Origin of the sequence: Paenibacillus sp. LBL (genome assembly GCF_029893715.1) — a bacterium.
Taxonomy (GTDB): Bacteria; Bacillota; Bacilli; order Paenibacillales; family Paenibacillaceae; genus Paenibacillus_AQ; species Paenibacillus_AQ glucanolyticus.
Genome location: NZ_JARXYU010000017.1, coordinates 57,672 through 114,481, shown reverse-complemented (window position 1 = coordinate 114,481; position 56,810 = coordinate 57,672). Strand labels below are relative to the sequence as shown.

At 50.8% G+C, this 56,810-nt stretch carries 62 protein-coding genes and 1 pseudogene (2 of these 63 cut by a window edge); 53 read left to right on the top strand and 10 right to left on the bottom strand.

Annotation, left to right across the window (positions count from 1 at the left end; genetic code table 11):
* From M2277_RS26085 to M2277_RS25975, 23 genes are all read left to right on the top strand, one after another.
* On the top strand, nt 1-297 hold the 3' portion of the coding sequence (locus M2277_RS26085; protein WP_280755989.1) for a hypothetical protein. Its footprint begins 255 nt before the window's first position; only the last 297 of its 552 coding nucleotides appear in the window; the start codon falls outside the window, past its left edge; the stop codon is at nt 295-297.
* Between the two features lie 11 nt (nt 298-308).
* A complete protein-coding gene (locus tag M2277_RS26080; protein ID WP_280755988.1) occupies nt 309-797 on the top strand; it encodes a phage virion morphogenesis protein in 489 nt (162 codons plus the stop codon).
* Complete coding sequence (locus M2277_RS26075; RefSeq protein ID WP_481857788.1) at nt 794-1,144, top strand: hypothetical protein; 351 nt, start codon at nt 794-796, stop codon at nt 1,142-1,144. Before M2277_RS26080 ends, M2277_RS26075 begins: the two co-directional genes overlap by 4 nt.
* Complete coding sequence (locus M2277_RS26070; RefSeq protein WP_280755987.1) at nt 1,128-1,625, top strand: phage neck terminator protein; 498 nt, start codon at nt 1,128-1,130, stop codon at nt 1,623-1,625. Before M2277_RS26075 ends, M2277_RS26070 begins: the two co-directional genes overlap by 17 nt.
* Nucleotides 1,612-2,616 (top strand): DUF3383 family protein, encoded by a 1,005-nt coding sequence (locus M2277_RS26065; RefSeq protein ID WP_280755986.1) that lies wholly within the window; start codon nt 1,612-1,614, stop codon nt 2,614-2,616. The genes M2277_RS26070 and M2277_RS26065 overlap by 14 nt, the downstream gene beginning before the upstream one ends.
* Before the next feature lie 13 nt (nt 2,617-2,629).
* A complete protein-coding gene (locus M2277_RS26060) occupies nt 2,630-3,022 on the top strand; it encodes a phage structural protein (protein ID WP_280755985.1) in 393 nt (130 codons plus the stop codon).
* A gap of 32 nt (nt 3,023-3,054) precedes the next feature.
* Nucleotides 3,055-3,360, top strand: a complete 306-nt coding sequence (locus M2277_RS26055) for a hypothetical protein (protein WP_280755984.1) — start codon at nt 3,055-3,057, stop codon at nt 3,358-3,360.
* On the top strand, nt 3,323-3,511 hold the full coding sequence (locus M2277_RS26050) for a hypothetical protein (protein WP_280755983.1): 189 nt from the start codon (nt 3,323-3,325) through the stop codon (nt 3,509-3,511). The genes M2277_RS26055 and M2277_RS26050 overlap by 38 nt, the downstream gene beginning before the upstream one ends.
* A gap of 47 nt (nt 3,512-3,558) precedes the next feature.
* Complete coding sequence (locus M2277_RS26045; RefSeq protein ID WP_280755982.1) at nt 3,559-5,745, top strand: phage tail tape measure protein; 2,187 nt, start codon at nt 3,559-3,561, stop codon at nt 5,743-5,745.
* Nucleotides 5,745-6,290, top strand: a complete 546-nt coding sequence (locus M2277_RS26040) for a phage baseplate protein (protein ID WP_280755981.1) — start codon at nt 5,745-5,747, stop codon at nt 6,288-6,290. Before M2277_RS26045 ends, M2277_RS26040 begins: the two co-directional genes overlap by 1 nt.
* Before the next feature lie 8 nt (nt 6,291-6,298).
* On the top strand, nt 6,299-6,619 hold the full coding sequence (locus tag M2277_RS26035) for a phage baseplate plug family protein (RefSeq protein ID WP_280755980.1): 321 nt from the start codon (nt 6,299-6,301) through the stop codon (nt 6,617-6,619).
* Entirely contained in the window at nt 6,612-7,400 is a 789-nt protein-coding gene (locus tag M2277_RS26030; RefSeq protein WP_280755979.1) for a phage protein, read from the top strand. Before M2277_RS26035 ends, M2277_RS26030 begins: the two co-directional genes overlap by 8 nt.
* Nucleotides 7,397-7,777 (top strand): Gp138 family membrane-puncturing spike protein, encoded by a 381-nt coding sequence (locus tag M2277_RS26025; RefSeq protein ID WP_280755978.1) that lies wholly within the window; start codon nt 7,397-7,399, stop codon nt 7,775-7,777. Before M2277_RS26030 ends, M2277_RS26025 begins: the two co-directional genes overlap by 4 nt.
* Nucleotides 7,774-8,139, top strand: a complete 366-nt coding sequence (locus M2277_RS26020) for a DUF2634 domain-containing protein (protein WP_280755977.1) — start codon at nt 7,774-7,776, stop codon at nt 8,137-8,139. Before M2277_RS26025 ends, M2277_RS26020 begins: the two co-directional genes overlap by 4 nt.
* The gene (locus M2277_RS26015; protein WP_280755976.1) at nt 8,129-9,301 is read left to right on the top strand and encodes a baseplate J/gp47 family protein; all 1,173 of its coding nucleotides are present in this window, start codon (nt 8,129-8,131) and stop codon (nt 9,299-9,301) included. Before M2277_RS26020 ends, M2277_RS26015 begins: the two co-directional genes overlap by 11 nt.
* On the top strand, nt 9,294-9,935 hold the full coding sequence (locus M2277_RS26010; RefSeq protein WP_280755975.1) for a hypothetical protein: 642 nt from the start codon (nt 9,294-9,296) through the stop codon (nt 9,933-9,935). The genes M2277_RS26015 and M2277_RS26010 overlap by 8 nt, the downstream gene beginning before the upstream one ends.
* Before the next feature lie 11 nt (nt 9,936-9,946).
* Entirely contained in the window at nt 9,947-11,071 is a 1,125-nt protein-coding gene (locus tag M2277_RS26005) for a phage tail protein (RefSeq protein WP_280755974.1), read from the top strand.
* Between the two features lie 12 nt (nt 11,072-11,083).
* Nucleotides 11,084-11,500, top strand: coding sequence for a hypothetical protein (locus tag M2277_RS26000; protein WP_280755973.1), 417 nt, complete (start codon nt 11,084-11,086; stop codon nt 11,498-11,500).
* Nucleotides 11,501-11,571: 71 nt separating this feature from the next.
* Nucleotides 11,572-11,706: a hypothetical protein gene (locus M2277_RS25995; protein ID WP_280755972.1), complete on the top strand. Its 135-nt coding sequence runs from the start codon at nt 11,572-11,574 to the stop codon at nt 11,704-11,706.
* An 86-nt stretch (nt 11,707-11,792) separates the two neighbouring features.
* Nucleotides 11,793-12,068 carry a hypothetical protein gene (locus M2277_RS25990; protein ID WP_216642861.1) on the top strand — a complete coding sequence of 92 codons (276 nt, stop codon included), beginning with the start codon at nt 11,793-11,795 and terminating at the stop codon, nt 12,066-12,068.
* A 15-nt stretch (nt 12,069-12,083) separates the two neighbouring features.
* Nucleotides 12,084-12,275, top strand: a complete 192-nt coding sequence (locus tag M2277_RS25985; RefSeq protein ID WP_280755971.1) for a holin — start codon at nt 12,084-12,086, stop codon at nt 12,273-12,275.
* A 72-nt stretch (nt 12,276-12,347) separates the two neighbouring features.
* Nucleotides 12,348-12,989, top strand: coding sequence for an N-acetylmuramoyl-L-alanine amidase (locus M2277_RS25980; protein WP_280755970.1), 642 nt, complete (start codon nt 12,348-12,350; stop codon nt 12,987-12,989).
* A gap of 104 nt (nt 12,990-13,093) precedes the next feature.
* A complete protein-coding gene (locus M2277_RS25975; RefSeq protein WP_280755969.1) occupies nt 13,094-13,363 on the top strand; it encodes a hypothetical protein in 270 nt (89 codons plus the stop codon).
* Nucleotides 13,364-13,403: 40 nt separating this feature from the next.
* On the opposite strand, the pseudogene M2277_RS25970 reads toward M2277_RS25975, so the two are convergent.
* Nucleotides 13,404-13,739: pseudogene (locus M2277_RS25970) on the bottom strand (Ltp family lipoprotein); the annotation flags it as partial.
* 677 nt (nt 13,740-14,416) lie between these two features.
* The gene (locus M2277_RS25965; RefSeq protein WP_280755968.1) at nt 14,417-14,827 is read right to left on the bottom strand and encodes a YhjD family protein; all 411 of its coding nucleotides are present in this window, start codon (nt 14,825-14,827) and stop codon (nt 14,417-14,419) included.
* Between the two features lie 128 nt (nt 14,828-14,955).
* On the opposite strand from M2277_RS25965, the gene M2277_RS25960 reads away from it, so the two are divergent.
* On the top strand, nt 14,956-15,198 hold the full coding sequence (locus M2277_RS25960; protein WP_280755967.1) for a hypothetical protein: 243 nt from the start codon (nt 14,956-14,958) through the stop codon (nt 15,196-15,198).
* 79 nt (nt 15,199-15,277) lie between these two features.
* On the opposite strand, the gene M2277_RS25955 is transcribed toward M2277_RS25960, so the two are convergent.
* Nucleotides 15,278-15,493: a helix-turn-helix domain-containing protein gene (locus M2277_RS25955; protein WP_280755966.1), complete on the bottom strand. Its 216-nt coding sequence runs from the start codon at nt 15,491-15,493 to the stop codon at nt 15,278-15,280.
* A 99-nt stretch (nt 15,494-15,592) separates the two neighbouring features.
* Between M2277_RS25955 and M2277_RS31795 the strand changes: the two genes are divergently transcribed.
* From M2277_RS31795 to ppnP, 13 genes are all read left to right on the top strand, one after another.
* Nucleotides 15,593-15,811, top strand: coding sequence for a helix-turn-helix domain-containing protein (locus M2277_RS31795; RefSeq protein WP_481857787.1), 219 nt, complete (start codon nt 15,593-15,595; stop codon nt 15,809-15,811).
* Between the two features lie 249 nt (nt 15,812-16,060).
* Nucleotides 16,061-17,182, top strand: a complete 1,122-nt coding sequence (locus tag M2277_RS25950; protein WP_006212342.1) for a deoxyribonuclease IV — start codon at nt 16,061-16,063, stop codon at nt 17,180-17,182.
* A gap of 135 nt (nt 17,183-17,317) precedes the next feature.
* Nucleotides 17,318-18,217, top strand: coding sequence for a formyltetrahydrofolate deformylase (purU, locus tag M2277_RS25945; protein ID WP_006212341.1), 900 nt, complete (start codon nt 17,318-17,320; stop codon nt 18,215-18,217).
* 359 nt (nt 18,218-18,576) lie between these two features.
* Entirely contained in the window at nt 18,577-20,976 is a 2,400-nt protein-coding gene (locus M2277_RS25940) for a DUF7408 domain-containing protein (RefSeq protein WP_280755965.1), read from the top strand.
* Entirely contained in the window at nt 20,973-21,902 is a 930-nt protein-coding gene (locus M2277_RS25935; protein ID WP_280755964.1) for an ABC transporter ATP-binding protein, read from the top strand. The genes M2277_RS25940 and M2277_RS25935 overlap by 4 nt, the downstream gene beginning before the upstream one ends.
* Entirely contained in the window at nt 21,899-22,846 is a 948-nt protein-coding gene (locus M2277_RS25930) for an ABC transporter permease (RefSeq protein ID WP_280755963.1), read from the top strand. The genes M2277_RS25935 and M2277_RS25930 overlap by 4 nt, the downstream gene beginning before the upstream one ends.
* 35 nt (nt 22,847-22,881) lie before the next feature.
* Complete coding sequence (locus M2277_RS25925; RefSeq protein WP_280755962.1) at nt 22,882-24,561, top strand: phage tail tape measure protein; 1,680 nt, start codon at nt 22,882-22,884, stop codon at nt 24,559-24,561.
* A 72-nt stretch (nt 24,562-24,633) separates the two neighbouring features.
* Nucleotides 24,634-25,623: an AAA family ATPase gene (locus tag M2277_RS25920; protein ID WP_006212335.1), complete on the top strand. Its 990-nt coding sequence runs from the start codon at nt 24,634-24,636 to the stop codon at nt 25,621-25,623.
* On the top strand, nt 25,620-26,570 hold the full coding sequence (locus tag M2277_RS25915) for a DUF58 domain-containing protein (protein ID WP_006212334.1): 951 nt from the start codon (nt 25,620-25,622) through the stop codon (nt 26,568-26,570). The genes M2277_RS25920 and M2277_RS25915 overlap by 4 nt, the downstream gene beginning before the upstream one ends.
* Nucleotides 26,571-26,825: 255 nt before the next feature.
* Nucleotides 26,826-28,823 carry a vWA domain-containing protein gene (locus tag M2277_RS25910; protein ID WP_280755961.1) on the top strand — a complete coding sequence of 666 codons (1,998 nt, stop codon included), beginning with the start codon at nt 26,826-26,828 and terminating at the stop codon, nt 28,821-28,823.
* Nucleotides 28,807-31,758 carry a VWA domain-containing protein gene (locus tag M2277_RS25905; RefSeq protein ID WP_280755960.1) on the top strand — a complete coding sequence of 984 codons (2,952 nt, stop codon included), beginning with the start codon at nt 28,807-28,809 and terminating at the stop codon, nt 31,756-31,758. The genes M2277_RS25910 and M2277_RS25905 overlap by 17 nt, the downstream gene beginning before the upstream one ends.
* A 367-nt stretch (nt 31,759-32,125) precedes the next feature.
* Nucleotides 32,126-34,147, top strand: coding sequence for a transketolase (gene tkt / locus M2277_RS25900; RefSeq protein ID WP_280755959.1), 2,022 nt, complete (start codon nt 32,126-32,128; stop codon nt 34,145-34,147).
* 111 nt (nt 34,148-34,258) lie between these two features.
* Nucleotides 34,259-34,576: a pyrimidine/purine nucleoside phosphorylase gene (gene ppnP, locus M2277_RS25895; protein WP_006212330.1), complete on the top strand. Its 318-nt coding sequence runs from the start codon at nt 34,259-34,261 to the stop codon at nt 34,574-34,576.
* 128 nt (nt 34,577-34,704) lie between these two features.
* Here ppnP and M2277_RS25890 read toward each other — a convergent pair whose 3' ends face one another.
* Both M2277_RS25890 and M2277_RS25885 read right to left on the bottom strand, forming a co-directional pair.
* Complete coding sequence (locus tag M2277_RS25890) at nt 34,705-35,448, bottom strand: stalk domain-containing protein (RefSeq protein ID WP_231888254.1); 744 nt, start codon at nt 35,446-35,448, stop codon at nt 34,705-34,707.
* Between the two features lie 163 nt (nt 35,449-35,611).
* A complete protein-coding gene (locus M2277_RS25885) occupies nt 35,612-36,508 on the bottom strand; it encodes an NAD(P)-dependent oxidoreductase (RefSeq protein WP_006212327.1) in 897 nt (298 codons plus the stop codon).
* A 195-nt stretch (nt 36,509-36,703) separates the two neighbouring features.
* On the opposite strand from M2277_RS25885, the gene M2277_RS25880 reads away from it, so the two are divergent.
* From M2277_RS25880 to M2277_RS25870, 3 genes are all read left to right on the top strand, one after another.
* A complete protein-coding gene (locus M2277_RS25880; protein ID WP_076151576.1) occupies nt 36,704-38,059 on the top strand; it encodes a glucose-6-phosphate isomerase in 1,356 nt (451 codons plus the stop codon).
* A 107-nt stretch (nt 38,060-38,166) separates the two neighbouring features.
* Nucleotides 38,167-38,799, top strand: coding sequence for a YigZ family protein (locus M2277_RS25875; protein WP_280755958.1), 633 nt, complete (start codon nt 38,167-38,169; stop codon nt 38,797-38,799).
* Nucleotides 38,800-38,805: 6 nt separating this feature from the next.
* Nucleotides 38,806-39,399: a TetR/AcrR family transcriptional regulator gene (locus M2277_RS25870; protein ID WP_006212324.1), complete on the top strand. Its 594-nt coding sequence runs from the start codon at nt 38,806-38,808 to the stop codon at nt 39,397-39,399.
* 175 nt (nt 39,400-39,574) lie between these two features.
* Here M2277_RS25870 and M2277_RS25865 read toward each other — a convergent pair whose 3' ends face one another.
* A complete protein-coding gene (locus tag M2277_RS25865; RefSeq protein ID WP_280755957.1) occupies nt 39,575-39,976 on the bottom strand; it encodes a secondary thiamine-phosphate synthase enzyme YjbQ in 402 nt (133 codons plus the stop codon).
* Between the two features lie 189 nt (nt 39,977-40,165).
* On the opposite strand from M2277_RS25865, the gene cysT reads away from it, so the two are divergent.
* From cysT to M2277_RS25845, 4 genes are read left to right on the top strand one after another with little or no spacing between them, the layout of a single operon-like run.
* Entirely contained in the window at nt 40,166-40,981 is an 816-nt protein-coding gene (gene cysT, locus M2277_RS25860; protein WP_006212322.1) for a sulfate ABC transporter permease subunit CysT, read from the top strand.
* A complete protein-coding gene (locus tag M2277_RS25855; RefSeq protein ID WP_006212321.1) occupies nt 40,978-41,775 on the top strand; it encodes a sulfate ABC transporter permease subunit in 798 nt (265 codons plus the stop codon). The genes cysT and M2277_RS25855 overlap by 4 nt, the downstream gene beginning before the upstream one ends.
* A gap of 1 nt (nt 41,776) precedes the next feature.
* Nucleotides 41,777-42,841 (top strand): sulfate/molybdate ABC transporter ATP-binding protein, encoded by a 1,065-nt coding sequence (locus M2277_RS25850; protein ID WP_280755956.1) that lies wholly within the window; start codon nt 41,777-41,779, stop codon nt 42,839-42,841.
* A gap of 30 nt (nt 42,842-42,871) precedes the next feature.
* Nucleotides 42,872-43,930, top strand: a complete 1,059-nt coding sequence (locus tag M2277_RS25845) for a sulfate ABC transporter substrate-binding protein (protein WP_036639792.1) — start codon at nt 42,872-42,874, stop codon at nt 43,928-43,930.
* Nucleotides 43,931-44,111: 181 nt separating this feature from the next.
* Here the strand turns inward: M2277_RS25845 and M2277_RS25840 are convergent, their stop codons facing one another.
* The gene (locus M2277_RS25840) at nt 44,112-44,729 is read right to left on the bottom strand and encodes a GNAT family N-acetyltransferase (RefSeq protein WP_006212319.1); all 618 of its coding nucleotides are present in this window, start codon (nt 44,727-44,729) and stop codon (nt 44,112-44,114) included.
* Between the two features lie 186 nt (nt 44,730-44,915).
* On the opposite strand from M2277_RS25840, the gene M2277_RS25835 reads away from it, so the two are divergent.
* The 5 genes from M2277_RS25835 to M2277_RS25815 all read left to right on the top strand — a co-directional run bounded on the left by M2277_RS25835 (nt 44,916) and on the right by M2277_RS25815 (nt 49,867).
* Entirely contained in the window at nt 44,916-46,196 is a 1,281-nt protein-coding gene (locus tag M2277_RS25835) for a serpin family protein (protein WP_280755955.1), read from the top strand.
* A 112-nt stretch (nt 46,197-46,308) separates the two neighbouring features.
* Complete coding sequence (locus M2277_RS25830) at nt 46,309-47,337, top strand: TIR domain-containing protein (RefSeq protein WP_006212317.1); 1,029 nt, start codon at nt 46,309-46,311, stop codon at nt 47,335-47,337.
* A complete protein-coding gene (locus tag M2277_RS25825; RefSeq protein ID WP_006212316.1) occupies nt 47,334-47,567 on the top strand; it encodes a hypothetical protein in 234 nt (77 codons plus the stop codon). Before M2277_RS25830 ends, M2277_RS25825 begins: the two co-directional genes overlap by 4 nt.
* A gap of 399 nt (nt 47,568-47,966) precedes the next feature.
* The gene (locus M2277_RS25820) at nt 47,967-48,752 is read left to right on the top strand and encodes an MBL fold metallo-hydrolase (RefSeq protein ID WP_173937160.1); all 786 of its coding nucleotides are present in this window, start codon (nt 47,967-47,969) and stop codon (nt 48,750-48,752) included.
* 305 nt (nt 48,753-49,057) lie between these two features.
* Complete coding sequence (locus tag M2277_RS25815) at nt 49,058-49,867, top strand: TioE family transcriptional regulator (RefSeq protein ID WP_280755954.1); 810 nt, start codon at nt 49,058-49,060, stop codon at nt 49,865-49,867.
* A gap of 88 nt (nt 49,868-49,955) precedes the next feature.
* Here the strand turns inward: M2277_RS25815 and M2277_RS25810 are convergent, their stop codons facing one another.
* Both M2277_RS25810 and M2277_RS25805 read right to left on the bottom strand, forming a co-directional pair.
* Nucleotides 49,956-50,762: a Cof-type HAD-IIB family hydrolase gene (locus tag M2277_RS25810; protein WP_006212313.1), complete on the bottom strand. Its 807-nt coding sequence runs from the start codon at nt 50,760-50,762 to the stop codon at nt 49,956-49,958.
* 36 nt (nt 50,763-50,798) lie between these two features.
* On the bottom strand, nt 50,799-51,701 hold the full coding sequence (locus M2277_RS25805; protein ID WP_280755953.1) for a DMT family transporter: 903 nt from the start codon (nt 51,699-51,701) through the stop codon (nt 50,799-50,801).
* A 284-nt stretch (nt 51,702-51,985) separates the two neighbouring features.
* On the opposite strand from M2277_RS25805, the gene M2277_RS25800 reads away from it, so the two are divergent.
* The gene (locus M2277_RS25800; protein ID WP_006212311.1) at nt 51,986-52,696 is read left to right on the top strand and encodes a metal-dependent hydrolase; all 711 of its coding nucleotides are present in this window, start codon (nt 51,986-51,988) and stop codon (nt 52,694-52,696) included.
* A 115-nt stretch (nt 52,697-52,811) separates the two neighbouring features.
* On the opposite strand, the gene lplA is transcribed toward M2277_RS25800, so the two are convergent.
* Complete coding sequence (gene lplA / locus M2277_RS25795) at nt 52,812-53,813, bottom strand: lipoate--protein ligase (RefSeq protein WP_036639785.1); 1,002 nt, start codon at nt 53,811-53,813, stop codon at nt 52,812-52,814.
* A gap of 175 nt (nt 53,814-53,988) precedes the next feature.
* Here lplA and cobD point away from each other — a divergent pair, with 175 nt between their 5' ends.
* The 3 genes from cobD to cbiB form a co-directional block, all read left to right on the top strand.
* The gene (gene cobD / locus M2277_RS25790; protein ID WP_006212309.1) at nt 53,989-55,104 is read left to right on the top strand and encodes a threonine-phosphate decarboxylase CobD; all 1,116 of its coding nucleotides are present in this window, start codon (nt 53,989-53,991) and stop codon (nt 55,102-55,104) included.
* A 67-nt stretch (nt 55,105-55,171) separates the two neighbouring features.
* Nucleotides 55,172-55,927 (top strand): adenosylcobinamide amidohydrolase, encoded by a 756-nt coding sequence (locus M2277_RS25785; protein WP_280755952.1) that lies wholly within the window; start codon nt 55,172-55,174, stop codon nt 55,925-55,927.
* Nucleotides 55,924-56,810, top strand: partial view of an adenosylcobinamide-phosphate synthase CbiB gene (cbiB, locus tag M2277_RS25780; RefSeq protein ID WP_148246576.1) — the 5' portion only. It continues 91 nt past the right edge of the window; only the first 887 of its 978 coding nucleotides appear in the window; the start codon lies at nt 55,924-55,926; its stop codon lies off the right edge, out of view. The genes M2277_RS25785 and cbiB overlap by 4 nt, the downstream gene beginning before the upstream one ends.

Sequence of the window (56,810 nt, the reverse complement as noted above, 5' to 3'; positions counted from 1 at the left end):
GATTCCGGCTCTTTCGTGATTGAGTCGGAAAACGGCATGCTGTTTCGGCGTTCTGGCTGGCCCTGTGGCGCCCGTTTGATTGAGGTCGAGTATTTGGCCGGGTACATCCTGCCAAGCGACGAGGCGGGCGCGCCGGAAGCCACATTGCCGGAAAATATCCAACTGGCCTGCATCATGTTCGCTCAGATGCTGCTACGTTCCCCGGGTGTGAAGTCGGAGCGGGTCGGTGATATTTCCGTGACCTATGACGATAGTAAAGGCCTTCCGGACGTAGTTAAAGCGCTGATTCAGTTATGAGGTGATCATACATGCCGAAGAAGAAACGCCGGAGTTACCGGCGGGCAAACATCGAGGTCACAGAAGAAACGTATTTGCCGGGAATCATAGACGCGCTGCAGGAGCTGGTCACCAAAGAGGTTCATATCGGTGCGCAGGGCGATGAAGAACTTGCGATGATTGCCGGTATCCACGAATACGGTTCTTTGAAAGCGGGCATTCCGGCCCGTTCATTTATCGGAGCGGGGAAAAAGAAGGCCCAAACACCGATTTCTCGAGTGGTAAAAGAGGGCGTTGTCGAATTGGTGACCGGGAACCTTGAAACAGATGACTTGCTGCGAAAGATCGGCGATGTTGGCAAGGATAGGGTGCTCAAGAACTTCGATAAAATGCGGACACCCCCACTATCTCCGCTCTATGCGAGACGGAAGGGGAACAAGCAGATTCTGCGGGATGAAGAACAGCTTCGAGAGTCGATTACTGCCGTGGTTGTCAAGAAGAAGGGGGGGCGGCGGCGTTGATGTTTCGTTTTAACTCGATCGTGAAGAAGTACGAAAAGCCTTACGTGCTGGTACGACCGGGCGAGGACCAAGGTTATGACGAATACGGTGACCCGATCCCGGCCCAGCCCGTACGGGTTCCCTTAAGAGGTCTTTTTCAACCGGTATCGGCGGATTTACAACTGGCCGAGGGCGGGAACTACACGGCGGAAGACTGGGCGCTCTATACGTCACACCGGCATGATCCCGGCGATCTAATTGAATACCAAGATAATCAATACACTATCGATATGCCGGAGGGCCGAGATTACCGGGATACCAACAAATACATCGCGAAAAAGAGGGTTGTCAATGATCCCGTACAATGAAATCCGTAAGCTGCTGGTAAATGAGCTTTCAGGGTACACCGGCCTACAGATGATTAGAATGAACGGCGGCAGCAGCATCCCGAAAACGGCGTTTCTGACGTATCATTTCGAACCCGGATTTGAAAAAGTTCGCGGATTCCCCATTGAGGTACACAAAGGTGAACATATCGAACAAGTGGAGACGGTGGAATTCACTGTCTCTTTTATGTCGTACGCCGATGATCATCCCACCAGCATGGACAATGCCCTGTTGGCTCGAGAATGGTTCAGAACCGATGGCCGTGAAATCTTAAAAGACGCCTTTTGGATCATCGTTCATGAGGTCGGCCACGTAGAAAATCGGGATATCGCCATAGGGGAAGAGTGGGAGCGGCGGCACGGGTTCGAAGTGGTGTTCCGCATGCCGGATGTGTCCCGAAGAAAGCTTTACATGATTGAAAAAGTAAATATAGAAGGAGCTGGTACCATTGTCAGCAATTAAAGATGTAACGGTTATTATTGATATCCAAAAGCCATCGCCGGTCGTTGGTTTCGGTAAGCCGCTGATTATCGGCACATCCGCCACGGCTAAACCGTACAAAACATACACCGAATTGTCCGAAGTAGCTACTGAGTTCACTACAAGTTCTGAGGTGTACAAAGCAGCGAAGGCGATTTTTGACCAGGATAACCGGCCGCCGGAGCTCGCGGTGATGCTGCGCGAAACAGCCGGGACATGGGATGATTTCTTGCCAACGATTTTCGATAAAGATTGGTACTTTGCCGTATGCACGCGCAGCACATTGGAAGACATCACGGCCATTGCCGATGCGATCGAGGCGGCGGACGCAAGGCAATTTGCGGTAAGCACCAGCAGCAAGGATGACTTGACGTCCATCAAGGCCAAGGACTATAAAAACACCTTTGTGTTCTATCATACGAACATCGACAATTACCCGGAGGCGGCATTGGTCGGGGAAGCGGGTTCGAAGCCGGTAGGAAGCATTACATGGAAGGGGCAACGCTTGAAAGTGATTCAGCCTTTGGATATTACGGCGGCTGAGTTGCGGGAGATTCACAATCTTGGCGCGATTACCTATGTAACCAAAGCGGGCGACCCGGTGACATCGGAAGGCAAGACGGTATCTGGTGAGTACATCGACGTTATCCATTCGAAACACTTTGTCATTCACACGCTGGAATATGAGGTCCAGAAGCTATTCAACAATGCGCGTGACCGCAAAATTGGATATGACAATACGGGCATTGCTCAAATCGAAGGCGTGGTCCGTACCGTGCTGCAACGTTGCGTAAATCAAGGCATTATCGCCCGGGGGTCGGACGGGGTCGGATTATACAGCACAACGTTTAAAACACGGGAACAAACCACGCCGCTTGAACGGGCCAGCCGGGTTTATAACGGAGGCGCATTTGCTTTTGAGTTGGCCGGAGCGATCCACGAAACAACAATCAAAGGCGTAGTAACCTACTAAGGAGGGAAACCAAGTGGCGACAACTTATGATCCGAAGGATTTGACAGTTATGGTCAACGGCGTATATCTTACCGGGTTTAGTGAGGATATGGCCGAATTCGAAAAAGATGAAGATGGTTACGAGGTAAAAGTCGGAGCGCAAGGGGATGTTGTTCGTTCCAAAATCAATAACCCTTTGGCAACACTGTCCATTACGCTTCTTTCCACAAGCCCGCAAGTGTCCATGCTGGATAAACTGGCCGTTTCCGATGAATTGGTGCCGGTCTCAATTATCTATAACGGCGATCCGAAGGAGACCATCACAGTGACAGAAGCTTATATCAAGAAACCAGCTGCACGGTCATACGGCACCGAAGCCGGAGACCGGGAATATGAAGTGCAGTGCCTGGATGCAACATACAGCTAAACCAAACCAAAACATGAAAAGGGGTATATCAAATGTCTAATTTCAAGCAGAAAACCTATACATCCAAATCCGGTACGGAATATGTATTCCAGTTCCCGGGCGTCCGGTCTGTCTCGAAAATTAACGATGCCAGCAAAAACAAATTCGGCGTGGTCATGGAAGAACGGCTTTCTGATGAAATGCTTAAGCACGTCATTGTTTCGCCGAAATTGAAAATTGATGATTTCCCTTCCTACCAAGAATATATGGAGGTCATCAACGCTGCCTATGCGTTCATTTCTGGCAAGGATGGTGATGGTAATGACGATCAGCAAGCCGGAAGCGGAGAACAGGGCTAGAAAGAATTGGCCCATGTGGCGGCTGCTGCTGTCGGACATGAACATCACCTATCGTGATCTCGACCTAATGGATAACGATGACATCATGGAGGCAAATGCAGCTCTGGACATCCACATCAAACAACAGCAAAAAGACCAGCAAAAGAAGTGAGCGCCCGCGGGCGCTCCTTTTTGTTTTGGGAAGGGGGTGTGTAGCGGGTGGCAGTAATCAGTAACCTAATGTTTGCGGTCGGCTTTAAGGTCGCCGATGGTGCCTTGCGAAAGGCAGATAAGCAAGTGCAGCAAATGGAACAGAATTGGGCGGCTGTTGGGGTTGCTGCCGGTGTCGTGACGGCTGCGGTTGTTGGTATCGGCATAGCGGCGGTTAACGCGGCCAATGAGTTCAATGATTCCATGAAGACTGTACAGATGGCAACCGGCATGACGGCGGAACAGATGGAAGAAACGAAAGCCGTTGCTACGGACCTGTACAATGATAATTTCGGGGAAAATTGGCAGGACCTTGGAAGCGCGATTGCAAGTGTGAAACAGATTACCGGGGATACCGGCGATGCTCTGGAAAGCACGACCCGAAACGCATTGCTGCTCCGGGATGCGTTTGGCTATGAGGTTAACGAGTCAGCACGAGCAGCCAAGACGATGATGGAAAACTTCGGCATCTCATCCGAAGAAGCATTTAATTTAGTGGCTCAAGGGGCGCAGCAGGGCCTTGATTTCTCGGGTGAACTAATCGATACCATCAATGAATATTCGCTGCAGTTTAAGGCGCTTGGTTTTGATGCCAATGAAATGTTTGATACGTTGGCAGCGGGATCGGCAGAAGGGGCATTTAATTTAGATAAGGTAGCGGATGCTGTCAAAGAATTTGGTATCCGGTCCAAGGATGCCGGTGATACTGGCGCAATCGAAGCGTTTGAATTGCTTGGTCTTAACGCCGATCAGATGATGCGTACCTTTGCCGCTGGTGGACCAGCTGCGAAGGATGCATTTACGCAGATTACCCGAATGATTGGGGATATTGAAGATCCGGTAGCGCAAAACACTGTAGCTGTTGGGTTGTTCGGCACCCAGTTTGAAGACCTGCAGAAAGATGTCATCACCGCTATGGGTTACGTGGACAGTCAGTTTGATATGACCAAAGATACGATGAACGAATTGAATGATACCAAAATGAATTCTCCTGGAGAAGCGTTTGAACGTATCGGTCGTCAGATGGAGACAGGGATTTTGAAACCATTAGGCGATAAACTACTTCCATACCTTGTCGGTTTCTCTGAATGGCTAGAAGAAGCCATGCCGAAGATCACCGAAGTGGGCGGGGAGATTATGGACAAGTTAGCTGTCGGATTTGATGCGGCGGCTAAAGCAGTGAAGTTTCTCGCAGAGAACTTTGACATTATCGGTCCAGCAGCCGGAATCTTTGCGGCGGTGCTGTTGACTTCTTTGGCACCTGCTCTTTGGGCAACTGTCGCGCCGTTGCTTCCGTTCATTGCAGTTGGCTTAGCATTAGCGGCTGTGGTCACCGGCATCATTCTTGTGTTCAAAAATTGGGGAGCCATCAGCACGTGGTTGACGACGGTATGGAACGCCTTTAAAACTTGGGTGGTCGGCCTCTTCACTGCGATTGGCGACTTCTTTGTTACCTGGGGGACTATCATCTGGAATGCTATTACCTCTGCCGTCATGAATATTGTGAATACCGTGGTGGCGAACTGGCAGGCGTTTAGCGCGATGACACAAGCGGTATTCAATGCGATTGTCGGGTTCTTTACAAGTACATGGAATTCCATTTGGAGTACCATAACCAATATCGCTAATAACATTGCATCGTTCGTCAACGGCGTATGGGAAAAGATCAAGACAACAGCAACCAACACATGGGAAGGGATATCCACGGGCCTATCCAATATGTGGACAAACGTCAAAAACAACTTCGCCAATGGCGTCAACTTCATCACCGGCCTGATCAATGACATGATTGCCAAGATCAATAGTGCATTGTCGATCAAACTGCCGGACTGGCTGGGCGGCAAGGAATTCGCCATTAATATTCCAGAAATCCCGGAAATCCCGGTCGATGGCAGCCATGCCAACGGTCTTGCGAATGTGCCGTTTGATGGATATGTTGCGGAGCTGCATGAAGGTGAACGGGTACTGACGGCAGAAGAGAACAAGGCGTATTCGGCCGGCACTGGTGAAACATCCTTGGCACCGGCTCGAGCGAGCAGCGCAGGCGGCGCAACATCCCGGCAAGAAATCAGCCTGAACATTAATTTGAATGGATCATCGGTTGGTCCGGCAGAAAAATCGGTGCTGCTGGCTGAAATCAACGCTCTGTTTGAAAGCGTCATGCGCCGAAATGGTTTGGAGGTGGCAACGGACTAATGGCAACCATTAACGGGCACTATCTCTTGGTTGAAGATGAGTCGTATGACTTTTCCGTTGACGTTACGGATCAGCCGGTGGAAAAGGATATCGATGTCACGGACCATGTGCAGCGGAAGCCGCGCGTCCTTTCCTTGACCGGGGTCGTAGTCGATAATGCGGCCAAGTTTGAAGCGTTTCTCAAGGAAGCGAGCGAGAAAGGGACCATCGTCCGGTATGTTGGCCGGACGACCTTCTCAGGCTTGATTACGGGCTTTGCGCCAAGTCGGAACTATAAGAACGCAACCGGGTTTGCTTACTCGTTGACGATTAAGGAAATCCGGGTTGCTACTACATCTTACGTTAACGACTTGCCATTACCAGTGAAGGCCCAAACGGTTAAAATCGTCAATTCCGGGACCAAGCAGACCAAGGACAAAAAGAAAAGCAAGGCCAAGTCCAAAACATCAAGCAAAAAGGATTCCAAGAGCAAAACGTCCAAATCATCGACAAAAGAGAAAGTGGAGAAGGTCAAATTTAAGCCGGGCAGCCCGTGGGCGAATTGAGGTGAAGCATGGAGTACATCGACATTGAAAAAGAACAAATCCCCTATCGCTTTGATATTTCGCTTGCAGAAGAGAATTTTACTTTTGAGGTCCATTACAATGCCGAATATGACTTTTTCACGGTGGACCTAGAGCGTGACGGGGATGTTTTGGCGGTCGGTGAAAAGCTGGTCTATGGCATGCCGCTATTTTATGACATCATGGATAACCGATTCCCCAAGCTGCCGATTGTGCCGTTTGATGAATCAGACAAAAGCAAAGTTGTGACATGGGAGACGCTTGGGAAAAGCGTCTTTTTATATGTGATTGAAGGTGAGGACGATGAATAATTTCGGGCGGGTGTCCGAGGTCATGACGGAGAACATGAAGTTTTCTATGGATGATTTCAACATTGAGGCGACAATCCCATTTGATAACGACACGCTGCCGAATGAGGCGGAGATCAAGATATGGAATCTTTCTAGTGACACGTTGAACAACATCAAGCGCGGCAAAGTGCTGATGATGAATGCCGGGTACCGGGATGATTCCGGGGTCGTTCTTCACGGCTATATTTCCAGTGTGAAGACTCAGCGGGACGGCGTGGACAAAATCACGATTATCAATGTGCTTGATTCAGAAGACCTGTCAAAGCGGGTCGTCAAGGAAATCGCCTACGCCAAGAACACGCTTGCCAGTCACATCATTAAGGAAATGGCCCGGTATATCGGGTTGCCGGTGGCTCAAATGCAACTCAACCAAGATTACCGTTACCAGGACGGTTACACGGCCAAGGGTCCAGTGACTGAAATCATTTCCAAGGTGGCGAAGGACTGCGGCACTTCCGTTTACATCAATAAAGGAAAATTGTATGTGCGCAGCCTCCGAAAGGGCGGGGATAGCGTATTTACTCTGACCAAGAAAACCGGATTAATCGATTCCCCCGAGTATTTCGAAGACAACGGCGCAAGAGGGTATAACGTGAAATCTCAGCTGCAATACCGGATTACCACGGCTTCGGTCATCAACTTGGAAAGCGAACAGTTTAGCGGCAAGCTGCATGTTCGAAGCGGCAGCCATCACATCAGCCGGGCAGGCGACTTTACAACGGAGATGGAGGCATTGTTATGAGCAAAGCGGATGCGGCCGGCACTTTATCCAAGCTTATAGATGGATTCGTTAACCGGGCCATGGCCGGGGTACATGTGGCGATTCCGTGCCGGGTGGTGACGTTTGATGAAGCGACATGCCGGGCAGATGTGCAACCGCTCGTAAGAACGGGAGATGATACGCCTGCCGTCATTCAATCTGTTCCGGCTCTTGGTCGAAAACGGAAGGTTGGCCCGGATATCGAGGTCGAGAAACCATTCTATGAAAAAGGCGATGTGGTTTATGTGGTGTGTGCGGATCGGGAAATTAAGAATACATTACGCGGTCAAGTAGCCGGGCCGGACAGCGCCCGGGTCCATGATATCAATGACGCTGTAATAGTGGGGGTGTTCCTATGATTTCACTGAAAGTGGATGACACCGGGGACCTTGTCTTCACCGGCGACGAGCTGGCTACGATCGAAGGCCCCGAAGAATTGGCACAATGCTGTCGGCTCAGCATCGGAACCAATAAAAATGAATGGTTTCTAAACCCGGAAATGGGAATTGATTTTAAGTTGTTCCTTGGTAAAGACGTCAATGAAGCGCAAATGATGGACGAACTGACAGCCGGATTGCTGCAGGAGTCCCGGATCCAGTCGGTGGAAAATGTGGAGTTCACCATCAATCCTAAATCCCGGACGATGCTTGTTACATTTACGGCAACCGGGATGGATGGGGAGACGATTCAAGAAGAGGGGGTGATAGTCGGTGCTGGATAGAACCGGATTTAAACGGCGGCGATTCCAAGACTTGTATGACGAAATCGAGGACAAGGCCAAGGAAGCTTTTGGCGAAAACATTAATACGTCTGAACGCTCGCCGCTGGGGATCATCCTGCGGCTTTTTGCATGGTTCTTGGCGATGATTTGGGGCACCGCCGAGGACGTATACAACAGCGGATACAAGAACACGGCTCAAGGTAACAATCTGGACCGGTTAGGGCCTTATTCGGGAGTCACGCGGATATTGGAACAATGGGCGACCGGAACCGTTACAATCACAGGGACTCCGGGCCGGACCGAGGATGCAGGATTTCAGGTTGCCACGGAAACCGGTATTTATTTTGAAACAACGGAACCTTTCACGGTGGGTGCCGACGGCATGGCGACTGTGCCGGTTGAAGCCTTAGAGCCCGGTTCAAATGGCAATGTAGCCGCCGGGTCAATCACTATTATTGTGAATCCGAATCCTGATATCACAGCCGTAACGAACCCGGAGCACACCCAAGGTGGACGGGAGAAGGAAACGGATGACGAGTTTAGAGACCGGATGGATCAGGCGGTGGCCGGGGGCGGCGCTGCTTCCTTGGATGCCCTTCGCGGCGCGCTCCTGCGGCTGGAAAATGTGCGTGCGGCCGCTGTGATCGAGAATAACACCATACAGACGGACAGCGCCGGACGCCCTGCTAAGTCGTATCAAGCGTACGTGCTGGGGGGAGACGATCAAACCATAGCCCAAACGATATTTGACAAAGGAGCTGCGGGAATTGAATCCCATGGAGACATTGCCATGCAAGTCATGGACCTTGGCGGGTATCCTCACACCGTCAAATTCAGCCGGGCGGAGGAAGTCGCCTTGCAAATCGAAGTGGATGTTACCAGAAATGACAGCTACCCGGCGAATGGTGATAATTTAATACGATCGGCCTTGGTCCGGTATGTCGGCGGCGAGGACGGCGGCAGCTATTACAACGGCCTGAACATGGGTGCCCAAGTGGTTTATACACGGCTGATCAGCGCGGTATACAGCGTCACCGGTGTTGAAGATGTTGACATCCGGGTGGGAACCGGCGGAACGATGGGAACGGGGAATGTTGCTATCGAACCTTTCCAAGTCGCGCAGGTGAAAGCATCTGATATTGAGGTGACCAGCCATGTTTAGTTTGAAGGATATGCTGCGGCGGTTTGCCGATGCCTACAATAAGGATCCACATAGCAATCTCGGGAAATTGATCGGCATTCTACACGGCCAACTGCAGCAGGTAAATGACAGCCTTGAGCGCATCCGGGAATGGCGGTCTATTGATGATGCAGAGGGCACTACGCTGGACCGGATCGGGGAAAACATCGTGCAAACACGCGGGGCTTCCACGGACGAGGTTTACCGGGTGCTCTTGAAATCCAAAATTGCGCGTAACCTTTCCAAAACGGACGTGAACACAATCATTCAGGTCCTGTCCCTTGCGCTGGACTGCCCGTATTCTGACATCCGTATTGTCCCGAAACATAACGATCCTTCGGAACCGGAACCGGCAGCGATATCATTGATCAAAGTCCCGACCAAACGTCTGAATGAAGTGGGGATGTCACCCTTGCAGTTTGGACAGATCATTCAAAGAACGGTAGCTGCTGGTGTCCGTGTTGCGCAAATTGAACTGACCGGCACGTTTCAATTCTCTTCGAAATATGTGGAGCTGGAAACCGGACCGACCGGATTTGCTGACGAGGCAATGACAACCGGCGGGACCTTGGGAGAAGTTTATATTCCGGGCAATGATTACCCATTACCAATATAGGAGGGATTACCTTGTCCTTTGATAAACAGGCACCATCTTGGAGCGCGCCCGGTGTGGAGCCTCCTGAATCGAAAAAACAGGAAGGGTGGCAAGTGAACGACAAGCCGCCTGCCGCATGGTTGAATTGGTTTATGTCGCTGACGGCTGAATCTCTGAAAGAATTGCAAGACAAAGCGGCGGAGAAGGCATGGGTTCAGGAGCAGATTGCCGCAATTGATGTTGATATCCAAGATGCTTCTTTAACGCAAAAAGGCATTGTTCAGCTTTCAAGTGCTACGGATGGCACACGGGAAAATGTTGCAGCTACGGAGAAGGCCGTGGGGCAGGCTTTTCAAGCTGGCAATGAGCGAAAAGCGGAAGTGGTTGCCGCGCTTGTTGCCATAGGAGTATCGGCATCCACAAGCGAAACATGGGCGCAGCTCATCCCGAAGATAACGGCAGTTATCCGGGCAACGGGAAATGCTACCGTTGCTGATGTAATTGCAGGGAAAACATTCAGTAATGCAACAGCGAATGGGTTAACTGGCAACATTCCAGATCGAGGTACGGGGGGGACAGTCACACCGAACACAGCAGACCAGACGAAGGCAGCTGGACGGTACACAAGCGCAATCACAATCAAGGGAGAGCCGAACCTTATTGCTGGCAACCTGCCAAAAGACAAGACCTTCTTTGGTATTACAGGACTCCTTGAGCGTATGACCACAGCCGAAAAGCAAGCCATAGCCAACGCGATTACTGGCAAGGGTGTAGCTGCTTCAGCGAATGATACCAATACGGTATTAGCTCAGAAAATCGGGCAAATTATAACAGGAAAGAGATTTGTACAGGGGACGGTGACCCCAATTAATTCATCAACCGTAGAAATACCACTTTCTACATTTATTCCAAAGGTTGGTGTCTTATGGCGTGGTACAGGTAATGGTTCTTTCGATCAGAATGCATTAGCGATGGCAAGAACCGCTGATGATGTATCGCCAAATTACGGACCTATATTAACGATAGGTACACCTAACGCCGATGGGGTTGCTCAAACGGGGTTCATGAATCAAAACGCTACAGGAAACGGGACAGTAAGATTTTCTAAACTTAACGCTATAGGTTATGGTGTGTGGAATTACTTATTAGTTGAGTAAAGGAGGATGCGAATGATTTCCATTGGTGAACGAATATTTTATGAGAGAGCAACCGGGATCGTATTGGTAACGACTCCATCTTACTTCGGAGATGTTGCCCCAATGACCATCGATGAATACATTCAGATTTATCCCGTCTTGAGAGAAAGGGACCGGAATTCTTTCGATGTCTTGGAAGTAGAATACGGTCAGTATGAAGAAGATTTCATGACCGCAAGGAGTTGGCGTGTTAACCTCGAAACGAAATCGCTGGAATTTTCGTATCCTGATCCGAACGACCCAGAAGCGCCGCCAGTATTCCAACAGCCACTTACTGAACAGGTAAAGGCCCTTGAGGCTGAGAATGCCGAACTAAAAAAGTTAATCGAACAAACGGATCGCGAGAATAAAAACGCGATATTCGAAATTTATACGATGATAGGCGGGTGAGTGACATGAAGGTCATTTCCCGCCTTTTATTATGGCTTCTGATCCGCACCACGAAAGGAGGTGAGCTGCGTATGATTATCGTAATGGCATCCCTGATTATTTGGGGCGACATCACATTTGCACAAGTGCCTGACAAGTCCAAGGACGATGTGAAAGCACGGTTGGCCACTCTTGGATATGACGAAAACGGACAGCCGCTGCAGTAAGTAAAATTAAAGGCGCAAGGCGTATTTTTTATGCCCCTGGGTGGTCCGGGGGCTCTTTTTAATGCAGAGAGACAGGGGGAAGAAGGGTGGACGTAACTGCCATGATTGCTTTAATTGCTGCTATTAGCGGCATTGTGCTGGGGTGGATGGGGCGTACAAAAGCGTTTAAAGATGAAGTTGCTCAAGAAGCAACAGCTGATGCCTCGTTGCAGACAGATGTATCTTATATCAAAACCGGCATTGTTGATATCAGAGTGGATATCCGTGAAGTTGGAAAACGAATGGATGATATTTCAGAACGATTGACACGAGTTGAAGAGTCGGCAAAACAGGCACATAAACGTTTGGATGATTTGAAATAGAGAGGATGATTTAAAATGAGTAAATGGTTTAAAGCGGCAGGTATTCGAGCAATTAAAACAGCAGCCCAAACGGCAATCGGTGTAATTGGTGCAACCGCAGTGTTTATTGAGGTGGATTGGTACGTGGTAGGTGGGACAGTCTTGCTGGCGACTATCACGAGCCTTTTGACGAGCCTCGCCGGATTGCCAGAGGTAAGCGATGAGTAATTACACGTGGTTCAAGTCTGAGCAGGATAAAAAAGATCAACGTGCAGAGCCACGGAAAGGGGGAACAACAGAGTGACAAAGCCAAACATCATCAATACTGGCCTGAAATTTAAATATGCATTAGAGCCGCCACCTTCCAAGGTGGCTTATTTAGTCCAACACCATATGGCTCATAAAACATGGGGGATTTACGAGGTCCATGATTTTCATAAAAACTCGCGAGGTTGGAACGGGATCGGTTATAACTGGTGGATTGGGTTTGACGGAACGATCTATGAAGGCCGTGGATTCCATTATGGGGCAGGCGTAGAAGGTCACAATCATGATTCGCTTCATGTTGGATACCAAGGCGATTTTACTCAACAGCAGATGACCGATGCGCAGATTGCTTCAGGGATCGCTTTAAATGCTTGGCTATTGGGGAAATGTCCCTCGGCAAAGGTAGTCGGCCATGGAGAACTTGCGTCAACAGCCTGCCCAGGTCAATATTTCCGGATGGATGAACTTAAACAAGGACTATCAAGAAAGGGGGCTGACAACGTGAAACAAGATAGCGAAAAGGTAAATGTCATCGTGAACGGAAAGAAAATCAAAGACGGTAAGCTTGAAAATGGCGTAACCTTTGTTCCCCTGCGGGATGTAGGCGAGGCGATCGGTGCAAAGATTGGATGGGACCAGAATTCTAAAACGGCTACACTTGAAACTAAGGAATAAAATTATGAGCTACAGGGACCCCGAGGTGGCGGCATGCGGGGTTCTTTTTTGCTTTCTGGCCTGATATAATACAAACATACATTCGCATAAGGGGGATGAATGGAATGCTACCTGATGCTGAAAGAAAGCTCCATCGAATACTTCTAAATTACCCGTCACATAAACAAGGGCAAATGCCCGTCTTCCGGCTATTAGAGGCAAAGACAGGCCGGAGTAAAAAGGACATTCTTTTGTCTCTGCAGTATTTAGAGGACCACGGATATATTCAGTGGCCGGACAAAACAACAACCACCGGTATTATCGTGTTAAAAGACGATAACGAACCTCCACCAGCAAAAAAAGCAAGAAGCACTTTTGATTATTGGACATATTAAAAAACCCTATCGGCTATGTGCTGATAGGGTCATTTTTATCTTATTCTAAATTATCTATCGCGTATTGCGCTTCTTCCTTAGTGAATTTTTCACCGTATTCCGAAATCAATTGATCGTAAATAGCGTCATCTGACATATTCATAGATTCTGCATACTGTTTCGCTTTTTTTAATGCATTTTCTTTCCAATCGAATACAATGTTATCGATAGCATATTGAGCGGCTTCTTTAGGGAAATTCTCTCCGTATTCAGAAGTTAATTGATCATAGATACCAGCCTTTGACATACTCATAACTTCCGCATACTGTTCGGCTTTTTTCAATGCTGATTTATGTTCTCTAGGTACATCTTCTGTCTTTGCCTCTTCGGGTTTCTCGACTTCCTTCGGTTTCGGGTCTTTATGAAGATCTTCGAAATCTTCCCCGCCCAAGGCTGTGTATTTGTCTTTGGCGGTCTTTAAATCATCCTTTTCTACAGCCTTTACGAGTTCGTCGTATTTTGCTTTGTCATCGCCTTTGAGTTTGTTTAACTGCTGATTTAGTACACCCACTGAAGAATTATATCGATCCTTTGATATTGTTCCACGAACTGTTAGTTGTATATAAGTTCTTGCTTCATTCATCATAATTTTTCTATAACTTTCCTGCCATTCTTCCTCAGTAGGTTCATTACTTTTTTCATTCTCACTTGATTCGCTGTTCTCTTTTTGTTCATCATTACCGGCGGTTTTAGATGGATCGGTTGAATCCTCAGAAGCAGTGACTGGTTTATTTGTAGGGGATGTCCCCATATCCGTGTTAAATGCACCGATCAGAAATACAACAAAGCAGGTTACGGAAATTAGCAAATTCCTTTTTTCTTTCCCATTCTTTTTGAAAAGCGAGACTATTGACATGATTAGAAAAACAACAAAAGATAGAAACCCTATAATACTTATAGCTTCCATTACTACAAAAGCACCCCTTTGGTTAATATATGAACACGAACCCAGTCTATCAGATATAGGAAAATATTTCTATTGCTTTTTGACTATTTATAGATTTTCTACGAACTTTAATATTTATTCCATAACTCTTCTGGCCCAGTTCTATCCTCATAATGGCTTATATTTAACCCAAGGTATTTACGCATCAATACAGATGCCTCTGCCGTTATAAACTCCCAGCGCAGTTCCATTTCTGATCTGTATCCCCTACACATAAACTTCGCCTGTATCCCATTTTGGGTATTGGTTTGCTCGTATACTTTAAGGCCTTTCGAGCGGAAGTGTCTTTTAATATCCTTTAGGTCGCCCCACGCTCGGTCTACAGCTAATTTTATTGTATCAACATATGGTCCCGGTGTTTTAAGATTAACCTCCATATAACGGCAATCGCGTTCGTAAGCTGCTATAACCAACAGTAACAATATGTACTTTTTAACACACATGCGATCATCAGACGAAATAGATTCTGGGAAGCTCATGTATATACCCTCCTATACATAACGGAACATACGTTCCATCATACATGTGCGCAGTTACGAAAACAAGACTTGATAGGAACTGACGTTCGTTGTATGATGTTTCCAATACTACTCAGAGGTGACACGACATGGAAACTTACTCATTCATATGTGAAGCGGTTACAAATAATAAAGATGTTAAGAATGTGATTGCAAGACATGAAGCTGAAATGAAGTCACCGTGTTATGTTCGCTTGTTAACGGATAAGGGTGTGAAGAAATACTATGCGGAGAGAAGCAATTTGTCTTTGAAGGATGCTGGGTGGATTGTCGTCGAAAAACGAGAGGATTTCTATTTAGCTTGCGAAAGTAATATTTTACCAATTGAGTGATAGAGGAAATAGAGGTACAATTTAACAAAATAGAGCGAATTGCTCTGGACATCTCAAGAGGGTGCGGTATTCCCGCTACTTACTCTTCTATCCACTCATACAGATTTTCCATACTGCACTTAAGTATTTTCGAGGCGACATACATATCCTCAGGAGACATCGTTCTTTCGTTTCGGCAGAAATGTGAAATCATTCTAGGGTGTCTTCCGGATTTAACGGCGTAGTCATTCTGTGACATTCCCCTAGCAATGAGTAGATCAGGAAGTAAGCATCTCCCTCTGGAGACGCGTTTCAATTTGCTTGCTCCTTTCGAAGGAAGGTGATTCAAGGATAAATTTTACCATGTTATCTCTTGAGGTGTAAGTACAACGAGAAAATACGGAGGCGGAGTCGCATGAATAAGGGGAGTAAATACAGGCAGGACGAGCCGATAGGGTTAAAAGAATTAAGAGAGTCAAGAGGATTAACTATTGAGTCGGTGGCGAATTCAATTGGTATTAGTAGTGATCAGCTCGGACAATACGAACAGAACCCCAGTGATACACCTGTATCAATTGCTCTAAGGATCGCGAGCGTCTTGAATTGTGATTATGACCTTATTACATTCGCGTAAAGAAGCATGAAGAGCCCAAACGTCTACTAGAGACGAAGGGCTCTTTTTATATTTCCCCACAATCCACCCACAAAAACACGTTCCAAGGCCTTACCTCGCATTCCTTCGGTTTCCAACTTGAAGTGACGAGAACCCCCGACATTATTGGATTCCTTCCAAGAACGTCCTTCCGTTTCCACCCCTTCTAGATTTATTTCGATATACAAGCTAAAATAGGTGTAATTGTGTGTTAAAAAAGGGGGATGCAGCATGTTGAAAATTGGTTCCCACGTGTCGTTTTCGGACAAGGGATTGCTGACTGCGACGGCTGAGGCCACATCATATGGCTCAAGCTCGTTCATGATATATACCGGCGCACCGCAAAATACGCGCCGCAAGCCGATCGATTCCATGTTTATTGAAGAAGGCAAGGCCGCTATGCAAGCAAGCGGGATTGATGAGATTGTGGTCCATGCGCCATACATTATCAACCTCGGATCGTACAAGCCCAATACGTTTGAGCTTGCCGTGAGTTTCCTGCAGGAGGAGATTCGCCGGACACATGCGGTTGGCGTGAAGAATATCGTTCTCCATCCTGGTGCATATACAGATAAGGATGCCGAATACGGCATTGACCGTATTGCGGAAGGACTCAATGAAGTTCTGGGCGGTACGGATGAGACCGAAGTGAAGATCGCTCTGGAGACGATGGCCGGCAAAGGCACCGAAATGGGACGCAGCTTTGAAGAAATTGCTTCCATTATTGATAAGGTGAAGTACAATGACCGATTGGCGATTTGCCTCGACACTTGCCATATTCATGATGCAGGTTATGACATCGTGAATGATCTGGACAACGTACTGGAGCAGTTCGATAAGCTGATCGGACTCGACCGGTTAACGGTCGTGCACGTAAACGACAGCAAGAACCCGCGTGGAGCGGGTAAAGACCGCCATACACCGATCGGAACCGGTTGGATCGGGTATGAAGCCATTCAGAGCGTGGTTCATCACGAGAAACTTCAAGGCAGACCGTTCATTCTGGAGACGCCGTGGATCGGTAAAGATCCGAAGACGCAGCGTCCGATGTACGAAATTGAAATCGCGCTTTTGCGTGGAGATGTGGAAGGACGTTTCGGGCAATCCTTTGTTCAGCAAGTGGAAGAGCTGCGAGCCTTCTTTGCTAAGGAAGGAATCGACTCCCGTTCGTTCGTGCTGGATACGTGGACACTTCTGAAGAATGATGCCAAAGCCAAAAAAGCAGATCCACGCGAACCGATGGAGCGTCTGTATGATATGGTCATGGCAGCTGGATTATTGCCTGAACTTGCGGAGGAGCAGATCAATCAGCGCATCATCGCCTGGTTATCCGGGACTTCTCTGACTTCATAAGCTTCAATAGAAGAGGCATTCATTAAAGTAAAGATGACTAAGGCATTCTCAAGAAAACTTCCGCTTGCTGCGGTTGGTTTTCTTGGGAGGCCAATTCACGCTAATTGTAGATGTAGAGGAGGATCACCGAGTCTCATGGAAATTCACATCAAGAAGGATCTGCCGTCTGTGGCAGGCCAGTACCCTAATCGTGCCCGCATGCTCATCTCCTGTCCGGATGGACCAGGAATCGTGGCAGCGGTCTCCCAGTTTCTGTATCAGCATGGTGCGAACATCGTTCAGTCTGACCAGTATACGATGGATCCTGCAGGCGGTATGTTTTTTATGCGGGTTGAATTTGATCTGGAGGATCTGAACACCAAGCTTCCTCAACTGGAGGAATCGTTCCTGGAAGTTGCGGACCAATTCCGTATGGAATGGAATATCTACCATGCAGCCCGTAAGAAACGGCTGGCGATTTTTGTATCCAAAGAGGATCACTGCCTTGTAGAGTTGTTGTGGCAATGGCAGGCAGGCGACCTGGATGCAGATATTGCGCTGGTGGTAAGCAATCACCTGGATATGAAAGAATATGTGGAATCATTCGGTATCCCGTATCACCATATTCCGGTTACGGCAGATACAAAGCCCGAAGCGGAGAAACGTCAACTGGATGTAATCGGCGATGATATCGACGTTATCATTCTGGCGCGGTACATGCAGATTATTTCGCCAACCTTTATCGAACATTACCGGAACCGGATTATCAATATTCACCATTCCTTCCTGCCGGCTTTTGTCGGTGGCAAGCCTTATGCACAGGCCTATAATCGCGGCGTGAAAATCATCGGAGCAACCGCCCACTATGTAACCGAGGAGCTTGATGGCGGACCGATTATTGAGCAGGACGTGCAGCGTGTAAGTCACCGGGATGATGTCAACGAGCTGAAGCGCATTGGCCGTACCATTGAACGCGTGGTGCTTGCAAGAGCCGTCAAATGGCATGTCGAGGATCGGATTCTGGTGCATAACAATAAAACGGTTGTATTCAATTAAAGTGTATCAACCTGGCGTGTAAGTATCGATAGGTGAATAAGAGAGTTTACACCCTAAATTGCATCAGCAGCAACTACAATCCCGACGATTCATCATAGAAAGTACAATGGAGCAGCCTGACACTTTAACGCTGCAATGGATTAGCTCTTGATCCCGCTCCTTCTTCTTGGAGCGGGATTTTTATTTAATTTTTATTTTGGAAAATAAGCCCAAGCTCCAGCCGAAGCCCGCAAAAATCGGCCCTGTGTATCCTTTTATGGAGAGAAACGTCAAACTTTTTATAATTTCGACTCGTCAATATAGTTGAACTGCCAAGAGAACCATTACATAAGTCTTCTGATTTATAGGTGTAATTTATCATGAGAAAGCAATTTATATGTGGAGAGGGGAATCATCAGTTGTCGTTTTATACAAAAAAAACGTGGATTCTGCTGCCGATAGTGGCACTGCTGATTATGGCAACGTTATCCTTGTCAATTCCGGCAGGAAAGGTCTACGCCGACGGAGCGAAGATTGGAATTCAATCCGAAATGGGTTACCAAGGCAAGATCAAAAATCAAAAATGGAGTCCTGTCAAGCTGACCTTAACAAGTGACCGGGATATTTCCGGTGACGTGGTTGTGCAAATTCAGGACAATAATGGCAATAGGTATCAAACTTCCTATGTGCAGCAGGTGGATCTGCCAAAGGATACGCCGAAGGAAGTAGTCATTGGCATTCCGGGGACGATGCTTAATAAAGATAATAATCAGATCCTGTTCTATGAAGGCTCTTATTCCAAGGGAAAGCCGACGACATTTGCAACAGGGAAAAGTTATCTCCAGGCCTCCCCGTATCAAGGTGCAATCATTGCTGTATTATCCGATGATCCGGATACAATGAATTTCATGAACGTTCTTAATGGTAAAGGCAACAGCTTGAACGTATTTCCGCTTAAGGCGGCCAGCATACCAACGGATCCGATGCTGCTTAGCGGGCTGGACGTGATCGTTATTAACAATTTTGCATCCGATACGTTATCAGAACCTCAGCGCAAAGCGATAACGGGTTGGGTTAACGGCGGCGGCACGCTGGTCCTGGCAGGAGGAGCGGGTTACGCCAAAACAGCAGCACCGTTTGCCGATATCGCACCGGTTGTTGCGAATGGAACGGCCTCTGTTCAGTCACTATCCGAACTCGAGAAGCTTGGAGGGAAGCCGCTGAAGCTGGATGGGGACTTTACCATCTCCACAGCGAAGGTGGTGGAAGGCGCCAAAATCGGGATTGAAGCAGACGGCCAGCCTTTGTTTGCCTCGCATGCCTACGGCCAAGGAAGTGTTCAATACGCTGCCTATGATCTGGCTATGGAGCCGGTAAGTTCTTGGGCAGGCCATCCGGATGCCTGGGCATCGGTATTGCGGAGCAATCTTCCGATGACAGGTTCGCAAAATGGTATGATCTACAACTCGCTTATGGATAATCTGAATTATGTGCTGGAATATTTCCCTTCCCTGAAGATGCCGTCCTTCACGCTGTTGTTGTGGATGCTCATTATTTATGCGGTTGTGGTGGCACCGATTCTCTACTTTATTTTGAAGAAGGCGGATAAACGGGAATGGGCGTGGTTCCTGATTCCGATCATCGCCGTCATTGCAAGCGTTTCGGTTTATGTCGCTGGCTCATCCGACAAGACGAGGGAACTCGCACATACCATAAACTTGATTGAGCTGAACGGTCAGGGAGATGCGGTTAAATCCACAGCCTCGGCTTTTTTCACACCTCGAAGCGGGAATTATGCGTTGGAGTTTCCAGCGAATACGTATTTGAAGACGGGAGGTGCCCGGAATACATTCGGGGGAATGGGCGAGAGCAAGAGCTTTGTCCGGGTGGAACAGGAATCCACAACGCTTGAGCTTCGCGATATGTCTCAGTGGTCGCTAGCCAAGGTATGGGCCGACCGCCAGGGAACGGAGGAGATGGGGCGTCTGGCCATGGATCTAAAGCTCGATGCCAAAGGAGCATTAAACGGGAAGGTCACCAATGAAACCATTAACGATTTGACCGAGGTGGTGCTTGTTGTTGGAGGCAATGCCTATAAGCTTGGAGATATCAAGAAGGGTGAAGCGGTGGCAATTCCTCAGGACCCACAACAAATCATCAAGTTTGTGAGTGGAGATTTATCCGGCATGCTGTTCCCTTATTCTCCGAATGATCCGAAACAGCGGGAGCGCGATATTTTATCCAACTACGGGTATTCGATGGGAATGGTCAACAAGGATGCTTACATTCTGGGATGGAGCAAGGACCATCTGACGAATTATACGCTGAAAGGGGCAGAGGTGGACAGTGACCAGCTTAATTTCTGGATTCAGCCCGTGACTATCGAATGGGGCCTGAGCGGAGAGATTAACATTCCTTACGGTTTCCTGTCTCCTGAAGTATCCCAGGTGAACACGCCGATGTTCGGGACGTTCCCTCATGGCGTTGAGATGGGACAAGGCACGGTAATCGCTGAATTCCCGTTAATATCGGAAGGCAACATCCAATATTCGGAGCTGTCCATCAAAGGCACCAAATTAAACAACAACGTAACGATGGAGATCTGGAACGCGAAGAAGAATGAATGGGAGCCCGTAAGCGATACGAACAATGTGCATACCATTACAGGAAATCCGGAGGACTACATCGTGGCTAACCGGATCAGGTTCATGTTAACCGCTAAGGATCAGACCAACTTTATGATGCCGGAGCTGTCTGTGAAGGGGGAGGCCATTCAATGATCGAAATTACAAACCTGAGCAAAAAATACGGGACATTCCATGCTTTAAAAGACATCAGCCTCCATATCGAGAAGGGGACTGTGTTCGGGTTCGTCGGTCCTAACGGAGCAGGAAAATCAACAACGATGTCGATATTAGCCACTCTGATGCTGCCAACCTCGGGCGTTGCCAAAGTCGGTGGATACGACGTTACGCAGCACCCGAAAGAGGTTCGCAAGCGGATCGGTTATATGCCGGATTTCTTTGGCGTATATGACCAGTTGAAGTCAACCGAATACCTTCATTTTTACGGGGCAAGTTACGGCATCCCGCGTGTTGAGCGGGAGCAGCTGATTCCGCAGCTGCTGGAGCTTGTGAATTTAAGCGACAAGGCGGATACGTACGTAGACAGTCTCTCGCGCGGCATGAAGCAGCGGTTATGCCTTGCCCGGTGTCTGGTGCATGATCCCGATGTATTGATTCTGGATGAACCGGCTTCGGGGCTTGATCCGCGGGCTCGGATCGAGATGCGTGAAATATTGAAGGAACTGAAACTCATGGGCAAGACCATTATCATTTCATCGCATATTTTGCCCGAGCTTGCCGAGATGGTAGACGAGATCGGTGTTATCGAGCACGGGGAGATGGTGGCCCAAGGCAAGGTTGCCGATATTCAGAGCCGGCTTCGCGTGAAAAAAGTCATTCATATCCGCACCCTTGAGCGTGAAGAGGAGCTTGCCGAGAAGCTGAGGGATGAGCCGTTTGTCACGTCTGTATTAATAGACAACACCGGGGTTCATGTTCATTATAGCGGGGATGATGCACAGCAAAGCACGCTGCTTCGGCAGGTGGTCTCCTGGGAAATTCCGATTGTCTCGTTTCAGGAAGCGCAGAGCAACCTGGAGGATGTATTCCTCGAAATTACCAAAGGAGGACCCCGCGAATGAATTGGAGCAGAAAATTAATTAACCCGGTCATTGATAAGGAATTTCGGCTGCGGATGCGTTCCACGCGTTCCATGCTGTCGGTGTTGTTGTACGTTTTGGCGCTTGGGGCTATTGCAATGGGTTTCATTTATCTCTTTTTATACTTGGGCCAGCGGGGACCACAGCGGTTCGATCCGCAAACGAGCCAGATGATGTTCTATGTGCTGAGTTTTGCCCAGCTTATCCTCATTGCGTTCATGGCGCCGGCACTAACCGCCGGGGTTATCAGCAGCGAACGTGAAAAGCAAACGCTGAGCATGCTGCTAACGACGCAGCAAAGCTCGGCGACGATTGTCCTGAGCAAGCTGGTGTCGGCACTGAGTTTCATGACACTGATTGTGCTTGCAACACTGCCGGTATATAGCATCGTGTTCCTGTATGGGGGAATTTCACCGAAACAGCTCATTTCGGTATTTGTATTCTACTTATTCGTGATGCTGCTGCTCGGTTCGCTTGGCGTGATGTTCTCCACCTTATTCAAGAGAACCATCGTAGCGATTATTGTCACCTATGGCACAGGACTTATTATATTTCTCGTGACGGGCCTGTTGTATCTGTTCTTTATGGGAATTGAACAGCGGAATATGTATGTTAACGGACAGTCGCCAGCTCCGGGATCGTATTCCTGGGTAGGATATCTGCTTGGATTGAATCCGGGGGGAGCGATGATGAGTTTGTTTAATCCATCGTTCTCAAAAGACGTGTTCCTGCTATACGGCGGAAGCCTGAATAGTAAGGCTCCTATTGAATTATGGCTGGAGTTTCTGCTTGTGTATTCGGTCGTGATCGTGTTTGCCCTGTGGATTGCGATACGGAATATACGCCCCATCGCAAGACGCAAGCGAAAGGATAAAGCCAAAGACGCACTTCCGCCTGAACAAGAGCCGACCGTAAGCGGAGCTTAAGTACCAAGGATTGTACAGAGTAAGGAGGAATAACCATGGACAACATCATGCGTTTTGTTGAAGCAGCGAGACGGCGGCTTCAGCGCTTTCGTGTAGTCGCATATGCATTATACGGGCTCATTGCGGGTTTCGCCGCTCTGCTGCTGCTGCTCGTGATTGGGAGATTCGTGCCTATAGCCTGGCTTCCCGTCGCATCCGTTGTCATTCCGATTGCGGCGGGTCTTGGTGGCCTGCTGTGGGGGTGGCTGCACCGGGTTCCGATCGAGGAGGCCGCATCGGTCATGGATCAGGTTCCAGACGGAGCGGAGCGAAGCGACATGATGGTGACAGCCCTGTCATTTAAGGAAGAGGAGTCGCAGGCCGCGAAGTGGCAGCGTGAGCAGGCGGAGCGTTACGGCGCGCGGTTTGCGGAGCAGTTGCCGGAGCGTCTGCCTTCCCCAAGTCGAAAAAGACAGCTTTGGATATGTAGCGCGTCGCTTGCTGCTGTGATCGTCCTTGTGTTTGTTCCGAATCCGATGGACAAGAAAGTGGAGGCAGCCAAAGAGCAGCAGAGCTGGATGAAAGAGCAGGTAGCAAAAACCGAAAAGCTTGCAGAGCAGCTCCAGAAGGAAACGCTTGACCCTGCTGACAGGAAGAAGCTGCAGGAGAAGCTGGATGCCTTGAAGAAAGCGCTGGCCCATGAGAAGCAGCCCGAGCAAGCGCTGGATAAGCTGGAGGAAGCGATGAAGGAGCTGGAGAAGCTGGCGAAGCAGCAGGAGGAAAAAGCGAAGGCGTTGTCTGAACTGGCGAAGAAAATGCAGCAGGAGAAGGCATTGTCTCAAGTAGGTAAACGGCTTGCTGAGGGTATGGCCGAAGAGCTGAAGCAGGAAATGAAAAAACTCACCGAGCAGGTGAAGAAGATGTCCCAGGAAGAGAAGAACGAGCTGTCCGACGCATTAAAAAAACTGGCGGAGGAAGCTTCCAAGCAGATGGAAAACGGTGACCTTGAGAAAGAGCTCAAGAAGGCAGCGGATGCTCTGAAGGACGGCAAGCTGCCGAAGGAGCTGGAAGAAGCGCTGCAGCAATTGGCTGAGGAGTTGGCGAAAGCGGCGCAAGCGAAAGCCGCATCGGACAGTCAGTCGCAGTCGGCCGCCTCTCTTGCGTCTTCACTTGCTTCACAAGGATTGAGTTTAGCCGATCAGATGGCGGCTGCAGGGATGTCAGTATCCGACGCCTGGAGTAATGGAGGCAGCGCGGAGGCATTGGCACAGGCAGGTCTTGGGGAAGGTTCGGGAGAGCAAGGCGAAGCCTCGGAGGGATCCTCCGGTGAAGGGGGAGCCGGTTCGGGTCAAGGCGCTGGTAGCGGGCAAGGAAGCGGATCTGGATCTGGTTCTGGATCTGGATCTGGTTCTGGTTCTGGTTCAGGTGGCAGCGGAGGAGCAGGAACTGGCAGCGGAGCGGGGCTTGGCACTGGCGGCCGCGAGCTTGTGACGATCCCTAGGGATTACAAGGGCAGCGGTAATGTACAGAGTGACTCCGGTGCGATCAAGGGCGGCGGAGGCGACATTCAGAAGGGCGGCGTTTCGCCGACCGCTCCGGGGATGTCGAGACCGTATGAGGAAGTGTACCGTGACTATGAGACCGAGGCTCGCAAGACCTTAGACCGCAATCAGCTGCCTGACCAGATGCAAGGGCTGGTCGAGGAATATTTCATACAAATCAATCCGAACCCGTAAGGCACAAGGTAGCCCATAACGGACAGCAATAATGAGAACTTGAACTTTACCAAGAAGATGGAGGTTTCGTCCATGTCGGATATTGCAGTGAGACCACAGGAATGGATGGAGAAAATATCAGGCCTGCGGGAACATATCGGCAAGGTTATTGTCGGACAGCAGGAAGTTGTGGAGCAGATGCTCTGGTGTATCTTTGCAGGAGGCCACGCCCTCCTGGAGGGGATTCCGGGACTCGGCAAAACGATGCTGGTCCGCACGGTGTCGGAAGCGTTGGAATTGTCATTTTCCCGTATTCAGTTCACACCGGATTTGATGCCAAGCGATATAACAGGCACCAATATCTTGTCGTTCGGACAGCATGGCGACACAGGGATGACGTTTCAGAGGGGGCCGCTGTTCAGCAGTATCGTGCTTGCCGACGAGATCAATCGGGCCACGCCCAAAACCCAGAGTGCGCTGCTGGAGGCCATGCAGGAGAAAACCGTTACGGTCGGAGGGGTGACCCATCAGCTGCCAAGGCCTTTCTTTGTACTGGCTACACAGAATCCGCTGGAAAACGAGGGGACCTATCCGCTGCCGGAAGCGCAGCTTGACCGCTTTCTGCTGAAGATTGAGGTGTCGTATCCCAGCGCGGACGAATTGAAGGAAATCGTGAAACGAACGACGTCCTCGCACGAGTTCCAGGTGGAAAGGCAAATGACCGGGGAAGAGCTGCTGGAAATCCAGCGCGGGGCCAAGGAGGTCCTTGTTGCCGAGGAGATTCTGGATTATGCGGTTCGTCTGCTGATGATGACACATCCGGAAGAAGCTTCAGCGCCGGAGGCAGTCCGTAAATATGTCCAGTTTGGTTCCGGACCAAGAGGGATCCAGTCCATCATTTCGGTCAGCAAAGTCCGTGCTTTATGCAGCGGGCGGATGCATGTTTCGACGGGTGATATCCGCGCCGTGGCCTTAGCGGCGCTGCGTCACCGCTTGTTTCTGAATTTCGAGGGTCAGGCGCTGGGCGTTACGACCGACCGTGTGATTCAGGAGGTTCTGCAGGCGCTGGAGGCATCCGCGTGACCGGGGACGGGCACCTGCTGCCTCCGGAATGGCTCCCGCGTCTGGAGCGTCTGAGCCTGGACGCCAAGAGACGGGTTGCAGGAACGCTGCAGGGAAAGAGACGATCCCGCCGGCTCGGCTCATCGCTCGAGTTTGCCGATTACCGTGTATACTCACCGGGAGATGATGTCCGCAGATTCGACTGGGGCGTATATTCTCGTACAGGAAAAGCGTTCGTGCGTCAATTCATGGACGAGCAGGAGCTGACAGTCAGCATATTTGTGGATTGCTCCGCATCGATGGGAACCGTCATGTCATCGGCAGCAGATTCACCAGTCACGGCAGACCCGTCGGGGATGAAGGGAAGCCCGAAATGGACGCTTGCGCGTCAGTTGGCTGCAAGCATCGGTTACATGGCGTTGTCCTCTTACGACAGGCTGCAGATTGCTTGTTACAGCCGTACGATCAACAACCGTCTTCCGATCATGAGAGGAAAAGGCTCGGCTCATCGACTGTTTTCATTCCTGCAAGGGGCAGAAACAGGAGGCGAGGGCAGCTTGAGCGCGGCACTTGCGGTGCCGGGTGCGCTGCCCAGACAGCCTGGAATGACCTGGGTCTTCTCGGACTTCTGGCTGGAGGGCGGTGAAGAGGAGCTGTTCAGGGCACTGTCCCTGTTGTCCGGTACCGGGCAGGAAGTGGTGCTGGTGCACGTCTTGTCGAGGGAAGAGCTGGAGCCCAAGCTGGCTGGTGACTTGCGATTGGTCGACAGCGAAACGATGAGTGGAAAAGAAGTGGCGCTTACGGGTAAAGTGCTTGATGCCTACAAGGAAGAGCTGGAGCGATATCGAATGATGCTGTCCAGTGTGTGCGCGGAGAGGGGAATGTCATACGTGCTGATTCCCGCGGATATGCCGCTTACGGAAGCGATGTTCGGGGTGCTTGCGGGGGCAGGCTTGGTCACTGGATAGGGGATAGGGCCAGCAAGTTATTGCGTGGTTCAATATCCATATTCAGGAGGGACATGTGGCTCAGGGAGCCTGGAAAGTCTGGGAAGCTCGTCTAATGTTGACCACTGAACAATAGTACTTATGAATACGGGTCTCTAAGAAAGGCTCCTATTAGCCAACAGATGGTGCAGGAAGAGATAAGAAGGTCAGGCACATATTCGAATGTGAGAGCGGCAAGTTGCAAGTCAGGGTCCACGGGAGTAAGGAGGGGACACTTTGGGGGTTCAATCATGGCTGAGTTTATGGTTCGGTTTAACACTGCCGGCCATCGTGCTCATGTATATGTTCAAGCGAAAATATGTAGACACAACCGTTCCCAGCCACTTGCTGTGGGATCGGGTACTGCGGAACCTGGAGGCCAACAGGCCATGGCAGAAGCTGCAAAACCGGCTCCTGCTGTGGCTCCAGCTGCTTGCAGCGGCATTGATGGTCTTCGCACTGATGCAGCCCTTTATGCAGGTGTCCGGAGGAGGCAGCGCCCATGTCGTCATTGTTGCCGATACCTCGGGCAGCATGAGCGCGCAGATTTCTTCAGCTGAAGGCGAAGCAACAAGGCTGGCATTGATGCAGGAGCGGATTAAGGAATATGTGAAGGGGCAAGGGAGACGGAGCGAGATTACACTTTTATCCGTGGGAGCGAGTCCCGTGACGCTGGCAGCCCATGAAAGTGACCGGGCTGCAATCGACAAGGCCGTTGACGGCTTGCGTACCTATTATGGACCGGCCGCCTATCGGGAAACCTTGTCGCTCGCTTCAGCCCTGACACGGGAGGAGACGGATGCAGAGGTTGTTATCTTTACGGATAGCTACTGGAAGCCGGATACGGCTCCCATTGCTTTTCAGGTTCCGGTATCGGTGGAGAAGGTGCAGGGGGAGCTCCCGCATAACGTATCCATTGACCAATTCGGCATCTCACCGAAGGGTGATGCAGATTCATCCTATGCGGCGGTCGCTGTCATCAGCACGAATGCCAAGAAATCTGTCTCGGCTGAAGTAAACCTATACGGGGATGAGCAGTTATTGACCAGCAAAGTGCTGGAGCTGGAGCCAGGAAAGAAATTAACGGAGTCCTTTGCGAATCTGCCGTTTGCGGAAGTGTACCGGCTCGAGTTATCCCAGGAGGACGGATATGCGGCAGACAATGCATCCTTTGCTTTTGGCCTGGGCCACGGGTCTTCCCGCGTGCTGCTGCTGACTTCAGGCAATCTGTTCCTCGAGAAGGCGCTGCAGTTGAGCGGAGCCGAAGTGACCCGGGTTGCTATGGACGGATCGGATGGCAAGAAGGATGAGAATACGAGCAAGGACAAGGATGTAGACAAAGATAGCGTCAATTCGGATGTGCCGCCCGTACCTGAGGGTGAATTTGATCTGCTCGTTATCGACGGAAGTATACCGGATGGCTTCAGGCAAGGAAAATGGGCTGATCTGACGGCCAAAACCCCGTTGTGGACGATTGGCGGAGAAGGAACCAAGGTAGGCAGTCAGGGAGGGCGCCCCGTCCTTGCCAAGCATCCGGTGACCGCTTATGTCACTTTGTCGGGTGTCTATTTCGGTACATTGGTGGATCAAGCACCTGCGTGGGGTGAACCCGTAATTAAGCTGGGTGATCAGCCTATTGTATATGCCGGAACCGAAAGCGGCAGACCGCGGTTGTCGTTTAATTTCCTGCTTCAGGACAGCGACCTTCCGTTATCGCCGGAATTCCCGGTTATGGTCAGCAATGCGCTTGAGTGGATGACCTCGGGCAAGGGAAGCGGTCTTGGCCGGTATATGGCCGGTGCGCAAGCGGATATTCCGATTGCGGCAGATACGGTAAAGGCGGCATGGATTCCCAAGAGCGGTCTCGCTCTTGCTGATAGCTTCCCTGCTATGGATGCCCTGCGCAATGAGCAGGGGATATCCCCGGTGCAGATTGTGCCGGAATATCCGGGTCTGTACGCTTTTGAACAGCAGAATGAAGCGGGTGAGAAGCTGAAGTTTTGGCTGGCCGTGACGGCCGATCCGTACGAAGCGGACTGGAGTAATGATCAGGGGCCGACGGTGAGTCAATCGACACCGACTTCGGATGAGAGCAAGGCTGGTGATCGTGATCAGGCATCGGAGCGCAGCGGAGCGGGAAACCGCGCCAGTTCGTTAATGCCATGGCTCGCGGCCTTGGCACTGGCTGTTATCGCAGCGGAATGGGGGGTGTACCAGCGTGGGCGTTCAATTTAGCCAACCGTGGTTTTTGCTGCTGCTGATTCCGGCGGGAGCGTTTCTCTATTACGCATATAAATCAGATTTTCGACTAAGTGGTTTTCGCAAGAAGCTGGCCTTATTTTTTCGAACCTGCGTCATTCTATTATTAATTCTGATGATATCGGGTCTTCATGGCTTTACCGTACTGCACGATAAACAGGTTGTGTATTTGGCTGACCGTTCGGACAGTATGGGGGACTCTGCACGGATTACGGGCTGGATTAATGAATCCCTTGCAGCAAAAGGAGAGAAGGATGGCAGCGCTGTTGTATCTACAGGCCTTGAGGGGGCTGTGGAACGGCGATTATCCTCTGCGGATAACGCGGGCGCCTCTTTAAATGCGCTGCTGGAGCAGCGATTTACCGGACTGGAGTCAGGGCTTCAGCTCGCGGGGAGCCTGTTCGAGGGCAGCAGAGATTCACGAATCGTGCTGATCTCGGACGGGGAAGAGAACGTAGGCAGTATGGCCGCAGCGGGCAGGCTGCTGAAAGATCGGGGAATCGCGGTTGATGTGCTTCCGACCCCGAAGCAGGTTATCCAGGATGTGGCTGTCGAGGAGCTGAAGGTTCCGGATAAGCTGTATCAGGCAGAGTCGTTCTATGTGGAGGTTATGATTCGCAGCACCTTCAAGACATCCGGCGAACTGCGCATATATGAGGATAATCGCGAGATCGGCCGGGAGCGTGTGGATGTAACGCCTGGTGAGAACCGGTATGCCGTGAAGGGTTTGGCCAAGAGCCCGGGTCTGCACCGATATCGTGCTGAAATCTTCATGGACGAAGACGAAGCAGCCGCCAATAATGCGGCTTTCGATTTTACCCGGGTAGAAGGTCCCCCGAAAGTGCTGATCGTTGAAGGGACGCCGGGAACGTCAGGGAATATAACGGCTGCACTGGAATCGGGAATGATTGGCACCGAAGTGATTCCGCCGGAGCTGCTTCCGCTGGAAGCGGCAAAGTACGCCGTGTATGACAGCATTATTTTTAATAATGTCTCCGGCAGCGATGTAGGCGGCAAGCAGATGGAATTGATCGAGCAGGCGGTCCGGAGCTTTGGCATCGGGTTCATGATGGCGGGCGGCGAGGACAGCTTTGGGATGGGCGGATATTTTAAAACCCCGATTGAAAAAGCGCTGCCGGTCTCCATGGAGCTGGAAGGCAAACGGGAAATTCCTTCGCTTGGCCTCATTCTTGTCATTGACCGTTCGGGCAGTATGGATGGTACCAAGATCGAATTGGCCAAAGAATCGGCCATGCGTACGGTTGAATTGCTGAGATCCAAGGATACGGTCGGCGTTGTTGCTTTTGACGATCAGCCTTGGTGGGTGGTACCGCCGCAGAAACTGGGCAATAAGGAAGAGGTGCTCAGCAGCATCCAGTCGATTCCGAGTGCTGGCGGGACCAATATTTATCCGGCCGTTTCCTCGGCGCTGGAAGAAATGCTGAAGATCAAATCACAGCGCAGACATATCATTCTGATGACCGATGGACAGTCCGCCATGAATTCCGGTTATCAGGATCTGACTGACACGATGGTGGAGAACAAAATCACGATGTCCTCCGTTGCGGTAGGTACGGATGCCGATACCCATCTGCTTCAATCCTTGGCGGAGGCAGCCAAAGGCCGTTATTACTTCGTTGAGGATGAAACTACGCTCCCGGCGGTATTTAGCCGGGAGGCGGTGATGCTGGCCAAATCCTATATCGTGGATAAACCCTTTGTTCCTGCCGTTCAGAACGCGGGCGATTGGGCAAGTCTATTCCAGCAGGGCGTACCGGGACTGTATGGTTATGTAGCAACAACACCGAAGTCCTCGGCCCAGACGGTTCTGTCCAGTCCGGAACCGGACCCGATCCTGGCGCGCTGGCAGTACGGATCCGGCCGGACGGTGGCATGGACGAGTGATTTAAGCGGGAAGTGGTCGAAGGAGTGGGTATCGTGGCCCGGCTTCGCCAGCACGCTGACCGAAATCGTGAAGTGGACGTTTCCGCAGTTTACGTCTTCGCCTTATGAAGTCACAACCGAGACTGCCGGAAACCAGGTGAAGCTGCAGGTGATCGCCGAGGGTGAGAACCCGCCGGAGAAGCTGAATGCGGTCATCGGGGATGACGAGGCCGGTGAACAGACGGTGGAGCTTATTCAGGAGGCACCCGGCCGTTATACCGGACTTGTCCATGTGTCCAAACCGGGAGCGTATCTCATGTCCCTTGAGGATGCCAGCGGGGAAGAGGCGCTGCAGGCTGCCCCCGGCACAGGTTTTGTTGTGCCGTATTCTCCGGAATACCGGTTGTCTTCCGGCAGCGGCGAGGAAGCCATGAAGCGCCTGGCCGAAGTTACCGGCGGCCGCGTGTTATCCTGGGACAATCCGGCCGAAGTGTTCGACCGGCAGGCGACCTCGCGGATGAACCTCCATGATTGGAGTTATCCGCTGCTGGTGGCGGCCCTGCTGCTGTGGGTCGCCGACATCGCCGTGCGGCGTCTGGCTCTGCCATGGGGCGCCATCGGCGCACGGCTGGCCGCCCTGCTGCGCAGGCGGCCGGCTCCTGCCGAGGCCGCGCGTGACGCCGGCCTCGAGCGGCTGGCGGCGCGCAAAGCCCGCGCCGCCAGCTTCTACGGCGGCAGCTCCGCTGAGCCGCCGCAGGCCCCGCCCGCGCGCGAGCGCAGCGGCGCGGGTAGCAGTGCCCGGGGCGGGAGCCCTGCCCCGGCACCTGGCGCAGCTCCGGCAGGGGGCCGCAAGGCCCCGCCGGAGGCGCGCGATGGCGCGCGCAAGGGAAGCGCGCCTACACCGCCTCCCCCGCCGCCGAAGGCGCAGGGGGAGGGCAAAGACCGGCCCGAGGATACCGGGCCGGCACCGGAAGGAGGCTCCTCTATGGATCGCCTCCTGAAAGCCAAAAAACGCGGCACTCGATAAAGTGCCGCCACAACCAAGCTTCGGTCCAGCATGTCGATTACGCTGGACCGAAGCTTTTTTATATATCCATGACGTAACTTTTTCCATGGGATCAGCTTGATTTATCTCGTTTAACATTGGTTGAATTCGGTTATAACCGGACTATTAAGGGAAATAATGCTGGGGGGATGTAATTGCCACAGGGTGACTTTTACACAACAATGACAATTACGTTATGGAAATGAAGCACGTCTGGTGATACAATAAGAGTCAAAATGATATTCTCAACATTCCTAACTGCTCTGTTTCCTTGATAATTGGGGCTGGAGGAACGGAAGAAGCCTCATTTTTGAAGCTTACTATGGAAAAGATTTGAGGAGGACGAATCATGACAACTGAACATAACCAAACGATCGACAACCTGTCTATCGCAACCATCCGGACACTGGCGATCGACGCGATCGAGAAAGCCAATTCCGGTCATCCGGGCATGCCGATGGGCTCTGCGCCTATGGGATACCAGCTGTTCGCGAAGACGATGAACCATAACCCGGACCAGCCGGCGTGGATTAACCGCGACCGTTTTGTCTTGTCTGCAGGCCATGGCTCCATGCTGCTCTATAGTCTGCTCCACCTGAGCGGTTATGACTTGTCCATTGAAGATCTGAAGCAGTTCCGTCAATGGGGAAGCAAAACTCCGGGACATCCGGAATTTGGCCACACGGCCGGTGTCGATGCAACGACGGGTCCTTTGGGACAAGGCGTGGCGATGGCTGTAGGTATGGCAATGGCTGAGGCCCACTTGGGTGCGACTTACAATAAAGACGATTTCAACGTAGTTGATCATTATACCTATGCGATTTGCGGCGACGGCGACATGATGGAGGGCGTTGCTTCCGAGGCAGCTTCTCTGGCAGGTCATTTGAAGCTTGGCAAATTGATCATGCTGTACGATTCCAACGATATCTCCCTTGATGGCGAGCTGAACTTGGCATTCTCCGAGAACGTAGCGAAGCGTTTTGATGCTTATGGCTGGCAAGTACTGCGCGTTGAAGACGGCAATGATCTCCCTGCGATCCAAAAAGCGATTGAGGAAGCACAAGCTGATACAAACCGCCCAACGTTGATCGAAGTGAAAACGGTGATCGGTTACGGCAGCCCGAACAAACAAGGCAAAGGCGGTCACGGCGGTACGCACGGTTCCCCGCTTGGAGCAGATGAGGCGAAGCTGACCAAGGAATTTTATGAATGGGTTTATGAAGAGGATTTCTACGTACCTGATGAAGTGCGCGAGCACTTTGGCAAAGTGAAAGAACGCGGCATTGCTGCATATCAAGCTTGGGTTGATCAATTCGCGAAATACAAAGAGGCTTACCCGGAACTGGCAGCGCAATTCGAGCGCGGTGAATCCGGTGAACTGGCTTCAGGATGGGACAAAAACCTTCCGAAATACAGCGCAGACGACAAAGCGGTTTCCACACGTGTAGCTTCCGGTAAAGCGCTGAACGGTTTGACGGCAGGCGTACCGCAGCTGCTTGGCGGATCGGCTGACCTGGAAAGCTCCACCATGACTCACCTGAATGATCTGGCATCTTTCACAGCAAACAGCTATGAAGGCCGTAATGTATACTATGGCGTTCGTGAATTTGCAATGGCTGGCGCTATGAACGGGATTGCGCTTCATGGCGGACTGAAAATTTTCGGAGGTACGTTCTTCGTATTTACCGATTACCTGCGTCCGGCTGTTCGTCTGGCTGCAATTATGAAACTGCCGGTTACGTATGTACTGACTCATGACAGTATCGCTGTTGGTGAAGACGGTCCTACGCATGAACCGATCGAACAATTGGCTTCCCTGCGTATTATCCCGGGTCTGACCGTGATACGTCCTGCGGATGCCAATGAAACTTCCGCGGCATGGGCTTATGCGGTTGAGAACACAGACCGTCCGGTAGCGCTGGTGCTGACTCGTCAGAACCTGCCGATCCTTGCAGGCGCAGTAGACAATGCACGTGAAGGCATCAAACGCGGGGCTTATGTTGTTGCTGACGCGAAAGATGGCAACGTACAGGCTCAAATCATTGCAACGGGTTCCGAGGTTCAGCTTGCTGTTAAAGCGCAAGCGGCATTGGCTGAAGAAGGCATCGCCGTTCGTGTCATCAGCATGCCAAGCTGGGATCTGTTCGACAGCCAGGATCAAGCATACAAAGATTCCGTGCTGCTTCCTGACGTAAAAGCCCGTCTTGCCATTGAAATGGCTCATCCGTTCGGCTGGGAGCGTTATGTTGGCGATAAAGGCGATATTCTCGGCATCAACACGTTTGGCGCTTCCGCTCCTGGCGACCGCGTCATTGCCGAATACGGCTTTACCGTTGAGAACGTAGTCGGCCGCGTAAAAGCTTTGCTGTAAAACATCCAAAACACCCGTGATGTAACTCCATATTGATTTTCCGGCACCCGTATCACACGGGTGCCGTCCATATATCAAGACATGCCTATTTTGGAGGAGGAGAGTTTGTCGATGTCACAATTTAAGAATGCTACCGTCACGAAAGCAGCCAATGTTTACTATGAGGGGAAGGTAACCAGCCGTACGGTGCTGCTGGAGAATGGCGAGAAGGTAACACTGGGGATCATGCTTCCGGGGAGCTATGAATTCGGCACAGATGGTCCTGAAATTATGGAAATCCTGTCCGGCGATTTGCGTGTCCTGCTGCCTGGAGAGCAGGAGTGGTTAGAGATTCAAGGGTCTGCGACCTTTAACGTTCCGGGCAATTCAAGCTTTAAGCTGGAAATCCGCACCGTCACCGATTATTGCTGCTCTTATCCGACCATGTAGCAGGACAAGCGGCGACGGAGCATTCATATTCGCGAATATGCCAAAAAGGCTCAAGCCGATGGCTCTGAGCCTTTACTGTCAATGCCGGATGTCAACGCAGGCCTTTATCGGCGGTTGATATAATGGACTTATTCCTCCGGGATTGTCACGATCTCGCCTTTATATCCGGGAGCCCGGTTGTCAAGCTCTACGTATCCTTCGCCCCATTCCTGGCCGCGATCCAGCAGGCGATAGCTGGTAACGCCGGAAGGGTAGCGGAATACAAATTTGGCGATCGTCCAATTTTGGGTGTTCGGCTGATTACCGATCTCAGCTTTCAGTGCAGGCAGGAAGAACAGGTTTTGGTTTGCCGATGCTTTAGTGCCATAGTCCAGCTTGCCTTGCCATTTTAAGTATTTGACGCCGCCATGGATATCGAAATAGCTGGCGATATCGTTGTCTACCAGGAAGAATGAATTGGATTTGCCTTTAGGAAAATAATAATTCACGCCCTGCATTTCCACGGGGAGCATCTCCAGTTCAGGCTTCTTCAGTTCGGATGAATAGGGAAGCTTGGCTGCAGCATTCCGGGCGGTGGCCAGATCGGTGCTTTTTAAGTCGGCGATGATACCCGGATCTGCCTTATTGATATAAGCTGTTTTTAAAGCGTCATTCCAGTAGACGTTGGCATCAAATGCTTGGGCAACAGCCCTTAAGGGAATCATGGTCTTGCCGTTATGCAGCAGTGGGGCTGAAGGCAGCGCCTTTTTAACTCCATCCACTTCCATGCTGGTATTTCCTGCTGTCAGGATCACCTTTCGGTTATCGCCTTGGATGGTCACCTGCTTTTTGCTGTTGTCGTATCTCAAGATGTAGTTACCCAGAGGTTTCATGTTGCAATTCCTCCCTTTGCATTGTAAACGGAGGAAATAACAGAAAAGTTTCTTTCGGAGAGGGAAATGGTGGAAAAGCTCAAAAAAAGGCCCCTTCCTCCTGGTCCGGATGACCCGGAACCAGCATGAAGGGGCCAGTAATGACAAGGCATAATCTGTCTGGTTATTGCGGCTGTTCGCCGATTTTTTGGCCGATCCAGGCTTCATAGCATTTCACGACAGCGGATAGATCCTCTTCGCCATAGCCTTCGCTGGCACCGGCTTGAAACAGGCTCTTGGCCAGATTCAGCATAGGGGAAGGCATGCCGATGCCATCGGTTAGTGAGGAGGCAAGCTTCAGGTCTTTGAGCATGAGTGCAAGCGAGAACTGGTTGCTGAAATCGCCGTCGATAATTTTGCGTCCCTTCAGCTCGGCCGCTTTGCTGCCAGCAGATCCGAGCTGTACGAGTTCCAGAAAGTTGTCGGCGGGAATGCCTGATTTTGCAGCGATGGCAAAACCTTCGGCCAGCGCCAGGTTGTTAATGCCCACAATGGTATTGTGCGCAAGCTTGGCGACGGCACCGCTTCCGTTTGGTCCCATGTGAATGACCTTTTTGCCCAGGGTGTCAAACACGTCGGCATGGGCCTCGATCACAGCTGCTTCGCCGCCGACCATGAAGACCAGGGTTCCATCAATGGCCGCAGGCTTGCTGCCGGTTACCGGGGCATCCAGGAAGGATGCGCCAAGCCCAGTTACGGCAGATGCGATTTCCTTGACAAGGCTCTCGGAGATCGTGCTGCAGTCGATGACGGTCATCCCGCCGGTCAGGGAGCCGAGCAGACCGTTCTCTCCATAGAACACTTCCCGGATGGAATGGTCGTTGCTCACCATCGTAATGACAAGATCCTGTCCTTCGGCAGCCTCGCGAGGCGTGTCCGCGATGGAAGCTCCCTGTTCGGCCAGCGGACGGCATTTTTCATGGGTGCGGTTATACACGGTCACGTCGTAATCCTGCTTAAGCAGATTGGAGGCCATAGGAGCGCCCATGGTGCCCAGTCCGATAAATCCGATTTTTTTCATAGCTATATCACCTTCGATTATGGATTCCTGATCCACTCTATCTTAGCATGGGTTCTGGAAACGAAGCCAGCGTTTGTGGGGGATTGGAGGTTGAAGGGTGTCCAGCATGAAGAATACATGACGGTTAGCCCGTGCAACTTGCGGTCTTTATTAAATTAAAGTATCCTATTTCTAAATTCACAGGAGGTTTAAGGCATGTCTAAAAAAATCAAGTTTGATTACAGTAAAGCACTGACTTTTGTCAATCAGCACGAAGTTGACTATTTTGCAGAGCCGATCCGTACAGCCCATGAACAGCTACATAACGGTACAGGTGCCGGTTCTGATTATCTGGGCTGGATCGACCTGCCAACGCAGTACGATAAAGAAGAATTCTCACGCATCCAGAAAGCGGCTGCCAAAATTCAGAGTGACTCTGACGTTCTGATTGTTATCGGTATCGGAGGTTCCTACCTGGGAGCGCGTGCCGCGATCGAAATGCTGTCGCATTCGTTCTATAACGAGCTGTCGAAGGACCAGCGCAAGACGCCGGAAATTTATTTTGCAGGAAACAACATCAGCTCCACCTATGTAACGCATCTGCTTCAACTGGTAGAAGGCAAGGACTTCTCGGTGAATGTCATTTCCAAATCCGGTACAACCACGGAGCCGGCTATCGCATTCCGTATTTTCCGTGCGGAGCTGGAGAAGAAATACGGCAAGGAAGAAGCTCGCAAACGCATTTACGCTACGACCGATCAGGAGAAGGGCGCACTCAAGAAGTTGGCAACCGAAGAAGGCTACGAGTCCTTTATCATTCCTGACGATGTCGGCGGACGTTATTCCGTGCTGACGGCAGTCGGTCTTCTTCCGATTGCAACGGCTGGAATCAACATTGAAGAGATGATGCAAGGCGCCGCTGACGCATCCAAGGAATACAGCAGCCCGAACGTAGCCGAGAACGAAGCATACCAATACGCGGCGGTTCGCAACGCTCTTTACCGTAAAGGCAAGGGCATCGAGATCCTTGTAAACTACGAGCCTTCCCTGCATTTTGTATCGGAATGGTGGAAGCAGCTGTACGGCGAGAGCGAAGGCAAGGATTACAAAGGCATCTATCCTGCTTCCGTAGACTTCTCTACTGATCTGCACTCCATGGGTCAATTTATCCAGGAAGGCAGCCGCAACATCTTCGAAACGGTCATTCAGGTTGAGAATGTATCCGAGCATATTACGATTGAATCGGATCCGGACGATCTGGACGGATTGAACTTCCTGACCGGGAAAACATTGGATTTTGTCAACAAAAAGGCCTTCCAAGGTACGATGCTGGCCCATACCGACGGACAAGTTCCGAATTTGATTGTGACAATTCCAGATTTCACTCCCTATTCGTTCGGATATCTGGTATACTTTTTCGAAAAGGCCTGCGGTATCAGCGGCTATCTGTTGGGTGTCAACCCGTTTGACCAACCGGGCGTAGAGGCGTACAAGAAAAATATGTTCGCGCTGCTCGGCAAACCAGGGTATGAGAAAGAGAAGGCCGAACTGGAAGCTAGACTTTCCGAATAAACCTGACACTTACATTGGATTAGACGTAAGACGCTGAAGGAAGCAGTCCGCTGGCAGATTATTGCCGTGGACTGCTTTCTTGGCAATATAGGGGTGGTTGTTGTTTCATGCTGGATCGTTACAAAACGGTACGTCAGGCGGGCTCCAAGGAGATTGTCATTAAGAAATCGCGATTCATCGGCCATGTGATGCCGGTCGAATCAGAAGAGGAAGCCGTCGCTTTTATTGAAGAAATCAAGAAGAAGCATTGGAATGCTACACACAATTGTTCCGCTTATATGATTGGCGAGCGGGATGAGATTCAGAAGCAATCGGATGATGGGGAACCGAGCGGAACGGCCGGCAAGCCGATTCTCGAAGTGATCCGAAATCAGGGGCGGAAGAATGTAGCCATTGTTGTCACACGTTATTTTGGCGGTATCATGCTTGGCGCAGGCGGACTGATCCGGGCTTACACCGACGGAGCCGTGGCTGCTATAGAATCAGGTGAACCGATTACAAGGGTTCTTCACCGGGAGATTTTAGTGGAGCTGGATTATACCTGGCTGGGTAAGGTGGAGAACGAGCTTCGAAATCGGGGCGTACGTATGGGAGAGACCAACTTTGCCGCCACGGTGACCTTGACCTGCTTGCCGCTCGATGGTGATGCGGAGAGCTTTATGACTTGGATGGTAGATTTGACACAGGGGCAGTCTTTGATCACGGAGGGAGAGCGGCTTTATTTTATTGAAGGGGAATAAAATAATATGGCAAGAAGAGCAGTAGAACGCGAGTTGTCGAGAGAGCGGATACTGGAAGCAGCGAGGCATTTGTTTATAACCAAAGGATACCGAGCCATTTCGATGCGAAGCATCGGGCAGCATTTGGGTTATAGCCACGGCTCCTTGTATTATCATTTTAAGGAAAAGGCGGAGCTTTTCTACGCCATTGTCATGAAGGACTTTAATGATCTAAATGATTTGCTGTTGGAAGTATCGGGAAAGCCTCCCTGTGACGGGGTATCGAAGCTGGAGCAGCTGATGCTGGAATTTGTTCGTTTCGGACTGGATAATCCTTACCAGTACGAGATCATGTTCATGATTCGGGACGAAGAGCTGCTGTCCTACTGTCGCTCTGAGCAGGGACGCTGTTTTGAAATGTTTGCTATGCTTGTCCGTCAGTATTTGCTTGATGAGAATTACAGTGAGGAAGAGCGGCGAACCGTTCCGCTGACCTTGTTTTTGTCGCTGCATGGATTTATATCCTATTATATTCAAGACCGAATTGGCTTTGATGAGATCAAACCAGCCGCTCTTACCCATGTCAAAGTGTTATGCCGGAGTTTGTACAGCAGGGTCTAACTTCTGATTATTGCCACGACGTGTGACTTGATACTTCAACCCATTACAACGACCTAGCGTTGAAACGTCAATCATCTAATGAAATAAAACAGACAGGTCCACGCCCCCTAGCATGTGCCTGTCTGCTTTTTGTGCTTTTTAACTGTCTTTCCCGTGCCTGTATCCCTTTTTGGCATCAGCCCTCCATGATTTTCACGTGATACTGACGCTGCCTCGGTCCATCGAATTCGCAAAAATAAATGCCCTGCCACCTTCCAAGAAGCAGATGACCGTTCTGAATAATGACGGTCTGCGAAGGACCGCAGGTGATCGATTTAAGGTGGGAAGCGGTATTTCCCTCCGCATGACGATATTTGGGATGATTCCATGGAAATACTTCATCCAAAGACATCAGCACGTCCCGTTTCACATCGGGGTCCGCGTTCTCATTAATGGCAATTCCGGCGGTGGTATGCGGACAATAGATCAGCACGATGCCTTGCTGAACCCCGCTTTGCTTCACGTGAGCAGCGATCTCCCTCGTGATATCCCTCATCTCGTCACGCCCTTGCGTGTTTAGTTCACCGGTATACAGCATGCAAATACCCTCCTCTATTTTTTCCAGTTCTATTATTTTACCCGATAAAGTGCAAAAGATGGATTGACGATCGGATTCAGCATTTGGTAAAGTATGTGTAAAGTAAAACCAAGTATACAAATAGGAAATATAAAGATGGTTGGTGGAGAAGTTGACCGGAATACCATCCGGAGGCAGGAGGGATACGATATGACCACATGGATTCGTCATAAAGGTTGGACTTGGGGATTTCGAAGTACCGTGCTGCTTTATTTTCTTGCCTTGATCGTGCTGCCGATCTTTGGGGTGTACGTGCAGTCATTCTCTGCAGGATGGAGCCATTTTACAGAGAGCATATTGGATCCGATTGCCTGGAAGGCCGTGCTGCTTACAATCAAACTGGGCATAATCTCTACGTTCATCAACGTGCTTGTCGGAACGATGATTGCTTGGGTGCTCGTCAGGTATCGTTTTCCGGGAAGGACGCTGCTGAACAGTTTGGTGGATCTGCCCTTTGCGCTGCCGACGGCGGTAGGGGGACTGATGATATTGCTGCTGCTGGGACCGGGGAGTTTACTTGGCGGCCTGGCGGAGAAGTTTGGTTTCGAAATCGTGTTTCACCAGCCTGCTATCGTTATAGCCATGCTGTTTGTCACGTTTCCGTTCGTGGTCCGGGCGGTACAGCCGCTGCTGGAAGAGCTGGATCCGCTGGAGGAAGAGGCGGCTTATACGATGGGCGCTTCGAGGACGAGAGCTTTCTTCAAGGTCATTCTTCCCTCGATGCTGCCGGGTATCATCAGCGGGGGAATGCTCGCTTTCTCAAGAGCGCTGGCTGAATTTGGTGCCGTTGTGCTGGTTGCGGGCAATATTCCCGGAAGGACGCTGATTGCTTCGGTCTTTATTTTTGGCGAGGTTGAGAGCGACAACCCGGCTGGTGCAGCGGCGGTATCCGTTCTGCTCCTTACCCTCTCCTTCCTCATCCTCTGGGTGATTAATGCCGTACAGCAGAGGGGGAGACGAGCTTGAGACGATTGTGGATCGGACTAACGTATGCCGTATTTATCATTCTGCTAATCATCCCCTTATCCCGGATTGCAATCGGAGCGTTTGATAAAGGGCTGGATGGGTTTGCGGAGGGCCTGCTCAGACCTGAAGCCCTGCATGCTCTTATGATGACGGGTCTTATCGTTGTATTCGTTACGGTGTTAAATGCGCTGTTTGGCATCATGATGGCGTTGTATCTGGTTCGGGCGAATTGGCTTAGCCGGAAGATCAAAGGCATTCTGAACAGCATTGTCGATTTGCCGTACGCGGTTTCGCCGGTCATTGGCGGCCTGATGATTGTACTGCTGCTTGGACCGGACAGCATCATTGGCGGTTTTTTTGAAGGGATCGGGTTTAAGGTCGTATATGCGTTTCCAGGCATGGTGATTGCTACGCTCTTCGTCACGTTTCCGCTGATGGTCCGTGAGGTCATGCCCGTCCTGCAGGAGATCGGGAATGATCAGGAGCAAGCGGCAGCAACGCTGGGAGCTTATGGCTGGACAACGTTCCGAAAAGTAACATGGCCCTCCATTCGGTGGGCTGTGGTGTACGGTCTGGTGCTAACTGTCGCCCGCTCGCTGGGGGAATTCGGCGCCGTACTGGTGGTGTCCGGTAACATCATGAACAAGACGCAGACAGCAACGACGCTTGTGTATCAGGATGTAGAGAATTTTAATGTGGCTGCTGCCAATGGTGTCGCATTGGTGCTGGCTGCCTTCTCCGTTGGTCTCCTGCTGCTGATGGAATGGGCCAAAAAAAGAAAGGATGTGCATTGATATGCATGTGGAAGTTCGCGATCTGAACAAGCACTTCGGTACGTTTCATGCCGTAAAGAATGTCAGCTTTGAGATTGAGAAGGGACATCTGATTGGACTGCTGGGACCCAGCGGCGGTGGTAAAACGTCCATTCTGCGCATGCTGGCCGGGCTTGAGAATCCCGACTCCGGGCAAATTTCCTTTCATGGTCAGGTGGTCAATGATCTGCCGCCCCAAGAGCGTGGAATAGGCTTTGTATTTCAGAACTATGCCTTGTTTAAGCATATGACCGTATTTGACAACATCGCGTTTGGCTTGAAGGTGAAGAAGGCATCCAAGGCCGAAATTAAAGACAGGGTAACGGAATTGGTGGAGCTGACCGGGCTAAAAGGTTTCGAGAGCCGCTATCCGCACCAGTTATCAGGCGGTCAGCGCCAGCGTGTGGCCTTTGCCAGAGCGCTTGCACCGGAGCCGCAGCTGCTATTATTGGATGAACCGTTTGCCGCGATTGATGCAAAAATCCGTCAAGAGCTGCGTTCCTGGCTTCGCGAGCTGATCGAGCGGGTCGGCATTACGTCGATTTTTGTGACCCATGACCAGGATGAGGCGATTGAAGTAGCGGATGAGATTATGATTATTAATCAGGGGAGAGTTGAGCAGAAGGGTACGCCCTGGGATATTTATAAGGAACCGAAAACTCCGTTTGTCGCTTCATTCATTGGCGAATCTACGGTCATATCGAGTGCTGCCGAGCTGAAGGGATTTGAGGCAGCAGCTAATAAGAATGCAACGCGCGCACTTATTCGTCCGGAATATATCGAGATTGGGAGCGAGCATGACTTCAGCGTGCTGTCGGCAACCGAGACGGGCGTTGTCCGTCATCTGCATTTTCGCGGCAGTGAATGGCTGGTGGAGGTGGAGGTTAAAGGACATAAGCTGATCACCTACCGTTCCCTGGAGAAGGAGACGCTGCAGCCGGGCCAGGAGGTTCGTGTCCTCGTTCACCGGGCTTATCTTTTCAATGACGACCACAGCTGGATTGAGGAGAACCGTCTGAAGGTTGATCCGATGCCGATTATGATCTGATTGTTCAATACTCCGAAGGGAAGTGGATTCATGCGGATCTTGAATATAAAACGCACCTCATTCCTGCTGGCTGGCATGGCGCTTCTCTTCAGTCTTCTCGTAGCAGGATGCGCCAGTGACGATCCGGCTGGTGAAGAAGTGACATCACCGTCAGGTGAGAGAACGCTGGTGCTTGGTGCTTACAGCGTCGTTAGAGATGCCATGTCCGAGATCATTCCCGCTTTTCAGGCGGAATGGAAGGAACAGACGGGCGAAATCATTAACTTTCAGGAATCTTACGAAGCCTCCGGAACGCAGGCTCGTGCCATCACAGGCGGATTTGAAGCAGACGTTACGCTGCTCGCCATGGAAGGGGATGTAGACAAGCTGGTCAGGTCAGGGCTTGTGGACCCGGAATGGAAGTCTCAGCCTTACAGCGGAATGGTGACACGCTCCATTGTTGTTCTGGGCACCCGTGAGGGGAATCCAAAAGGGATACAGGATTTTGACGACCTGACGAGATCAGACGTGAAGGTGCTGTATCCGAATCCGAAAACCTCCGGCGGCGCACAGTGGGACATTAACGCAATCTATGGCGCAGGCTTGAAGCAATCGGAAGAGAACGGAAAGCGCGATCCTGCTCAAGCGAAGGCTTTTCTTGAAGCGGTGCACCGCAATGTGGAATCGCTGGATAAAAGCGGGCGCGCGTCCATGGCGGCGTTTGAATATGGGGTTGGGGATGTTATCGTTACGTATGAGAACGAGCTGCTTGCCCGAATCGCCCAAGGCGTCCAGTACGATATCGTTGTGCCGGAGCATACGATGCTGATTGAGAATCCCGCTGCAGTTGTGGAGCGATTCGCTGATAAGCACGGCAACCAGGATGTGGCGGCTGCCTTCGTGGATTACCTGCGTACTCCGGAGGCCCAGAACATATTCGTCAAATATGGCTTCCGCCCGGTTGAGGAGTCGGTGCTTGCACAGACCAAGCATCAGTTTGCTAACCCGCCGGGGTTATTCGACATTGAGTACCTGGGTGGATGGGATCAGGTACGAGAGACGCTTTATTCGAGGCGGGGCGTCTGGTATCAGGTGCTGGCGGGATTGTAATGCCAGTTGTCATGGAATTCATGGGATACGTTGAATAAACAGATCCGCCATAATCATGTTTGAGTTTGCAGCGCCTATGAACATACCTTTATAAAAAAAACGAGCTGTCCCGGGAGACCCTGGGACAGCTCGTTTCATTTGTATGCTGATCCAAGGTGCGGATAATCGTCTGGCTATGTCCCTATTCAGCATGTACTCCCGAAGTTTTTGTAGATGGGTCATTCGATGCGGTTACACAAGCTGCCTTTTGTGCTTCCCATTCCTCTCGCAAAATGCCCATACGAATGGAATCGTAGTAGACGCCTGCGTAATATCGGCACTTCCGCATGCGGCCTTCAAGCTGCATGCCAACCTTCTCTGCGCAGCGCATCATTCTCGGATTGCCGGACCACGTCGTAATACCGACCCGGGCAATGTTGAGATGCTGGAATAAACATTCAATCCACAGCGACAGTGCCTCCGTACCATATCCACCGCTCCAATGGCTCGGATCGTAGATCAGGATGCCTGCTTCCAGCCAGCGCGAGGCTTCATGCTCCCAATAGAAGGTGACAATGCCAATCGTTTGTCCATTAGCTTCAATGAGCAGATCACCCGGGAATTGATCTGTCTCGAAATCCGCGTTCCATTGGGTTTCAAAAATCTCGTAGGAAATCTTCTTTAATGGAAAGTAGGGAGCGTCGAATTTTTTCCATTCCGGATTTTCCGTGCCATAGATCAGATTATATAGAACCGGTGTATCATCGGGCTTTCTGGATCGGAGCGTAACTTTACTGCCTTCAAGACGAATTTTTTGCATATGTAGAAGCTCCTTTCGTTCTGGCTGTCTTGGTTAATGATGGAGGATCCCATCTCTTTATTGTATCGGTGATGAAGTGGATTGCAACTAAATTTGGATAAATGAACCTTTATATGAAACATTAGGTGTATGGGTCCCGTCAATAGCAGATAGACAAAGAATATAATATTGAAGGGTGACAAGGATATGCGAAAAAGGCAGGTATTAATAGGTCTATGCTTGCTTCTCGGGCTTACGGCTTGCACTCAGGATGGTGGGTTACAGCAAGGGGAACCCCAAGGGAGCGCGCCACAGCAGCCCAAAGCGAAGGAATTGTCGGTCAATGAACGCAAAGAGGTATTAGGCAAGGTAGATACCGGCATGATGAACGCGCAAAATGCTTTTGGTTTACGATTGCACCAGGCGTTATCGGATAATCCTGAGTATACGAGTGATAATCTAATTATCTCTCCATACAGCATTACGCAAGCCTTGGCACTTGCCTATAATGGCACAGCCGGTGATACAGCAGCCGAGATGTCTGACATGCTTGGCTGGAAGGGCATGAAGACGGCTGATATCAACGAAGGGAACCGCCAGCTGCGGTCATTGCTGGAGAACGGGGGCGGCGTCGAGCTGAACGTGGCCAACTCCGTCTGGCACCGGCCAGGCCTCAAGTTGAAGGAAGCCTATTTGAAAGCCGTAAAGGACGGTTATGGTGCGGAGGTTGTGGAGACGGATCTGAAAAGCGGTGATGCGCTGAAGGCGATAAACAAGTGGGTATATGATAAAACCGGCGGTATGATTCCTGCCATCTATGAGGATCCACCAGGCGGTGTTGCGGTCTTGATCAATGCTATTTATTTTAACGGTGGATGGATGGATGAATTTGACCCTGCGCATACGGTGGATGAAGCATTCACGCTTGCTGACGGCAGCACTCGAAAAGTTCCGGTGATGAAGCGGGAAGGACAGTATAGTTACAAAGAAGGAGAGTCCTGGCAGGCTGTTCGCATTCCTTACGGAGACGGCCGTATGCATATGCTGGTCATCCTTCCGAAGGTGTCCTCCTCCATGGATGAGCTGCATCAGCTGCTGTGGAAGGATACGTCCGTCTGGAAGGACGATTACTCGTTTGAGACCGTTCGACTTGACCTGCCCAAATTCAAGCTGGAACAGAGCTTCGAACTTCCGGATGCACTAAGAGGACTGGGAATGGTCAAGGCATTTGATGCAGGCGAAGCTGATTTTAGCAATATGGCTGAAGAAGGTGATGGATTTTGGATCGATCATGTCCAGCACAAAATCATTGTGGATGTAAGTGAAAAAGGGACAAAGGCCGCAGCGGTTACGGCGGTGGGAATAACGGAAAGTGCCGAGCCGCCTGCCCAGCCGGTCGTGATGAAGATCAACCGCCCTTTTTTCTTTGCCATTGAAGATCGGGACACAGGCACATGGTTATTTATGGGGTCTGTTTTGCGACCTTAGCATATAATGTACCAACATGCGCCTGCCATTATTTTCACCCAAATATAGGCAACTTTGTTATAATGGTCGAATAAGACTAAAATGTATAACAAAGGGAGAATAGGATGTGCCTATGACCATACCGAAGCCGAATTTATTCATAGGTTCTTCCAGAGAGGCCATCAAGTATGCAAGGGCGATCCACGAACAGATCAAGCGATCCGCGCAAGTGACACCTTGGTACGGCGGTACGTTCGGGGCGAATATGTATACGATGGAAGCTTTGGAGAAGCAGCTTGCGTCCAGTGATTTTGGTGTGTTCGTCTTTTCTCCGGATGATGTGGCACTCATTCGAGGCAAACATGTATTTGTGACCCGTGACAACACGTTGTTCGAGATGGGACTGTACTGGGGAAGGCTTGGGCGACGAAGGGTGTACTGCATCATTCCGGATCAGGTGGAGCCAGACAGCATGTCTGTTCAGGATGTTATTGTTAAGGATTATCATCTTCTTTCCGACCTCCAGGGTATTACGCTGCTTGAGTATGAATTGCGAAGCGATGACGATTACAAATCAGCCGTTGACGTTGCATGCGGACATATTCTAAATGCCATAGAAACCGAAGGATTCTACAACAACCCGAGCACCGTGATTGAGCAGAAGGATGCAGAGCTTCGGCGCAAGCAAAGCGTGCTGCATTTTTTCTGGGAATATAATCGAAATGTGCATGTGATCGATGAAGCTGAAAAATATCATGCACTGAGTGAAGCCGTCCGAAACTCCTTACTCCCGCCGGCTGCAGGGGACTTTAGGGTGACCGGTGCCGCTTTTTGGGGACGCAGAGATGAAGGCATTGCCCAAATTGGGGGTAATGTAGGTAGAGGAAGGTATTTCCCGTTCGACGGGAAAGAGGAACGCTCGCCAAGTAACCAGTCTATTTACGTGATTGATGTCTATAATAGTGGAAAATGGGCATTTTATCACGAAGAGGAAGTTGCGCAGGTGTATGTGTTCTGCTATCCTTTAGGAGTAAATCATGTATTGTCCGTTCATTTCACGGGACATGAGATTCTTTCGGATGAAGATCTCGCGGAGGTTGTCGAACAGAATCGTGAGCTGCTTCGTACCATCAGGCATTTAGTTGGAGGGGATTCGTCGTGAGCAGGAATGAGAAGAAGAGAACGTCAGGTCATCCGCAGGGGTCCACCAATGGCAGCTGGGTGGTTCGGGGACCGGTACCGATGATGAGTACGCTGAAATCAAGGAAGCGCTCGGTAAGGCGCCAGAGCAAGAACAGTGTATATGTGGGTCCTTCTGTGGAAGGTGTAGATAAGAAATACGTCAAGGTCATCAGCGGAGCTGTTGACGATAATAAGCCCTCATTTGCTTAATGAATTGCTATTCTTAGCGACATTATAGGATTGGGAATGACAAGTGACCGCTCGGATATGATCCGGGCGGTCTTTGTTTTTTCTCCTTGCACTTATACAATAAGGGGACCGGGTTTCTTAACAAGATGCCTCTAGCTTGTTTAAGGAATCTAACGAGGAATCAGGCTGTAAAATGCAGGTCGAGGAGAATCCTAATGCGGGTCCTACTGCTAGAATCGGACTGGTTCCCTAGCGCTTGTTCAATCATGCTGATTTCAATCGAACTGGTTCGTCCTGCTGCTTCAGCATGCGTAGTTAATCTAATATGCTGCTTATCGTGATGAACCAGTGCCAGCCAGTCATACTGAAGAATGACCAGGTTTGATACCGATATGGGATTTCAATAAAAGAAAGTGGGGAATGCGTGTGAGCGGGGATACGTTAACTTTTTTGGGAACCGGGGATGCAATGGGCGTTCCACGGGTATATTGCGACTGCGAGGTATGCACGGAAGCACGGAATACGGGTGTGAATCGGCGTCTTCGCTCCTCGGTGATGGTGGAGTGTGGCGAAGCGTCTTTTATGATTGATTGCGGTCCGGACTGGCGCTTTATGATGGAAAGGCTCGGCAAGCGGAAGATGAGGGATATGCTGATTACCCACGCTCACTTTGATCACATCGGCGGTCTGCCGGAATGGAGCGATGCCTGCAGATGGCTGGGGGAGAAAGGTCGGTTATATGCTCCTGCCGACGTGCTTGAACAGATTGTGCGGCAGTATCCATGGCTTCCGCGGCAGATGGAGATGACAGCTGTGGATGACGGCATCACATTGGGCGGTTGGGAGATTTCCTGCTGGAAGGTGAATCATGGCAAGAACGGTTACTCCTACGCATACCGGCTCCAGAAAGGCGAGTATACATGGGTGTACAATTCGGATTCGATTAATCTGAGCCCGGCGGAAAAGGAGCCTTTAAAAGGCCTTGACCTGCTTGTCCTCGGGACAAGTTTTGTTCATGAAACCGCGATATTCGAGTCGCGCTCCGTTTATGATATGAAGGAAGCGGCACAGCTGCTGTCCGAGGTGAACCCGCGCCAAACGATATATACGCATATGTCGCATGATGTGGATGTCCGAAAAGAGCTGCCTCTGCCTGAAAGGGTAAGCGTGGCGATGACGGGGATGACTGTAGACTTGAGTAAATGAAAAAATGCTGATGATGACTCCGGGATGGAGTAAAATATATTCTTTGCTCTTTGGAGACTCTTGAGTTATGTGTACGTTCATCATGATCATCCTCCCGTTGTGTTCGAATAGAATCAATTCATCTCTGTACCCACCAATATACAACATTGATGCAAGTGAGAAGATGTTAAGCACCAAACCCAAGCGATCCCGAGGAGTTCAATTCATAACCTTTCCGAGGTACTTCAACCTTTTAATTAAAGGTTTGCCAATGGCTTGCGATTCTGGTAAAGTAGGCTCTCAATCCCAATCGAGGAGGGAACGCCATGCATTACCTCAAGCCAAAAGATATTGCGAAGGAGCTGCAAATCAGTACCAGTGCTTTACGGCATTATGAATCTTGGGGAGTGGTGCCCTCTCCTGAACGTAGCGAGAACGGATATCGTTTATATACGCAGACTCATCTGGCCTACTTTCGGTGTCTGCGTGCCATGTTCCCCGGTTTCGGTTTTGCGGTGACTTATGAGGTGCTTCGCCACATCCAGAAACAAGAGATGGATGAAGCCTTCTGGCTTGCAAACGGGGAGCAGGTCAGGCTGCAGCAGGAGAAGAATATTGCCGATGAAACGCTTGCTCTGCTTGAGAATCCCGACCTTAATCTCATCCAGGAGAAAAAGCTCAAAGCCCACATGACGATCGGCGAAGTTGCCGAACTGACCAATGTGGAATCGTCTGCCATACGGCATTGGGAGAGAGAAGGGCTGTTAACCCCGGATCGAAATCCCGAGAATGGCTACCGGCTCTATACTCCATCGCATGTCCGGCAGATTTTGCTGATTCGTTCGCTTCGGAGAACCGTGTACTATCTGGAGCGAATTAAAGAAATTATCCAAGCCGTAGAACATCAGAGTATCGATCAGGCCAGGAAATTGGTGCGTGAAGCGCTGTCCATCATTCATCAGCGGAATCGCCAGCAATTCAACGGTATTCATAAGTTGATGGAGCTGTGTATCGAGGTGGGGCTGCTGAAATACAACGAAGCATCACTCCTGAAGCCGATTCTTACATTTGATACGGACCGAAATGATACAGCGGAACGTCTGCAAGCTTGCTATGCTCCAAGCGAATGTAATTGACCGCGTACAAAGGACTAAATATGAACAAGTACAAGCCCCCATGGATCACCATGGAGGCTTGTTACCGTTTGTTTATTTTTTTCGTATGTTAACCGTTATTCAGCACGAATTTATCAATGACATGTTTCACGCCGTCCTCGTTGTTGCCAAGCGTAACGTAATCCGCAATCGCCTTAAGCGGCTCGATGGCATTGCCCATCGCGACGCCAAGTCCGGCTGCTTCCAGCATTTCGTGATCATTCCAGGAATCGCCGACAGCGATGGTTTCCTTCAGATCACAGCCAAAATGATCGGCAAGGAAGGTGAGGGCGTGTCCTTTGGTTCCTTCCTTATGCATGAACTCCAGAAAGTGCGGCTTGGATTTGGTAATATGCATTTCATCGCCAAGCAGCTCGCGGAACACAGGAATCAGCTCATCCAGATAGTCAGGATCGTCGATGATGAGCATTTTTGGAGTTGGCTTCTGAACCATGGTCATAAAATCAGGCTCAATATAATATGGCGTACGATTCAGGGCACAGTAATCGATAAGCTTCTGATTCTCTTCACGGGCATAGAGCTTGTCATCAATGTAGGTTTGCAGATGAAGATTGTGTTCCACACAGTATTCAAACAGCTTCACGGCAGCATCAATGGGAACGAAGCGTTCGTAGAGAACCTTCTCATCGAGCAGATTTTTAATCAAGGCACCTTGGTAGGTGATAATGGGAACGTTGAGTCCGGTCTGACGGGCAATGGCCTGGGCTGACGCATAGGCACGTCCGGTAGCCAGTGTCACAACGACACCGTGGGCGACCGCTTGCTCCAGCGCCTGCTGGACACCGGGGGTTACTTCCTTATCGTCATTGATCAGGGTATCGTCAATGTCGATGGCCATCAATTTGTAAGTTGTCATGGTTATCTCTCCTTTGAATCTATCTCTGTCTTATCTCTATTGTACCTTCTGTGGCGCAGACTTCAATTCCGCAATCATCATTCCTGCCAAAATACATAAACAACCGATGCCTCCGATGATTGTAAGCCGCTCCCCGGCAAACAGGATTCCGGTTAGCGCAGCGAATACGGGCTCAGTTGCGTAGATGATGGCTACACGGGAAGGCGTTGTATATTTTTGACAGACGGTTTGAATCCAGAAGGCGAAGGCGCTGGTGGGTCCGATGGATACAGCCAGTGCCCACAGGACGTTCGGCTGGGTCAACTTCTCCACGAGGTCGGACGTATTCCCGACATGTTCAGTCACCACGGAAGCGATCAAGCTGCATATTCCGACAACAGCCATCTGAAGCGCAGCCAGGAGCAAAGAAGGATAACGCCCGGCATAAATGCCCGTGTAGCCGATATGAAGCGCAAAACCAATGGCACATACCAGCACCAGCAAGTCCCCTTGATTCAGACGTATTCCCGATCCGGTGAAGGTCAGCAGATACAGGCCTGCTGCCGCAAGCAAGGCGCTGATCCAAGTGAATTTGGAGATGGCATGCTTTAATAAGGCGTAGGATATGAAGGGTACCAGCACAACGGACAAACCTGTGATAAATCCTGTATTGGATGTGGTCGTGTACAGCAGGCCGGCGGTTTGAAACGCATAGCCTATAAATAAAAAAAGACCCAGCAGACAAGCATGAACAAGCATTTTTCCGGAAATTCGCTTCCACTGGCTCCGATAAAACACCGTAATGATGAATGCCAGAAGCAAGGCCGCTCCCAGAAAACGGACAGAATTAAAAGCCATCGGCGGGAGCACGCGTACCGCATGCTGGACGATGAGAAAGGTAGATCCCCACATCATAGCCACCACGAGCAGGCTGAGATCGGCGATTCGTGCGCGTTTCACTTATGTAGTCATCCTTTCCGAAAATGAGAAACTCCAACTCCTGATGAGAGTCCGTACAGTTGTCCCCGGCAGAAATCCGGGGCAAGTGATCAAATTGTATCCCATATCAGATGATAGGACAACCATTTTTAACCCTAGCAAAAGTGGAAGGGCTAGACAAAAAGAGGATGATTTTGCTATACTTATGAACCGAACGTATATTCTCATGACCCTGGGCTTATCGGACGAAAGACCGGCATCTATCCCATAGTCAACACAGAGCTTTAGAAAGGAAGATTGTCATCATGATGGGGAGAGCTCATTTGATTATTAGCACAGGGGTTACTTTATCCGTAATGGGCATGAGCGGGGTGCCTGTCACATTGCCTGCTGCGGCTGTGGCCCTGGTTAGCGCTCTGCTTCCCGACATTGACGAACCCAACTCCCTGCTGGTCCGCAAAGCCATTCCTTCAGGCATGCTGAGGATACTTCAGCTCGCCATGATTGGCGCCGCTATATTCGTTGCATTCTATGGCAAGGAGTATGCGCCATGGAACATCGCCCTGGCCGGACTGATCGGGGTCGTGTCATACCTGCCAAGCCGGACGCTGCGTCATATCGTGATGTTTCTGATCGGTCTTGGACTGATATCCTTCGGGCAAAGCTTCAGCCCATGGAACACGATTGCAGGCAGCGTGCTGATTGCAGGTTCATTGGTGACCCATCGAGGGTTAACCCATACCGTCTATGCTGCCGTTGGATGGACAGGTCTGCTCTATTTTGCATCGCAGGGCAAGATCGGCGGGGAAAGTCTATGGTTTGCCGGAGGTCTGTCCTATTCCATTCATTTGCTTGCAGATGCCTTGACCAACCGCGGCATCCGGCCGCTGCCGCCGTTCAAATGGAGAATTAAATTTAAAATTATGAGCACGGGAAGCAAGTGGGGGCGTACAGTAGAGAATGTATGCATACTGTTGACGCTTATCCTGGTGTGGTATGTGTTTATGGCCTCGTGATGAATAGCTGTTATCGACGAAAAAAGCCTCGCACCCTTCTGTGTTTTTTACCACATGGGGTGGGAGGCTTATTTAAATTTGGGCCGGAATCCAGTAACAGGATGCCTCAGACCTTCTATTCCTCAAGAAAGATGAGGCTGATCAGATCATCAAACTCCAGGTTGCCAAAATAGTGTTTGACGTTGATGTCTGACAGTGCGGTGCGAACGGCATGCTCTTCGTAACGTTTGCCGCGGAGCAGGTTTTCGATGTCAGCGACATCGCCTACACCGAAGAAGTCGCCGTAAATTTTAATCTCTCCAATATGTCCTTCACGGATATCCATGCGGATATCGATAATGCCCACCGGGAATTTCTTGGCATGCTTCACGTTGCTCTCAGGGGACAGTCCGTAGTTCCAATCCCAGTTCCGATAACGCTCCTTCGAGATTTGGTTGATGATTTCCCAGTCCTTCTCCTGAAGCACATACTGCGGCACTTGGTCAGGCTCCATGCCAAAAATCGAGCGGAGCAGTTCAGCGCGGAACTGTTCAATGGTCATGTCGGTGCCGAGCAGCTCCTTGATGTTTGCAACGCGGCTGCGGACGGACTTGGTGCTCTTGGATTTGAATTTTTCCGGATTGGCATTCAGCGATGCCTGTACGTCATCCAGGTTCAGATCAAACATGAGTGTGCCGTGGCTGAACATGCGTCCCCGCGTCGAGAACTGGGCGTTCCCTGAAATTTTCTTCTCGCCGACCTGGAGGTCATTTCGGCCGCTGAGCTCAGCGGGCACGCCCATCTTTTGCAGGAAGTCGATGACCGGCTGGGTGAACTTCAGGAAGTTGTGGAAGGACTGCCCGTCATCCTTTGTAATAAAGCTGAAATTCAGGTTTCCGAGATCATGGTATACTGCGCCGCCGCCGGACAGCCGGCGTACAATCTGAATGTTGTTGTCACGAACGTATTCCTGGTTGATCTCTTCAATCGTATTCTGATGCTTTCCGATGATGATGGAAGGCTTATTAATATAAAAGAGAAGGTAGCTCTCGTCCATCGACAAGTGCTTCAAGACATATTCTTCAATCGCTAGGTTAATGGATGGATCATGGATCCCCTGATTATCGATAAATAGCATAGTATCCTCCGTCGTCACAATTCAAAATGTGGTGCCACAAAGACTATTGTAAACCAATTTTAAGGCAGAGACAAAGCATTCCATGTTGACGAGTCAAGGAATGTAGCGACATAATGGTGGCATTACATAACGGCAGGGCTTGCAAGCGCTGTGGAATGGAACTGGAGGAGCCCGTATGAGTGATAAAAGACAACCCTTGATCGAGGTATACGGACATGGCGGGGATGTGGAGACAGCTGCTTCGACGTTTGGACAGCCGATTTCGGCTTTTCTGGATTACAGCGCCAACATTAACCCGCTTGGACCGCCTCAAGGGGTCATAACAGCATTGCAAGAAGGACTGGGCGCAGTTATTCGTTACCCGGATCCCGGGCATCGCAGCTTCAAGGGAATGCTCGCTGAGGAATTGCGCACCGATGCCCAGCGAATTCTTGTCGGCAATGGGGCGGCAGAATGCATGGCATTGCTGCTGATGGGCCTTCAGCCGCGAACGGTTGGAGTGGTCGATCCCTGTTTTTCCGAATATCGGGAGCTGTCTGTCAAGTTCGGATCGGATATCCGATCCGTTTGCGGTCGCCCGGAACGGGACTGGCGTGCGGACAAGGCGGATATTGTGGCGCTGCTTGCCCGCACGGATTTAGTATTCTTGGGGCAGCCCAACAATCCGAACGGGGTTCAATACAGCCTCGAGGATATCCGCGATATGGCGTCTGCTGCAGAGCAAGAAGGGACTTGGCTGGTGCTGGATGAGGCCTTTATTGATTTCATTCCGCTGGAAGACAGGCAGACCTTGATGCCAGAGCTCCATCAATATCCTCGGACGGTAATCGTAAGATCGATGACCAAGTTCTATGCGATTCCGGGTCTGCGGCTCGGGTATACTGCTGCGCATCCCGATGTCATACAGGCGATGGCTGGCAAGCAGGTCACATGGAGTGTCAATGGGCTGGCATTGCTTGCAGGAGAAGTGTGTTTAGGGAGCGGAAGGGATTATGAACAGAATACGCTGCAGCTGATTCACGAAGAGCGTGTCAAGCTGATGCAGGGACTGCAAGCGCTGGGGCTCGATGTTACGCCAGGGGAAGCCAATTTTCTGCTGATGGAGCTTCCGCAGCATATGGACGCAGAAAGTTTTCAACGGGAAATGGGCAGACGCGGCGTGCTTGTCCGCAGCTGCGCCATGTACCCGGGTCTGGGTGAGCGCCATATCCGGCTAGCCGTTAAAGATGCCCAGTCCAACGACAGGATGCTTGCCATGGCGGCGGAGGTTCTTTTGAAATCTTCTGGATGACGTGCCTTAGGGATTGTCAGAACGGCAGTTACATGGGCAGCGCACTTGGTGGGGAGTTAACAAGATCATGGAGCAGGGAGAGAGAAACGTGGCCGTACCTTTTCTAACAAGCAAGAGTCACCTTTACCGTTCGGAAGCGTGGCCGGGAACGACAGTGTTCCTGGAAGCGGAGCAGGATTACCCGCATATTCGGATATCGCTGCCGGATCAGGCCGTTTCCTTAAGTAGTGCCATATATGGCGGCGGATTTGGGCGTGTGGATCATCTGGTGAACCGCTATGTGAACAGGCATTACGATTGCAGTGATCCCGTAAACGATATGTTTAGCTTTATCGAGGAACACGGGTATCCGGCTGGCTCTACGGCGGGATTGATGACAGCGGTAAAACTGAAATATGCATCCATATGGGAAGAGCGTGGGGAACAAGCCTCCATTCTATGCTGCGCCACCGCTGGTGTGGGCAATGCTGCGCGTGCAGGATCAAGCCGTACGACCTTTGCCGCTTATCAGCCGGGCACGATTAATATCATGCTGTTGATCGACGGGATGATGACGCCTGCTTGTATGGTGAATGCCGTCCTGACGGCAACGGAAGCAAAGGCCGCAGCACTTCATGATCTGGGCGTGAAGGATCATGAAACGGGAGCCATCGCGACCGGAACGACAACCGATGCCATCGTCTTGGGGGTTAGCGGAAATCCCGCTTACGGCGTGAATCATCATTATGCCGGAACTGCAACCGATATGGGCGGTATGATTGGCCAACTCGTTTACCGCAGTGTTACGGAGAGTATTGTCTCTGAGAGAGCGGACCGGATATGACAGCCATATGGGTCATCTGGGCAGCCGTGCTGCTGGACTTACTGATCGGGGATCCGAGATGGCTGCCCCATCCTGTCATCGGCATGGGGAAGGTCATTCGCCGGGTGGAAGGATGGATACGCCATCGTGCGACTACGGCTCAAGGCCTGAAGCGTGCGGGCATTCTGCTGCCGGTGATTGTGGCCGGCGGCTCCTTTGTGCTGACTTGGCTTCTGCTGCTGTTGTGTGCGGCGATTCATCCTTGGCTTGCCTGGGGAGCGGAGATCGTGCTCATAGCCACTACGATTGCTGTAAAAGGGCTGCGTGATGCCGGACTGGAAGTATACAGCCATCTTAATTCCGGGAATCTCGCCAAAGCGAGATACTCCCTTAGCATGGTGGTCGGCAGAGACACCGACCATCTGGATGAGCCGGAGGTTGTACGCGGAACGGTGGAGACGGTGGCGGAAAATATCGTGGATGCGGTGATCGCCCCGCTGTTGTTTGCCCTGATCGGCGGAGCGCCGCTTGCAATGGCCTACCGTGCGGTGAATACACTCGATTCCATGGTCGGTTATAAAAACGAGAAATACGAGTCCCTAGGCTGGGCTTCCGCCCGTTTGGACGATATCGCCAATTGGATACCAGCGCGCCTGACCGCAGGCCTGTTAACCGTGGTGGCTGCGATGTTCTCATTGCAGTGGAAGCAAGCGATTGCGATGGTCAAAAGAGATGCGCGGAAGCATCCAAGCCCGAACAGCGGCTTCCCGGAATCCGCGGTTGCCGGTGCCTTGGGCATTCGCCTGGGAGGCGAGAATTCCTATCAAGGCGTGATCTCGTTCCGGGCTTACATGGGCGATCCCGAACGTGCGCTTCATGCAGAGCATATTCGGGTGACAACCCG

Excerpts from the sequence above, each read along its gene's own strand:
- M2277_RS25920 (WP_006212335.1), top strand. The coding sequence starts at position 24,634 with ATGTCGGATATTGCAGTGAGACCACAGGAATGGATGGAGAAAATATCA.
- M2277_RS25830 (WP_006212317.1), top strand. The coding sequence starts at position 46,309 with ATGACCATACCGAAGCCGAATTTATTCATAGGTTCTTCCAGAGAGGCC.
- M2277_RS25890 (WP_231888254.1), bottom strand. The coding sequence starts at position 35,448 with ATGAAACCTCTGGGTAACTACATCTTGAGATACGACAACAGCAAAAAG.
- M2277_RS25930 (WP_280755963.1), top strand. The coding sequence starts at position 21,899 with ATGAATTGGAGCAGAAAATTAATTAACCCGGTCATTGATAAGGAATTT.
- M2277_RS25810 (WP_006212313.1), bottom strand. The coding sequence starts at position 50,762 with ATGACAACTTACAAATTGATGGCCATCGACATTGACGATACCCTGATC.
- M2277_RS25960 (WP_280755967.1), top strand. The coding sequence starts at position 14,956 with ATGGAAACTTACTCATTCATATGTGAAGCGGTTACAAATAATAAAGAT.
- M2277_RS25935 (WP_280755964.1), top strand. The coding sequence starts at position 20,973 with ATGATCGAAATTACAAACCTGAGCAAAAAATACGGGACATTCCATGCT.
- M2277_RS25940 (WP_280755965.1), top strand. The coding sequence starts at position 18,577 with ATGAGAAAGCAATTTATATGTGGAGAGGGGAATCATCAGTTGTCGTTT.
- M2277_RS25875 (WP_280755958.1), top strand. The coding sequence starts at position 38,167 with ATGCTGGATCGTTACAAAACGGTACGTCAGGCGGGCTCCAAGGAGATT.
- M2277_RS26010 (WP_280755975.1), top strand. The coding sequence starts at position 9,294 with ATGTTTAGTTTGAAGGATATGCTGCGGCGGTTTGCCGATGCCTACAAT.
- M2277_RS25840 (WP_006212319.1), bottom strand. The coding sequence starts at position 44,729 with ATGCAAAAAATTCGTCTTGAAGGCAGTAAAGTTACGCTCCGATCCAGA.
- M2277_RS25925 (WP_280755962.1), top strand. The coding sequence starts at position 22,882 with ATGGACAACATCATGCGTTTTGTTGAAGCAGCGAGACGGCGGCTTCAG.
- M2277_RS25820 (WP_173937160.1), top strand. The coding sequence starts at position 47,967 with ATGCGTGTGAGCGGGGATACGTTAACTTTTTTGGGAACCGGGGATGCA.
- M2277_RS25815 (WP_280755954.1), top strand. The coding sequence starts at position 49,058 with ATGCATTACCTCAAGCCAAAAGATATTGCGAAGGAGCTGCAAATCAGT.
- M2277_RS26070 (WP_280755987.1), top strand. The coding sequence starts at position 1,128 with ATGATCCCGTACAATGAAATCCGTAAGCTGCTGGTAAATGAGCTTTCA.
- M2277_RS25865 (WP_280755957.1), bottom strand. The coding sequence starts at position 39,976 with ATGCTGTATACCGGTGAACTAAACACGCAAGGGCGTGACGAGATGAGG.
- M2277_RS26035 (WP_280755980.1), top strand. The coding sequence starts at position 6,299 with ATGGAGTACATCGACATTGAAAAAGAACAAATCCCCTATCGCTTTGAT.
- M2277_RS25800 (WP_006212311.1), top strand. The coding sequence starts at position 51,986 with ATGATGGGGAGAGCTCATTTGATTATTAGCACAGGGGTTACTTTATCC.
- M2277_RS26040 (WP_280755981.1), top strand. The coding sequence starts at position 5,745 with ATGGCAACCATTAACGGGCACTATCTCTTGGTTGAAGATGAGTCGTAT.
- M2277_RS25785 (WP_280755952.1), top strand. The coding sequence starts at position 55,172 with ATGGAGCAGGGAGAGAGAAACGTGGCCGTACCTTTTCTAACAAGCAAG.
- purU (WP_006212341.1), top strand. The coding sequence starts at position 17,318 with ATGGAAATTCACATCAAGAAGGATCTGCCGTCTGTGGCAGGCCAGTAC.
- M2277_RS25870 (WP_006212324.1), top strand. The coding sequence starts at position 38,806 with ATGGCAAGAAGAGCAGTAGAACGCGAGTTGTCGAGAGAGCGGATACTG.
- M2277_RS25975 (WP_280755969.1), top strand. The coding sequence starts at position 13,094 with ATGCTACCTGATGCTGAAAGAAAGCTCCATCGAATACTTCTAAATTAC.
- M2277_RS25985 (WP_280755971.1), top strand. The coding sequence starts at position 12,084 with ATGAGTAAATGGTTTAAAGCGGCAGGTATTCGAGCAATTAAAACAGCA.
- M2277_RS26020 (WP_280755977.1), top strand. The coding sequence starts at position 7,774 with ATGATTTCACTGAAAGTGGATGACACCGGGGACCTTGTCTTCACCGGC.
- M2277_RS26050 (WP_280755983.1), top strand. The coding sequence starts at position 3,323 with ATGACGATCAGCAAGCCGGAAGCGGAGAACAGGGCTAGAAAGAATTGG.
- tkt (WP_280755959.1), top strand. The coding sequence starts at position 32,126 with ATGACAACTGAACATAACCAAACGATCGACAACCTGTCTATCGCAACC.
- M2277_RS25835 (WP_280755955.1), top strand. The coding sequence starts at position 44,916 with ATGCGAAAAAGGCAGGTATTAATAGGTCTATGCTTGCTTCTCGGGCTT.
- M2277_RS25995 (WP_280755972.1), top strand. The coding sequence starts at position 11,572 with ATGATTATCGTAATGGCATCCCTGATTATTTGGGGCGACATCACATTT.
- M2277_RS26080 (WP_280755988.1), top strand. The coding sequence starts at position 309 with ATGCCGAAGAAGAAACGCCGGAGTTACCGGCGGGCAAACATCGAGGTC.
- cysT (WP_006212322.1), top strand. The coding sequence starts at position 40,166 with ATGACCACATGGATTCGTCATAAAGGTTGGACTTGGGGATTTCGAAGT.
- M2277_RS25850 (WP_280755956.1), top strand. The coding sequence starts at position 41,777 with ATGCATGTGGAAGTTCGCGATCTGAACAAGCACTTCGGTACGTTTCAT.
- lplA (WP_036639785.1), bottom strand. The coding sequence starts at position 53,813 with ATGCTATTTATCGATAATCAGGGGATCCATGATCCATCCATTAACCTA.
- M2277_RS26025 (WP_280755978.1), top strand. The coding sequence starts at position 7,397 with ATGAGCAAAGCGGATGCGGCCGGCACTTTATCCAAGCTTATAGATGGA.
- M2277_RS25885 (WP_006212327.1), bottom strand. The coding sequence starts at position 36,508 with ATGAAAAAAATCGGATTTATCGGACTGGGCACCATGGGCGCTCCTATG.
- M2277_RS25950 (WP_006212342.1), top strand. The coding sequence starts at position 16,061 with ATGTTGAAAATTGGTTCCCACGTGTCGTTTTCGGACAAGGGATTGCTG.
- cobD (WP_006212309.1), top strand. The coding sequence starts at position 53,989 with ATGAGTGATAAAAGACAACCCTTGATCGAGGTATACGGACATGGCGGG.
- ppnP (WP_006212330.1), top strand. The coding sequence starts at position 34,259 with ATGTCACAATTTAAGAATGCTACCGTCACGAAAGCAGCCAATGTTTAC.
- M2277_RS25880 (WP_076151576.1), top strand. The coding sequence starts at position 36,704 with ATGTCTAAAAAAATCAAGTTTGATTACAGTAAAGCACTGACTTTTGTC.
- M2277_RS26055 (WP_280755984.1), top strand. The coding sequence starts at position 3,055 with ATGTCTAATTTCAAGCAGAAAACCTATACATCCAAATCCGGTACGGAA.
- M2277_RS26030 (WP_280755979.1), top strand. The coding sequence starts at position 6,612 with ATGAATAATTTCGGGCGGGTGTCCGAGGTCATGACGGAGAACATGAAG.
- M2277_RS26000 (WP_280755973.1), top strand. The coding sequence starts at position 11,084 with ATGATTTCCATTGGTGAACGAATATTTTATGAGAGAGCAACCGGGATC.
- M2277_RS31795 (WP_481857787.1), top strand. The coding sequence starts at position 15,593 with ATGAATAAGGGGAGTAAATACAGGCAGGACGAGCCGATAGGGTTAAAA.
- M2277_RS25965 (WP_280755968.1), bottom strand. The coding sequence starts at position 14,827 with ATGAGCTTCCCAGAATCTATTTCGTCTGATGATCGCATGTGTGTTAAA.
- M2277_RS25845 (WP_036639792.1), top strand. The coding sequence starts at position 42,872 with ATGCGGATCTTGAATATAAAACGCACCTCATTCCTGCTGGCTGGCATG.